Source organism: Companilactobacillus futsaii JCM 17355, assembly GCF_001435505.1.
In the GTDB taxonomy this organism is placed as follows: domain Bacteria; phylum Bacillota; class Bacilli; order Lactobacillales; family Lactobacillaceae; genus Companilactobacillus; species Companilactobacillus futsaii.
In genome coordinates, this window is sequence record NZ_AZDO01000108.1 from 18740 (window position 1) to 76410 (window position 57671).

69 protein-coding genes, 1 tRNA gene and 1 other annotated feature (1 of these 71 cut by a window edge) are annotated in these 57671 nt (G+C 37.6%); of the genes, 64 read left to right on the forward strand and 6 right to left on the reverse strand.

The genetic code is table 11. The features are described 5' to 3' along the window. The first annotated feature begins 9 nt into the window (after positions 1 to 9). The 5 genes from FC88_RS08045 to FC88_RS08065 all read left to right on the forward strand — a co-directional run bounded on the left by FC88_RS08045 (position 10) and on the right by FC88_RS08065 (position 11349). Positions 10 to 81: transfer RNA gene (locus FC88_RS08045), tRNA-Gly, on the forward strand. A 264-nt stretch (positions 82 to 345) separates the two neighbouring features. Next, positions 346 to 2847 carry an ATP-dependent Clp protease ATP-binding subunit gene (locus FC88_RS08050; RefSeq protein ID WP_057814530.1) on the forward strand — a complete coding sequence of 834 codons (2502 nt, stop codon included), beginning with the start codon at positions 346 to 348 and terminating at the stop codon, positions 2845 to 2847. 245 nt (positions 2848 to 3092) lie between these two features. Further along, positions 3093 to 6701 (forward strand): DNA-directed RNA polymerase subunit beta, encoded by a 3609-nt coding sequence (gene rpoB / locus FC88_RS08055; RefSeq protein WP_057814532.1) that lies wholly within the window; start codon positions 3093 to 3095, stop codon positions 6699 to 6701. Between the two features lie 24 nt (positions 6702 to 6725). Then, positions 6726 to 10394 carry a DNA-directed RNA polymerase subunit beta' gene (gene rpoC / locus FC88_RS08060; protein ID WP_057814534.1) on the forward strand — a complete coding sequence of 1223 codons (3669 nt, stop codon included), beginning with the start codon at positions 6726 to 6728 and terminating at the stop codon, positions 10392 to 10394. A 136-nt stretch (positions 10395 to 10530) separates the two neighbouring features. After that, positions 10531 to 11349 carry an alpha/beta hydrolase gene (locus tag FC88_RS08065; RefSeq protein ID WP_057814536.1) on the forward strand — a complete coding sequence of 273 codons (819 nt, stop codon included), beginning with the start codon at positions 10531 to 10533 and terminating at the stop codon, positions 11347 to 11349. Here the strand turns inward: FC88_RS08065 and FC88_RS13380 are convergent. Next, entirely contained in the window at positions 11335 to 12009 is a 675-nt protein-coding gene (locus FC88_RS13380; protein WP_420838792.1) for a prepilin peptidase, read from the reverse strand. The genes FC88_RS08065 and FC88_RS13380 overlap by 15 nt on opposite strands. Positions 12010 to 12230: 221 nt before the next feature. On the opposite strand from FC88_RS13380, the gene rpsL reads away from it, so the two are divergent. The 3 genes from rpsL to fusA are packed head-to-tail and all read left to right on the forward strand — an operon-like array spanning position 12231 to position 15301. Further along, positions 12231 to 12644, forward strand: coding sequence for a 30S ribosomal protein S12 (rpsL, locus tag FC88_RS08070; protein ID WP_010018509.1), 414 nt, complete (start codon positions 12231 to 12233; stop codon positions 12642 to 12644). 46 nt (positions 12645 to 12690) lie between these two features. After that, on the forward strand, positions 12691 to 13158 hold the full coding sequence (rpsG, locus tag FC88_RS08075) for a 30S ribosomal protein S7 (protein WP_010018510.1): 468 nt from the start codon (positions 12691 to 12693) through the stop codon (positions 13156 to 13158). Between the two features lie 46 nt (positions 13159 to 13204). Then, the gene (fusA, locus tag FC88_RS08080) at positions 13205 to 15301 is read left to right on the forward strand and encodes an elongation factor G (RefSeq protein ID WP_057814538.1); all 2097 of its coding nucleotides are present in this window, start codon (positions 13205 to 13207) and stop codon (positions 15299 to 15301) included. 76 nt (positions 15302 to 15377) lie between these two features. On the opposite strand, the gene FC88_RS08085 is transcribed toward fusA, so the two are convergent. Further along, entirely contained in the window at positions 15378 to 16583 is a 1206-nt protein-coding gene (locus tag FC88_RS08085) for a CPBP family intramembrane glutamic endopeptidase (protein ID WP_057814540.1), read from the reverse strand. A gap of 285 nt (positions 16584 to 16868) precedes the next feature. On the opposite strand from FC88_RS08085, the gene rpsJ reads away from it, so the two are divergent. The 38 genes from rpsJ to FC88_RS08275 all read left to right on the forward strand — a co-directional run bounded on the left by rpsJ (position 16869) and on the right by FC88_RS08275 (position 36352). After that, positions 16869 to 17177, forward strand: coding sequence for a 30S ribosomal protein S10 (gene rpsJ / locus FC88_RS08090; RefSeq protein WP_010018513.1), 309 nt, complete (start codon positions 16869 to 16871; stop codon positions 17175 to 17177). Positions 17178 to 17217: 40 nt separating this feature from the next. Further along, positions 17218 to 17853, forward strand: coding sequence for a 50S ribosomal protein L3 (gene rplC / locus FC88_RS08095; RefSeq protein ID WP_010018514.1), 636 nt, complete (start codon positions 17218 to 17220; stop codon positions 17851 to 17853). 17 nt (positions 17854 to 17870) lie between these two features. Then, positions 17871 to 18494 (forward strand): 50S ribosomal protein L4, encoded by a 624-nt coding sequence (gene rplD / locus FC88_RS08100; protein ID WP_057814542.1) that lies wholly within the window; start codon positions 17871 to 17873, stop codon positions 18492 to 18494. Then, entirely contained in the window at positions 18494 to 18781 is a 288-nt protein-coding gene (gene rplW / locus FC88_RS08105) for a 50S ribosomal protein L23 (protein WP_057814544.1), read from the forward strand. The genes rplD and rplW overlap by 1 nt, the downstream gene beginning before the upstream one ends. Before the next feature lie 16 nt (positions 18782 to 18797). Continuing rightward, on the forward strand, positions 18798 to 19631 hold the full coding sequence (gene rplB, locus FC88_RS08110) for a 50S ribosomal protein L2 (RefSeq protein ID WP_057814546.1): 834 nt from the start codon (positions 18798 to 18800) through the stop codon (positions 19629 to 19631). 34 nt (positions 19632 to 19665) lie between these two features. Further along, positions 19666 to 19947: a 30S ribosomal protein S19 gene (gene rpsS, locus FC88_RS08115; protein WP_010018519.1), complete on the forward strand. Its 282-nt coding sequence runs from the start codon at positions 19666 to 19668 to the stop codon at positions 19945 to 19947. Between the two features lie 17 nt (positions 19948 to 19964). Further along, positions 19965 to 20318, forward strand: a complete 354-nt coding sequence (gene rplV, locus FC88_RS08120; RefSeq protein ID WP_010018520.1) for a 50S ribosomal protein L22 — start codon at positions 19965 to 19967, stop codon at positions 20316 to 20318. Between the two features lie 17 nt (positions 20319 to 20335). Continuing rightward, positions 20336 to 21010: a 30S ribosomal protein S3 gene (gene rpsC, locus FC88_RS08125; RefSeq protein ID WP_057814548.1), complete on the forward strand. Its 675-nt coding sequence runs from the start codon at positions 20336 to 20338 to the stop codon at positions 21008 to 21010. Between the two features lie 3 nt (positions 21011 to 21013). Then, positions 21014 to 21445, forward strand: a complete 432-nt coding sequence (gene rplP / locus FC88_RS08130) for a 50S ribosomal protein L16 (RefSeq protein ID WP_057814550.1) — start codon at positions 21014 to 21016, stop codon at positions 21443 to 21445. Beyond that, the gene (gene rpmC, locus FC88_RS08135) at positions 21435 to 21629 is read left to right on the forward strand and encodes a 50S ribosomal protein L29 (protein ID WP_057814552.1); all 195 of its coding nucleotides are present in this window, start codon (positions 21435 to 21437) and stop codon (positions 21627 to 21629) included. The genes rplP and rpmC overlap by 11 nt, the downstream gene beginning before the upstream one ends. Positions 21630 to 21651: 22 nt before the next feature. After that, a complete protein-coding gene (rpsQ, locus tag FC88_RS08140; RefSeq protein ID WP_010018525.1) occupies positions 21652 to 21924 on the forward strand; it encodes a 30S ribosomal protein S17 in 273 nt (90 codons plus the stop codon). Between the two features lie 29 nt (positions 21925 to 21953). After that, on the forward strand, positions 21954 to 22322 hold the full coding sequence (gene rplN / locus FC88_RS08145) for a 50S ribosomal protein L14 (RefSeq protein ID WP_057814554.1): 369 nt from the start codon (positions 21954 to 21956) through the stop codon (positions 22320 to 22322). A 32-nt stretch (positions 22323 to 22354) separates the two neighbouring features. After that, the gene (rplX, locus tag FC88_RS08150) at positions 22355 to 22597 is read left to right on the forward strand and encodes a 50S ribosomal protein L24 (protein ID WP_010018527.1); all 243 of its coding nucleotides are present in this window, start codon (positions 22355 to 22357) and stop codon (positions 22595 to 22597) included. A gap of 16 nt (positions 22598 to 22613) precedes the next feature. After that, a complete protein-coding gene (rplE, locus tag FC88_RS08155) occupies positions 22614 to 23156 on the forward strand; it encodes a 50S ribosomal protein L5 (RefSeq protein WP_010018529.1) in 543 nt (180 codons plus the stop codon). A gap of 16 nt (positions 23157 to 23172) precedes the next feature. Continuing rightward, complete coding sequence (locus FC88_RS08160; protein WP_010018530.1) at positions 23173 to 23358, forward strand: type Z 30S ribosomal protein S14; 186 nt, start codon at positions 23173 to 23175, stop codon at positions 23356 to 23358. Between the two features lie 30 nt (positions 23359 to 23388). Continuing rightward, positions 23389 to 23787, forward strand: a complete 399-nt coding sequence (gene rpsH / locus FC88_RS08165) for a 30S ribosomal protein S8 (protein ID WP_010018531.1) — start codon at positions 23389 to 23391, stop codon at positions 23785 to 23787. A gap of 30 nt (positions 23788 to 23817) precedes the next feature. Beyond that, positions 23818 to 24348, forward strand: a complete 531-nt coding sequence (gene rplF / locus FC88_RS08170; protein WP_057814556.1) for a 50S ribosomal protein L6 — start codon at positions 23818 to 23820, stop codon at positions 24346 to 24348. Positions 24349 to 24364: 16 nt separating this feature from the next. After that, positions 24365 to 24730, forward strand: a complete 366-nt coding sequence (rplR, locus tag FC88_RS08175) for a 50S ribosomal protein L18 (protein ID WP_029606445.1) — start codon at positions 24365 to 24367, stop codon at positions 24728 to 24730. Positions 24731 to 24748: 18 nt separating this feature from the next. After that, the gene (gene rpsE, locus FC88_RS08180; protein ID WP_057814558.1) at positions 24749 to 25249 is read left to right on the forward strand and encodes a 30S ribosomal protein S5; all 501 of its coding nucleotides are present in this window, start codon (positions 24749 to 24751) and stop codon (positions 25247 to 25249) included. A gap of 17 nt (positions 25250 to 25266) precedes the next feature. Further along, positions 25267 to 25452 (forward strand): 50S ribosomal protein L30, encoded by a 186-nt coding sequence (gene rpmD / locus FC88_RS08185; protein ID WP_010018537.1) that lies wholly within the window; start codon positions 25267 to 25269, stop codon positions 25450 to 25452. Positions 25453 to 25482: 30 nt separating this feature from the next. Next, positions 25483 to 25923, forward strand: a complete 441-nt coding sequence (gene rplO, locus FC88_RS08190) for a 50S ribosomal protein L15 (RefSeq protein WP_010018539.1) — start codon at positions 25483 to 25485, stop codon at positions 25921 to 25923. Beyond that, positions 25923 to 27218, forward strand: a complete 1296-nt coding sequence (gene secY / locus FC88_RS08195) for a preprotein translocase subunit SecY (protein ID WP_057814560.1) — start codon at positions 25923 to 25925, stop codon at positions 27216 to 27218. The genes rplO and secY overlap by 1 nt, the downstream gene beginning before the upstream one ends. Positions 27219 to 27232: 14 nt before the next feature. Beyond that, positions 27233 to 27886: an adenylate kinase gene (locus FC88_RS08200; RefSeq protein ID WP_057814562.1), complete on the forward strand. Its 654-nt coding sequence runs from the start codon at positions 27233 to 27235 to the stop codon at positions 27884 to 27886. Between the two features lie 95 nt (positions 27887 to 27981). Further along, a complete protein-coding gene (gene infA / locus FC88_RS08205; protein WP_010018544.1) occupies positions 27982 to 28200 on the forward strand; it encodes a translation initiation factor IF-1 in 219 nt (72 codons plus the stop codon). Between the two features lie 32 nt (positions 28201 to 28232). Then, entirely contained in the window at positions 28233 to 28349 is a 117-nt protein-coding gene (gene rpmJ, locus FC88_RS08210; RefSeq protein ID WP_010018546.1) for a 50S ribosomal protein L36, read from the forward strand. Positions 28350 to 28372: 23 nt separating this feature from the next. Then, the gene (rpsM, locus tag FC88_RS08215; protein WP_057814564.1) at positions 28373 to 28738 is read left to right on the forward strand and encodes a 30S ribosomal protein S13; all 366 of its coding nucleotides are present in this window, start codon (positions 28373 to 28375) and stop codon (positions 28736 to 28738) included. Positions 28739 to 28759: 21 nt separating this feature from the next. After that, positions 28760 to 29146, forward strand: a complete 387-nt coding sequence (rpsK, locus tag FC88_RS08220; RefSeq protein ID WP_057814566.1) for a 30S ribosomal protein S11 — start codon at positions 28760 to 28762, stop codon at positions 29144 to 29146. Between the two features lie 63 nt (positions 29147 to 29209). Continuing rightward, positions 29210 to 30148: a DNA-directed RNA polymerase subunit alpha gene (locus FC88_RS08225; RefSeq protein WP_010018550.1), complete on the forward strand. Its 939-nt coding sequence runs from the start codon at positions 29210 to 29212 to the stop codon at positions 30146 to 30148. A 30-nt stretch (positions 30149 to 30178) separates the two neighbouring features. After that, positions 30179 to 30559 carry a 50S ribosomal protein L17 gene (rplQ, locus tag FC88_RS08230; protein WP_010018551.1) on the forward strand — a complete coding sequence of 127 codons (381 nt, stop codon included), beginning with the start codon at positions 30179 to 30181 and terminating at the stop codon, positions 30557 to 30559. 188 nt (positions 30560 to 30747) lie between these two features. Beyond that, the gene (locus FC88_RS08235; RefSeq protein WP_057814568.1) at positions 30748 to 31581 is read left to right on the forward strand and encodes an energy-coupling factor ABC transporter ATP-binding protein; all 834 of its coding nucleotides are present in this window, start codon (positions 30748 to 30750) and stop codon (positions 31579 to 31581) included. Further along, positions 31557 to 32408 carry an energy-coupling factor transporter ATPase gene (locus FC88_RS08240; protein ID WP_057814570.1) on the forward strand — a complete coding sequence of 284 codons (852 nt, stop codon included), beginning with the start codon at positions 31557 to 31559 and terminating at the stop codon, positions 32406 to 32408. Before FC88_RS08235 ends, FC88_RS08240 begins: the two co-directional genes overlap by 25 nt. Then, positions 32409 to 33206, forward strand: coding sequence for an energy-coupling factor transporter transmembrane component T family protein (locus tag FC88_RS08245; protein WP_057814572.1), 798 nt, complete (start codon positions 32409 to 32411; stop codon positions 33204 to 33206). It begins immediately after the preceding gene. A 3-nt stretch (positions 33207 to 33209) separates the two neighbouring features. After that, on the forward strand, positions 33210 to 33956 hold the full coding sequence (gene truA, locus FC88_RS08250) for a tRNA pseudouridine(38-40) synthase TruA (RefSeq protein ID WP_057814574.1): 747 nt from the start codon (positions 33210 to 33212) through the stop codon (positions 33954 to 33956). Between the two features lie 126 nt (positions 33957 to 34082). Next, a complete protein-coding gene (gene rplM, locus FC88_RS08255) occupies positions 34083 to 34526 on the forward strand; it encodes a 50S ribosomal protein L13 (protein ID WP_057814576.1) in 444 nt (147 codons plus the stop codon). A gap of 13 nt (positions 34527 to 34539) precedes the next feature. Further along, positions 34540 to 34932: a 30S ribosomal protein S9 gene (gene rpsI, locus FC88_RS08260; RefSeq protein WP_010018559.1), complete on the forward strand. Its 393-nt coding sequence runs from the start codon at positions 34540 to 34542 to the stop codon at positions 34930 to 34932. 90 nt (positions 34933 to 35022) lie between these two features. Then, positions 35023 to 35268 carry a hypothetical protein gene (locus FC88_RS08265; RefSeq protein ID WP_057814578.1) on the forward strand — a complete coding sequence of 82 codons (246 nt, stop codon included), beginning with the start codon at positions 35023 to 35025 and terminating at the stop codon, positions 35266 to 35268. Beyond that, positions 35265 to 35768, forward strand: coding sequence for a GNAT family N-acetyltransferase (locus tag FC88_RS08270; RefSeq protein ID WP_057814580.1), 504 nt, complete (start codon positions 35265 to 35267; stop codon positions 35766 to 35768). Before FC88_RS08265 ends, FC88_RS08270 begins: the two co-directional genes overlap by 4 nt. Positions 35769 to 35890: 122 nt before the next feature. Then, positions 35891 to 36352 (forward strand): hypothetical protein, encoded by a 462-nt coding sequence (locus FC88_RS08275; protein ID WP_057814585.1) that lies wholly within the window; start codon positions 35891 to 35893, stop codon positions 36350 to 36352. Positions 36353 to 36401: 49 nt separating this feature from the next. Here the strand turns inward: FC88_RS08275 and FC88_RS08280 are convergent, their stop codons facing one another. Next, complete coding sequence (locus FC88_RS08280; RefSeq protein ID WP_057814588.1) at positions 36402 to 37505, reverse strand: YdcF family protein; 1104 nt, start codon at positions 37503 to 37505, stop codon at positions 36402 to 36404. Between the two features lie 110 nt (positions 37506 to 37615). On the opposite strand from FC88_RS08280, the gene FC88_RS08285 reads away from it, so the two are divergent. From FC88_RS08285 to FC88_RS08345, 13 genes are all read left to right on the forward strand, one after another. Further along, on the forward strand, positions 37616 to 38437 hold the full coding sequence (locus FC88_RS08285; RefSeq protein WP_057814590.1) for a Cof-type HAD-IIB family hydrolase: 822 nt from the start codon (positions 37616 to 37618) through the stop codon (positions 38435 to 38437). A 9-nt stretch (positions 38438 to 38446) separates the two neighbouring features. After that, positions 38447 to 38944 carry a macro domain-containing protein gene (locus tag FC88_RS08290; RefSeq protein WP_420838790.1) on the forward strand — a complete coding sequence of 166 codons (498 nt, stop codon included), beginning with the start codon at positions 38447 to 38449 and terminating at the stop codon, positions 38942 to 38944. Between the two features lie 86 nt (positions 38945 to 39030). Continuing rightward, positions 39031 to 39297, forward strand: a binding site (T-box leader). Between the two features lie 115 nt (positions 39298 to 39412). Continuing rightward, positions 39413 to 40432 carry an anthranilate phosphoribosyltransferase gene (trpD, locus tag FC88_RS08295; RefSeq protein ID WP_057814593.1) on the forward strand — a complete coding sequence of 340 codons (1020 nt, stop codon included), beginning with the start codon at positions 39413 to 39415 and terminating at the stop codon, positions 40430 to 40432. After that, a complete protein-coding gene (gene trpC / locus FC88_RS08300) occupies positions 40429 to 41208 on the forward strand; it encodes an indole-3-glycerol phosphate synthase TrpC (protein WP_057814595.1) in 780 nt (259 codons plus the stop codon). Before trpD ends, trpC begins: the two co-directional genes overlap by 4 nt. 3 nt (positions 41209 to 41211) lie before the next feature. Beyond that, positions 41212 to 41790: a phosphoribosylanthranilate isomerase gene (locus tag FC88_RS08305; protein WP_057814597.1), complete on the forward strand. Its 579-nt coding sequence runs from the start codon at positions 41212 to 41214 to the stop codon at positions 41788 to 41790. A gap of 15 nt (positions 41791 to 41805) precedes the next feature. Then, positions 41806 to 43014: a tryptophan synthase subunit beta gene (trpB, locus tag FC88_RS08310; RefSeq protein WP_057814599.1), complete on the forward strand. Its 1209-nt coding sequence runs from the start codon at positions 41806 to 41808 to the stop codon at positions 43012 to 43014. Beyond that, positions 43007 to 43783: a tryptophan synthase subunit alpha gene (gene trpA / locus FC88_RS08315; protein ID WP_057814601.1), complete on the forward strand. Its 777-nt coding sequence runs from the start codon at positions 43007 to 43009 to the stop codon at positions 43781 to 43783. The genes trpB and trpA overlap by 8 nt, the downstream gene beginning before the upstream one ends. Before the next feature lie 81 nt (positions 43784 to 43864). After that, positions 43865 to 44602 (forward strand): 5-oxoprolinase subunit PxpB, encoded by a 738-nt coding sequence (gene pxpB / locus FC88_RS08320; protein WP_326838830.1) that lies wholly within the window; start codon positions 43865 to 43867, stop codon positions 44600 to 44602. Beyond that, positions 44595 to 45611, forward strand: a complete 1017-nt coding sequence (locus FC88_RS08325; protein ID WP_057814603.1) for a 5-oxoprolinase subunit C family protein — start codon at positions 44595 to 44597, stop codon at positions 45609 to 45611. Before pxpB ends, FC88_RS08325 begins: the two co-directional genes overlap by 8 nt. A gap of 14 nt (positions 45612 to 45625) precedes the next feature. Beyond that, a complete protein-coding gene (locus FC88_RS08330; protein ID WP_057814605.1) occupies positions 45626 to 46024 on the forward strand; it encodes an acetyl-CoA carboxylase biotin carboxyl carrier protein in 399 nt (132 codons plus the stop codon). 10 nt (positions 46025 to 46034) lie between these two features. Continuing rightward, entirely contained in the window at positions 46035 to 47342 is a 1308-nt protein-coding gene (locus FC88_RS08335; RefSeq protein ID WP_057814607.1) for an acetyl-CoA carboxylase biotin carboxylase subunit, read from the forward strand. A gap of 24 nt (positions 47343 to 47366) precedes the next feature. Next, the gene (locus FC88_RS08340; protein WP_057814609.1) at positions 47367 to 48116 is read left to right on the forward strand and encodes a LamB/YcsF family protein; all 750 of its coding nucleotides are present in this window, start codon (positions 47367 to 47369) and stop codon (positions 48114 to 48116) included. A gap of 25 nt (positions 48117 to 48141) precedes the next feature. After that, positions 48142 to 49371, forward strand: a complete 1230-nt coding sequence (locus FC88_RS08345) for an NRAMP family divalent metal transporter (protein ID WP_057814611.1) — start codon at positions 48142 to 48144, stop codon at positions 49369 to 49371. A 2-nt stretch (positions 49372 to 49373) separates the two neighbouring features. On the opposite strand, the gene FC88_RS08350 is transcribed toward FC88_RS08345, so the two are convergent. From FC88_RS08350 to FC88_RS08360, 3 genes are all read right to left on the reverse strand, one after another. Continuing rightward, positions 49374 to 50129, reverse strand: a complete 756-nt coding sequence (locus tag FC88_RS08350; RefSeq protein ID WP_162256544.1) for a biotin--[acetyl-CoA-carboxylase] ligase — start codon at positions 50127 to 50129, stop codon at positions 49374 to 49376. Between the two features lie 80 nt (positions 50130 to 50209). Continuing rightward, complete coding sequence (locus FC88_RS08355) at positions 50210 to 52423, reverse strand: L-type lectin family protein (protein WP_057814616.1); 2214 nt, start codon at positions 52421 to 52423, stop codon at positions 50210 to 50212. A gap of 288 nt (positions 52424 to 52711) precedes the next feature. Further along, a complete protein-coding gene (locus tag FC88_RS08360; protein WP_057814618.1) occupies positions 52712 to 53380 on the reverse strand; it encodes a MarR family winged helix-turn-helix transcriptional regulator in 669 nt (222 codons plus the stop codon). Positions 53381 to 53556: 176 nt separating this feature from the next. On the opposite strand from FC88_RS08360, the gene rpsN reads away from it, so the two are divergent. The 5 genes from rpsN to FC88_RS08380 form a co-directional block, all read left to right on the forward strand. Next, positions 53557 to 53826, forward strand: a complete 270-nt coding sequence (gene rpsN, locus FC88_RS08365) for a 30S ribosomal protein S14 (protein ID WP_057814620.1) — start codon at positions 53557 to 53559, stop codon at positions 53824 to 53826. Between the two features lie 9 nt (positions 53827 to 53835). Further along, a complete protein-coding gene (locus tag FC88_RS13015) occupies positions 53836 to 53949 on the forward strand; it encodes a putative metal homeostasis protein (protein WP_162256545.1) in 114 nt (37 codons plus the stop codon). A gap of 85 nt (positions 53950 to 54034) precedes the next feature. Beyond that, positions 54035 to 55564: a YfcC family protein gene (locus FC88_RS08370; protein WP_057814622.1), complete on the forward strand. Its 1530-nt coding sequence runs from the start codon at positions 54035 to 54037 to the stop codon at positions 55562 to 55564. A 106-nt stretch (positions 55565 to 55670) separates the two neighbouring features. Continuing rightward, positions 55671 to 57068 (forward strand): class II fumarate hydratase, encoded by a 1398-nt coding sequence (locus FC88_RS08375; RefSeq protein WP_057814624.1) that lies wholly within the window; start codon positions 55671 to 55673, stop codon positions 57066 to 57068. Continuing rightward, positions 57058 to 57671, forward strand: the 5' portion of a protein-coding gene (locus FC88_RS08380; RefSeq protein ID WP_057814626.1) for a flavocytochrome c. 772 nt of this gene lie beyond the right edge of the window; only the first 614 of its 1386 coding nucleotides appear in the window; the start codon lies at positions 57058 to 57060; its stop codon lies off the right edge, out of view. The genes FC88_RS08375 and FC88_RS08380 overlap by 11 nt, the downstream gene beginning before the upstream one ends.

Genomic DNA, 57671 nt, shown 5'->3' on the forward strand with positions numbered 1-57671 from the left:
TTACATAATGCGGAAGTAGTTCAGTGGTAGAACATCACCTTGCCATGGTGGGGGTCGCGGGTTCGAATCCCGTCTTCCGCTTCAGAGAATTTGAAAGTAAAAAAGGGTAATTAATTCTGACAAAGAATTGATTGCCTTTTTTCGTTCTCTAAGAATTGTTCAAAAAGGCAATCTAAAATTCCTATATTAACTTCAGGAATGTGTTAGGATTCTAATTGAGAACAATTATTAGTAAGGTAATTGAATTTTATTATTAATCTGAAGTGAATAAGTTAAATTAATTGCTTTTTTTGAAAACACAATTATACTTTCTAAACAGACACTTAAAAAGTAGAGGTAACGTTAATGGACAAAGTATTTACCGAAAGCGCCAAGAATGCACTTGTTTTAGCTCAAGAACGTGCTAAAGCATTTCATCACAATGCTGTTGGAACTGAGCATATTTTACTTGGTTTAACAATGGAAAATGATGGTATCGCCGGTATTACTTTGAGAGATCTAGCTGTTAGTGATCGAGATGTTGAAGAGGAGATTGAACATCTGACAGGTTATGGGGATGTCTCATCTAATACTGCTAAGGGAATTTACCTACCATATTCTCCTAAAGGACAATTAATTTTAAGTGCAGCTCAAGAAGTTTCTGACGTATACAAATCAAATCGTGTCGGAACTGAACACATTTTGTTAGCAATTCTTGATGACGCTGATAATTTAGCAAATCGAATTTTAGTTAACTTAGGACTTAGTTTGGCTAAGACTAAATCATTGCTTCTTTCGAAGATGGGAATGTCCAACAAGGCAGCTCGCCGTGGTTTTGCAGCCAATTTGTCTGACAAACAAAGAAAAAGTCAAGGACAAGCTAAAGGTAAAGGTGGTACACCAACACTTGACTCATTAGCTCGTGATTTGACAAAGATGGCTAAGGACAATCAAATCGATCCTGTTATTGGTCGTCAAAAGGAAGTTGAAAGAACTATTCAAATCCTTAGTCGTCGGACGAAGAATAATCCTGTTCTAGTAGGTGAACCTGGTGTTGGTAAAACTGCTATTGCTGAAGGGTTAGCTATTAGCATCGTTAAAAAAGAAGTTCCTTTTGATATGCAAAACAAACGTATCATGATGCTTGATATGGGTTCATTAGTCGCCGGTACTAAGTATCGTGGTGAGTTTGAGGACCGACTTAAAAAGATTATTCAAGAGATTTATGAAGATAAGCACGTAATTTTATTTATCGATGAATTGCATACCTTAATTGGTGCCGGTGGTGCTGAAGGAGCAATTGATGCTTCTAACATTTTGAAGCCAGCTTTAGCTCGTGGCGAATTGCAATTGATCGGTGCTACAACTTCAAATGAATATCAAAAATACATTGAAAAAGATACTGCTTTGGAACGTCGTTTTGCCAAAGTTTACGTTGAAGAACCTAGTGCTAAAGATTCTGTTCAAATTTTGGATGGTTTGCGTCCTAGATATGAACAACATCATGGTTTAACTATTTCTGATGAGGCAGTTGAGGCAGCGGTTCGGCTCTCAACTCGTTATCTAACAAACCGTTTCTTGCCTGATAAGGCTATTGATTTGATGGATGAGGCCTCAGCTAAAGTTAGAATTCATAATGTATCAAAGAACAACAAGCTAGAAGAATTAACTAACCAATCGATGCAGTTGATCAACGATAAGAACAACGCTATTTTAGATCAAGATTTTGAAAAAGCTGCTAAAATTCGTGAAGAAGAACAAGATATTCAGTCACAAATCGCAAAACTTAAAAATAAAAAATCTACAAGTAAAAAACCAGTTGTTACAGCTGATGATATTGCTGAAGTGATTGCTGAATGGACTGGTGTTCCAGTTAAACAAATTACTCGTAAGGAAAGCGAGAAGCTGCTTAACCTTGAGAAAGAACTCCACAAACGTGTTATTGGTCAAGATACTGCTATCAGTGCTGTATCCCGTGCTATTCGTCGTGCCAGAAGTGGTATGAAAGATCCAAACCGTCCAATCGGCTCATTTATGTTCTTAGGACCTACTGGTGTTGGTAAGACTGAATTGGCTAAGTCAATCGCTGAAGTTATGTTCGGTTCAGAAGACAACATGATCCGTGTCGATATGTCTGAATATATGGAACAATACAGTACTTCTAAATTGATTGGTTCGGCTCCAGGCTACGTTGGTTTCGATGAAGGTGGACAATTGACTGAGAAAGTTAGAAATGAACCTTATTCAGTTGTTCTCCTAGATGAAGTTGAAAAAGCTCATCCTGATGTCTTCAATATCTTGTTGCAAGTTCTCGATGATGGTATTTTAACTGATGCTAAGGGTCGTAAAGTCGACTTCAGAAATACGATCATCATCATGACTTCTAACTTAGGTGCTAGAGCCTTGAATGAAGAAAAAGAAGTTGGTTTCGGTGCTAAAGATGTCCATGATGATTTCAAAGAAATGCAAGAACGTATCGATGCTGAAATGAAGAAATTCTTCCGTCCAGAGTTCTTGAATCGTGTCGATGAAACGATTGTCTTCAAGGCTTTGAACAAAGAACAACTTAAGGCAATTGCTAAGATTATGAGTAGTAACCTTCAAAAGCGTTTAGCTGAAAGAGATATTAAGTTAGTAATTTCTCCAACTGCTTATAACGATTTAGTTAAAGATGGCTACAATCCAGAGTATGGTGCTCGTCCAATGAGAAGAACCATTCAAAGAGAAATTGAAGATCCAGTCAGTGAACAACTCTTAATGGGTAAGGTTGATGCTGGTGATACGATCAAGGTTGGTTCTAAGAAAGGCAAGTTAACTATCAATATAGCTAAACCAGAAAATAAAAAAACTCTAACTCATCAAAAATAATTTCCAACTATTGACAAGATGAGACTGTCAGAGTATTATGTCTTTTGAGATTCAAAGTTCAAATCGCATATCACGATCTATTGTCCGTGGTTATGCTAAATAAAAAACGCAAAAATAGATTTTTGATTCTATTTTTGGTTTTTTTTTGCCTAAAATTAGGTTATAAAACCGTTTTCAGACAAATTGTAATCAAATTGTAATATTTGAGATGTGATTTGAACAAATTAAATGTTGAGGTGAAAAATTTGACTTATCATAACGTTAATTATGGTGCACACCGTGTTCGTCGTAGTTATGCAAAGATCAAGGAAGTACTTCCTTTGCCAAATTTGATTGACATCCAAACAAATTCTTACAAGTGGTTCTTAGATGAAGGACTAAAAGATATGTTTGACGATATTATGCCAATCGATGACTTTGCGGGAAATCTTTCTTTGGAATACGTCGATTACAAGTTGCTCGAACCAAAATATACTGCTGAAGAAGCTAGAGCACATGATGCAAACTTCTCAGCACCATTACACGTAACTTTGAAGTTGACAAATCATGAAACTGGTGAAATCAAGACACAAGATGTCTTCTTTGGTGATTTCCCAATCATGACAGATGAAGGAACTTTCATCATCAACGGTGCTGAACGTGTTATTGTTTCTCAATTAGTACGTTCTCCTGGTATTTATTACAATCAAGATACTGATAAAAATGGCCGTATCAACTACGGTACTACTGTTATCCCTAACCGTGGTGCATGGTTGGAATATGAAACTGATGCTAAAGGTATCGGTTATGTAAGAATCGATAGAACTAGAAAGTTGCCTATTTCTGAACTAGTTAGAGCCCTTGGCTTTGGTGAAGATTCAGAAATTCTTGATATTTTTGGTGAAAACGATACTTTAAACCTTACTCTTGAAAAAGATGTTCATAAGGAAGCAACTGACTCACGTGTTGAAGAAGCTTTGAAAGATATCTATGAAAGACTTCGTCCTGGTGAACCAAAGACTGCAGATAGTTCTCGTTCATTACTATATGCTAGATTCTTTGACCCACGTAGATATGACTTAGCTCCTGTTGGTCGTTACAAGATCAATAAGAAGTTAAATCTTAAGACTAGACTTCTTAACAAGACTTTGGCTGAAACTCTTGCTGACCCAGATACTGGTGAAGTTATTTTAGCTAAGGACACATTGCTTGATCGTGATGCAATGAAGAAATTGAGTCCATATCTTGATAGAGATGATTTCAAGACTATTACTATGACTCCTTCAGATGAAGGTGTTCTAACAGATCCAATTACTATTCAAACAATCAAGATTTATTCAGAAGCTGATAATGAAAAAGTTGTTAATATTATTGGTAACGGTCATATTCCTGAAGAAAACCGCACAATTACACCAGCTGACATTTTAGCCGGTATTAACTACTTTTTGAACTTGAAAGAAGACATCGGTACTACAGATGATATTGATCACTTGGGTAACCGTCGTATTCGTTCTGTTGGTGAATTACTACAAAACCAATTCCGTATCGGTTTGTCACGTATGGAACGTGTTGTACGTGAAAGAATGTCAATTCAAGACTCAGCTACTGTTACACCTCAACAATTGATCAATATTAGACCCGTTGTAGCTTCAATCAAAGAATTCTTTGGTTCATCACAATTGTCACAATTCATGGATCAAACAAACCCACTTGGAGAACTAGAACACAAGCGTCGTCTTTCAGCCCTTGGACCTGGTGGTTTGACTCGTGACCGTGCCGGATATGAAGTTCGTGACGTTCACTATACTCACTATGGTCGTATGTGTCCTATTGAAACACCTGAAGGACCTAATATTGGACTTATTAATAATTTGGCTTCATACGCTATCATCAACAAATATGGTTTCATTGAAACACCATATCGTCGTGTTTCATGGGATACTCACAAAGTAACTGACAAGATCGATTACTTGACTGCTGATGAAGAAGATAACTATGTTGTTGCCCAAGCCAATACACCATTGAATGACGATGGTTCATTTGTTGATAATACAATTTTGGCTCGTCATAAGGATGACAACATCGAAACTACTCCAGAAAAAGTCGATTACATGGACGTTTCTCCTAAGCAAGTAGTTTCTGTTGCTACTGCATGTATTCCTTTCTTGGAAAACGATGACTCAAACCGTGCCTTGATGGGTGCTAACATGCAACGTCAAGCTGTTCCTTTGATCAATCCACATGCACCATTAGTTGGTACTGGTATGGAATACATTGCTGCTCATGATTCTGGTGCTGCTTTGCTTGCTGACTACAGTGGTGTTGTTGAATACGTTGATGCTAAGAAAGTTACTATCAAACGTGACGAAGACGGTACAACTGATGATTACAAGATCACTAAGTTCCGTCGTTCAAATAACGGTAAGTCATATAACCAAAGACCTATTGTTCATAAGGGTGAAGAAGTTAAGAAGGGTGAAATTATTGCTGATGGGCCTGCTATGGAAAACGGTGAATTAGCCCTTGGTCAAAACCCACTTATCGCCTTCATGACATGGAATATGTATAACTATGAAGATGCAATCGTTCTTTCAGAAAAATTAGTTCGTGAAGATGCATATACTTCAATCCATATCGAAGAGTATGAGTCAGAAGCACGTGATACTAAACTTGGACCTGAAGAAATCACACGTGAAATTCCTAATGTTGGTGAAGATTCATTGAAGGATCTTGACGAATTCGGAATTATTCGTATCGGTGCTGAAGTTCGTGATGGTGATATCTTAGTTGGTAAAGTTACACCTAAGGGTGTTACAGAATTATCAGCCGAAGAAAGACTATTGCACGCTATCTTTGGTGAAAAGGCTCGTGAAGTTCGTGATACTTCACTTCGTGTACCACATGGTGGTGGCGGAATTATTCAAGACGTTAAAGTCTTTACTCGTGAAGCCGGAGACGAACTTGATCCTGGTGTTAACATGTTAGTTCGTGTTTACATTGCTCAAAAGCGTAAGATTCAAGTTGGTGACAAGATGGCTGGACGTCACGGTAACAAGGGTACTGTTTCAATCGTTGTTCCTGAAGAAGATATGCCATACATGCCAGATGGTACTCCAGTAGATATCCTATTGAACCCAATGGGTGTTCCATCACGTATGAATATCGGACAAGTTCTAGACCTTCACTTAGGTATGGCCGCTAGAAAACTTGGTATCCACGTTACAACACCTGTTTTCGATGGTGTAACTAACGATGAACTTTGGGACATTGTTAAAGAAGCTGATATGGATTCAGATGGTAAGTCAATCCTTTATGATGGACGTACTGGTGAACCATTTAAGAACCGTGTTGCTGTTGGTGTCATGTATTACTTGAAACTAGCTCACATGGTTGATGATAAACTTCATGCTCGTTCAATCGGACCATACTCACTAGTTACTCAACAACCACTTGGTGGTAAAGCACAATTTGGTGGACAGAGATTTGGTGAAATGGAAGTTTGGGCCCTTGAAGCTTATGGTGCCGCTTATACATTGCAAGAAATCTTGACATACAAGTCTGATGATATCGTTGGACGTGTTAAGACTTATGAAGCTATCGTTAAGGGTGAAAGTATTCCAAAACCTGGTGTTCCTGAATCATTCCGTGTTCTTGTCAAAGAACTACAAGCCTTAGGACTAGATATGAAAGTTCTAGACTCACATAAGAAAGAAATTGAACTTAGAGATATGGACGAAGATGAAGATACAGTAAGCATTGACGCTCTATCTAAGTTTGCTAAACAACAAGAACAAAAACGTGCTGAAGAAGAAGCTAAGAAAGTCGAAGCATCTAAAGATTCAGCTGACTCAACTAGTACAAAATCAGAAAACTAGTTAAAACTTTAGGGAGGTTACCTTTTGATAGACGTTAATAAATTCGAAAGTATGCAAATTGGTTTAGCATCTCCGGATAAGATTCGTAGTTGGTCTTATGGGGAAGTTAAAAAGCCAGAAACTATCAACTACCGTACTTTGAAACCAGAAAAAGATGGTCTATTCGATGAAAGAATTTTCGGACCAACTAAAGACTGGGAATGTGCCTGTGGTAAGTACAAGCGTATCCGTTATAAGGGTATTGTTTGTGACCGCTGTGGTGTTGAAGTTACTCGTTCAAAGGTTCGTCGTGAACGTATGGCTCATATCGAACTAGCAGCCCCAGTATCACACATCTGGTACTTCAAGGGTATCCCATCACGTATGGGACTTGTTTTGGACATGAGTCCAAGAAACTTGGAAGAAGTAATCTACTTTGCATCATATGTAGTTATCGACCCAGGTGAAACAGATCTAGAAAAGAAACAACTATTAACTGAAACAGAATATCGTAAGAAACGTGAAGAATTTGGTGACAAGTTTGTTGCTAAGATGGGTGCTGAAGGTGTCCGTGATTTACTTAGCCAAGTTGATATGGATGCTGAAGTTAAAGAACTACGTGAAACATTGAAGTCCGCTCAAGGACAAAAACGTACACGTGCTATCAGACGTTTGGATATCTTAAGTGCTTTCCAAAAATCAGGTAACAAACCTGAATGGATGATAATGGAAGCAATTCCCGTTATCCCACCTGATTTACGTCCAATGGTTCAACTTGAAGGTGGCCGTTTTGCCACTTCTGATTTGAACGATTTGTACCGTCGTGTTATTAACCGTAACAATCGTTTGAAGAGATTGTTAGACTTGCACGCTCCAAGTATCATTGTTCAAAATGAAAAGAGAATGTTGCAAGAAGCTGTCGATGCTTTGATCGATAATGGTCGTCGTGGCCGTCCTGTTACAGGTCCTGGTAACCGTCCATTGAAGTCACTTTCACACATGCTTAAAGGTAAGCAAGGACGTTTCCGTCAAAACTTACTTGGTAAACGTGTTGACTACTCAGGACGTTCAGTTATCGATGTTGGTCCTACACTTAAGTTCTATCAATGTGGACTTCCACGCGAAATGGCTTTGGAATTGTTCAAACCATTCGTTATGCATGAACTTGTAAAAAGAGAAATTGCTTCTAACGTTAAAAATGCTAGAAGAAAGATCGACAGACAAGATGATGATATCTGGGATGTACTAGAAGATGTTATCAAGGAACGTCCAGTACTTCTTAACCGTGCCCCTACACTTCACAGACTTGGTATTCAAGCCTTTGAACCTGTATTGGTTGATGGTAAATCAATGCGTTTGCACCCATTAGCTTGTGAAGCTTACAATGCTGATTTCGATGGGGATCAGATGGCTATCCACGTTCCTCTATCAGACGAAGCTCAAGCTGAAGCTCGTATGTTGATGCTAGCTGCTCACCATATTCTTGCTCCTAAAGATGGTAAGCCTATCGTTACTCCTTCACAGGATGTTGTTTTAGGTAACTACTATCTAACAATCGAAACAAGACATATGACTGGTGAAGGTAAGATCTTCAAGGATGCTAACGAAGTACAAACAGCACTTCTAAATGGTGATGTTCACTACCACACAAGAATTGGTATCGCTGTAGATTCAATGCCTAATAAGCCATTCAAGGATGAACAAAGAGATAAAGTTATGATTACTTCAGTTGGTAAAGTAATCTTTAACGAAATTCTTCCTGAAGATTTCCCATACTTGAATGAACCAACTGATGACAACTTGATGCATGGTGTTCCTGATAAATACTTCCTTGGTAATGGTGAAGATATTCATCAACGTCTTGACGAAATGGATCTAGTAGACCCATTGAAGAGTGGTTATCTATCAGATATCATCGCTCAAGTCTTCAAGATTTACCGTGTTCAAAGAACTTCATCACTACTTGATGATATGAAGGAATTAGGTTACACAATCTGTACACTTTCTGGTTTGACAGTTGGTGTTACTGATGTTCCTAACTTAACTCAAAAACCTGAAATCATTGAAAAAGCCCACAAACAAGTTGCTTCAATTTCTAAGCAATTCCGTCGTGGTCTTATCACTGACTCAGAACGTCACGACCGTGTTATCAGTGTTTGGAACGATACAAAGGATGAAATTCAACAATTGTTGATTGACTCATTTGATCCTACAAACCCTATCTCAATGATGTCTGACTCTGGTGCCCGTGGTAACATTTCAAACTTTACTCAGCTAGCTGGTATGCGTGGACTTATGGCTGCTCCTAACGGTGGTATGATGGAAATCCCTGTTATTTCTAACTTCCGTGAAGGACTAACAGTTATGGAAATGTTCATGTCAACCCACGGTGCTCGTAAAGGTATGACTGATACAGCCTTGAAGACAGCCAACTCAGGTTACTTAACACGCCGTCTAGTTGATGTTGCTCAAGATGTTATTGTTCGTGAAGAAGATTGTGGTACTGATCGTGGTCTTGTCGTAAGTGCAATCACTGAAGGTACTGATATGATCGAACCATTGTATGACAGACTAGTTGGTCGTTATACTCAAAAGACTGTCAAGGATCCTAAGACTGGTGACGTCATTGTTCCTCGTGGTGTCTTGATGGATGAAGATATTGCTCAAAAGGTTGTTGACGCAGGTGTTACACACGTTACAATCCGTTCTGCATTCACATGTGATACAAAGCATGGTGTATGTAAGAAATGTTACGGTAGAAACCTTGCTACTGGTGAAGAAGTTGAAATTGGTGAAGCTGTTGGTACTGTTGCCGCCCAATCAATCGGTGAACCTGGTACACAATTGACTATGAGAAACTTCCATACCGGTGGTGTTGCTGGTGGCGATGATATTACCCAAGGACTTCCTCGTGTTCAAGAAATTGTTGAAGCTAGAAATCCTAAAGGTCTTGCTGTTATTTCTGAAGTTGATGGTACTGTTACTGCAATCGATGAAAACCCAGCTGAACATACTAAGGAAATCACTGTTGAAGGTGATATCGATAAGAGATCTTACAGTGTACCTTACACATCAAGTGTTGCGGTTGCCGAAGGTGATCACGTTAAACGTGGTGGTAAGTTGACACAAGGTTCAATCGATCCTAAGGAATTGATCAAAGTTACAAACGTCCTACATACAGAAAACTATTTGCTTGCTGAAATTCAAAAAGTTTACCGTATGCAAGGTGTTGATATCTCTGATAAGCACTTTGAGGTCATGGTTAGACAAATGCTTAGAAAGATCCGTATTCTTGATCCTGGTGACACAGATGTATTGCCTGGTCAATTGATGGATATTTCTCAATTTACTGACCATAACCGTGAGACATTGTTCAATGGTGGTGTTCCTGCTACTGGACGTCCTGTTCTTCTTGGTATTACGAAAGCATCTCTTGAAACTAACAGTTTCTTGTCAGCTGCTTCCTTCCAAGAAACAACAAGAGTTCTTACAGATGCTTCAATTAGAGGTAAAAATGATCCACTTCTTGGTCTTAAGGAAAATGTTATTATTGGTAAGCTTATCCCTGCTGGTACTGGTATGGCTAAGTACAACCATATGGAACCTAAGAAAGTCGGCCCTATGGCAGACAATTCATTAAATGGTGCTTACACAATTTCTGATATCGAAGCTCAAATGAAAGCTGAAGATGCTGCTAAAGAAGAAAAGCATTAATAAATAAAAAAAGTCGATAGATTAATTTCTATCGGCTTTTTTTGTAAAATGTTGGACAAATGACTTGTATTTATTTCAGTATTATCCACTATAATAGTAGGTATAAATTACTGAAAATAATTTGGGGGTTAATATTTTGCAAAAACAAGAATTATCATATAAAGACACCAAATTTACAGTTGATACTTATTGGATTGATCCATTAGTAGATTATGAAGAACAAGTTGATCGTCCGGTAGTTATCATCTGTCCTGGTGGTGGTTTTAAATTTCATTCTGATCGTGAAGCACAACCAATCGCTTTGAAGTTTAATTCAATCGGTGTTCACGCCATAGTGCTACGTTATCAATTAGTCGATGATGATCACAGTGTTTATCCATTGTCATTACAAGAAATGGCAACGACTTTGAATTGGTTGAAAACTCAAGGTGAACATCATATTGATTTAAAGAAAGTTATTTTAATAGGCTTTTCAGCTGGGAGCCAAATTGTGGCTGACTTTAACTCCATCATGTTGGATCCAGAACAACGTGAGAAGATTTTTACTGATGAATTGCAAGTTGAACCAGCCGTTAACGTTATGGGGTATCCAGTCGTTGATATGACACTAGGTTGGCCTAAAGATGATAGTTGGGCTATGAAGATTTCTCCAGATATTTATTATTGGCAAGCTCAAGAGCATTTGACTAAGAATGGAAAACCAACATTCATTTGGCAAACTGTTACAGATGAAGTAGTGCCAGTGATGAATTCAATCATTTATGCTCAAAAGATGGATATCTTAAAGATTCCATATGAAATGCATTTATTTGGATCTGGTAACCATGGATTGTCGTTAGCAACTTATGTTACTCAAAATCCTGGGGTGGAGAAAAACCTCAATGATTATGATGCTAAATGGTGGGAGCTTTGTGTTAACTGGCTTAAATTACAAAAGATTTTACCTAAACATTAAATAAGAGAGCGGATAGATTATTCCTGTTGACCAAGTCAAATAAGGGATGAATCTAAAAGCTCTTTTTTTGTACCCGAAATATTGAATCAGACAAAAACAACAAGCTAATAATAATATGCATAAAAATGAATTTAAATCGAAAAGCAATCCAATGATAGTTAAGACTTCAATGTCTCCTAATCCTAGAGAATATATTTTTTGTAATAAAATCAAACTTAAATAGATGGCTATTGCAGCCAGCCAATGTAAATGATTAAAACGTAGAAAAAAGCTTGGAAGAGCTAGTAAATAAAAAATAGGATAAATGTAGCCAAAGAAGAAGTCACTAAATCCTAAAACAATTAACATTAGAAAAAGGGGCAAGTAAGAGAAGTCATCAATATATAATAAAAAACATGACATCAAACCACCTATGAATTCAAGAAGCGGATTACTAAAATTAAGTTGATTTTTGCAAGAATTGCATTTACCATGAATTATGAAATAACCTATTATAGGTATAATTTCGAACCATCGTAGAATCCTACTGCAGTAGTCACAATGAGAACGCCGAGAAAGACTGATCTGTGGGTAATCATGTGCAATGACTTTTAGAAAGGAGATAATGCAAGCTCCTAGTATGAAAAATAATAAGTATAAAAAGTATATCAATTTAACCACCTCATTAAAGATTACGTTGAAATGTGGATAACTTTTTAGAAAGGTTGCATTGACATGGCATTTTTAAGATGGTATTCTAATAGACGTGCTTTTATTGGCAGCAATATTAGTTTGTTTATTAAATATAAAGCTCATAACGTACGCCACTAACGTGGTTTATTATTTTACTCAAATATGAACCACCTGGATGTGTGTACTTAAATAATTAGGAGGAACTTTGAATGCCTACAATTAATCAATTAGTTCGCAAAGGCCGTAAGTCACAAACTTCAAAGTCTGATGCACCTGCATTGAACTACGGCTACAATAGTATGAAGAAAGTTGCCACAAAGAACCCAGCCCCACAAAAACGTGGTGTTGCAACTCGTGTCGGAACAATGACACCTAAGAAACCTAACTCTGCCCTACGTAAGTATGCCCGTGTTAGATTATCAAACCTTATTGAAGTAACAGCATATATCCCAGGAATTGGCCACAACCTACAAGAGCACAGTGTTGTTTTAGTACGTGGTGGACGTGTAAAGGATCTACCTGGTGTTCGTTATCACGTTGTTCGTGGTGCCTTAGATACTGCCGGTGTTGATGGACGTATGCAAAGTCGTTCAAAATATGGTGCTAAGAAGCCTAAGAAATAACAATTAATTATTATAAAGAAATAATGTAATAACGGAGGAATTTAATATGCGTAAAGGTAGAGCTCCAAAACGTGATGTTTTGCCAGACCCAATGTACAACTCAAAGCTAGTAACTCGTTTGATCAACCATTTGATGTATGATGGTAAAAGAGGTACTGCTTCAACAATTTTATATCGTGCATTCGATATTATTAAGGATAAAACAGGTAACGAACCATTGGACGTGTTTGAAGAAGCAATGAACAATGTTATGCCTGTTCTTGAAGTTAAGGCTCGCCGTATCGGTGGTTCTAACTATCAAATTCCTATCGAAGTTCGTCCAGATCGTCGTACAACTCTTGGACTTCGTTGGATTACAAGTTATGCTCGTCTACGTGGTGAACACACAATGGACGAACGTCTAGCTAACGAAATTATGGATGCAGCTAACAATACTGGTGCTGCTGTTAAGAAACGTGAAGATACACACAAGATGGCCGATGCTAACCGTGCATTCGCTCACTATCGCTGGTAGGATCTAGTTTTAAAACTAGTTAATTTGAGAGGAGAAACAATTTTTCATGGCTAATAAACGTGAATTTCCACTAGAAGATACCCGTAATATTGGTATCATGGCCCACATCGATGCCGGTAAAACTACAACTACAGAACGTATCTTGTACTATACTGGTAAAATCCATAAAATTGGTGAAACACATGATGGTGCTTCACAAATGGACTGGATGGCTCAAGAACAAGAACGTGGTATTACTATCACATCAGCTGCTACAACTGCTGAATGGAAGAACAACCGTATCAATATCATTGATACTCCAGGACACGTTGACTTCACAATCGAAGTTGAACGTTCACTCCGTGTTCTAGATGGTGCTATTACAGTTCTTGATGCTCAATCAGGTGTTGAACCACAAACAGAAAATGTTTGGCGTCAAGCTTCAACATACGGTGTTCCAAGAATCGTCTTTGTTAACAAGATGGATAAAATCGGTGCTAACTTTGACTACTCTGTAGAAACATTGCATGAAAGACTAGATGCTAACGCACATGCTATTCAAATGCCTATTGGTGCCGAAGACAAATTCGAAGGTGTTATCGACTTGCTTGAAATGAAAGCCGATCTATACGACGAAGATGAATTAGGTACAAAATGGGATACAGTTGATGTTCCTGAAGAATATCGTGCTGAAGCTGAAAAGAAACGTTCTGAATTGATCGAAGCTGTTGCTGATGTTGATGATGATATCATGGACAAGTACCTTGAAGGTGAAGAAATCAGTAACGATGAGATCCGTGCTGCTATTCGTAAAGCAACAATTAACTTGAAGTTCTTCCCAGTTCTTGCAGGTTCTGCCTTCAAGAATAAGGGTGTTCAAATGTTGATGGATGCCGTTGTTGACTACTTACCATCACCACTTGATGTACGTCCTTATAAGGCTACAGATCCTAAGGATGACTCAGAAGTTGAACTTATGGCTGACGATTCAAAGCCATTTGCTGGTTTAGCATTTAAGATTGCTACTGACCCATTCGTTGGACGTCTAACATACATTCGTGTATATAGAGGTTCACTAGAATCAGGTTCATACGTTCTTAACTCAACTAAGAACAAGCGTGAACGTGTTGGTCGTTTGCTACAAATGCACTCTAACCACCGTAAGGAAATCCCTGAAGTATTCTCTGGTGATATCGCTGCTGTTATCGGTTTGAAGAACACTACAACAGGTGATTCTCTAACAGATACTGATCACCCATTGATCCTTGAATCATTGGATATTCCAGATCCAGTTATCCAAGTTTCTATCGAACCTAACTCAAAGGAAGATAGAGATAAGATGGATGTTGCTATCCAAAAACTATCTGAAGAAGATCCAACTTTCCAAGCTGAAACAAATCCTGAAACTGGTGAAACATTGATCGCCGGAATGGGTGAATTGCACTTGGATATCATGGTTGATCGTATGAAACGTGAATTTAACGTTGCATGTAAGGTTGGTGAACCTCAAGTTGCTTACCGTGAAACATTTACACAACAAACAAGTGCTCAAGGTAAGTTCGTTCGTCAATCTGGTGGTAAAGGTCAATATGGTGATGTTTGGGTTGAATTTACACCTAACGAAGAAGGTAAAGGCTTTGAATTCGAAGATGCTATCGTCGGTGGTGTTGTTCCTCGTGAATACATCCCTTCAGTAGAACAAGGATTGAAAGAATCAATGGAAAATGGTGTTCTTGCCGGATATCCATTGATCGATGTTAAGGCTAAGTTGTATGATGGTTCATATCACGAAGTCGATTCATCTGAAGCTGCCTTCAAGATTGCTGCTTCAATGGCTCTACGTAACGCTGCTAAGTCAGCTGGCGCTGTAATTCTTGAACCTATTATGAAGGTTGAAATTGTTACACCAGAAGATTACTTGGGTGATGTTATGGGACAAGTTACTGCTCGTCGTGGACGTGTTGAAGGTATGGAAGCACGTGGTAATGCACAACTTATCAATGCTTTCGTTCCACTTGCAGAAATGTTTGGTTACGCTACAACACTTCGTTCAGCAACACAAGGTCGTGGTACATTTACAATGACAATGGATCACTACGAAAAGGTTCCTAAGTCAATTCAAGCTGAAATCATTAAGAAAAATGGTGGAAACCCTGAAGAATAATTACTAATTTAGTAAATTAAAAAACGTAATGACAATCGTCGTTACGTTTTTTTTTATGCAAAAAAATACTTCTCAATTAAGAGAAGTATCCATTAAATGATCTATTTCTTCTATTATAAACAGATTTTAGTAATAACAATGCAATTATGATGAAGACTAAAGTTTCAATGATGGTCAAGATATTGTCGGCTGTTGTGACCTTACCAGACATTAATTCTCCAGAAACACTGAAAACTAACGTATCCAATAAAAAGTGGATGATAACTGGCAAATAAAATAAATCAGTGTATAGATAAATACCACACATCAATAGTCCCATTCCAAAAGCAAAGATAACTTGTTCAATTGTACTAGCTAAATTTTGTCCTGCAGATATGTTTCCCAAATGTAGTAGGCCAAAACATAAACTACTAATGATAGATGCCCAAAATATATGAAACGGACTGTTTTTAAAGGCAACTAACAGAATAGTTAAAAATGCATAACGGAAAAGTAACTCCTCGGCAATGCCGGCTTCGAGACCACTTAAAATGTATTGTGGTTTTAAATTAATACCAGAAAAATTAAAGTGGAAGAATGAAGTAATAACATTACCACTGCCAAATGCATTCCAGAGTACAAACCAAAGGCTAAAAATTAAAACTAAACTGAGAACACCCCAATTGACGTTTTTTGATAAACGCATTTTTGGAAGACCGTACCCCCAGCGTGTCATTAAAACTAGAATTAGGATCATAAAAGTAATGCCTCCGAGAAAACTAGAATTAATAACTAATGATAGAAAAGGATTAAAGTACAAAATCGTTCCATAAGTAATCAGGTTCAAATTATTCATTGCTAAGATTGCAAAACAAAAGATACTAATTAGTAGCTGTAACGTTTTACTATGAATTGCACCAAAGAAAACTCTGATGTAAGGAATGTAAATTACGAGCATAGTAATGAGTAGTAATGCAATTGAGGAAGGTAAGTTCCAATTGTATAGTCGCATGGAGACGCTGATCAAATAATGATATGATTCTGCAATCGTAACAGACTGAAAGAATAGTTGGAAAATATAATTTATCCGATCAATTATTTTTTCAGGACTTGGTTTTAGGTACAAGGCTAAGAGATTCAAAAAGATAGGGATAAATAAAAAGAGATTTTTGGTTACAGCACTGTACCAGAAAAAGATTAGTGCATTAAGGATAACTTGAGCTTTGAACAAAATAAAATAACTTTTGTCTTTATTATTTCGTGAAAACCTGTTATTATAACTAAATTCGAGATTATTATTCAATTTACACCTCCACTACATCTTTAGAGTATAGTTGAAAAACATTTTTTTAGAAAGCGTCTTTCATTTGAAAAAATACTTGATTTAATCTTGAAAATGTGGAGTTCATCGTGTAATATTATAAGAGTGCTTATTTCACATAGAAGTATGTACTAAAGTGATATTGAAATAATATCGACGGCTTAGAAGTGAGAGGTTGCGACACACCCGGCCGCTTTGCCACGGCAGGGCTGGCGGATATTTTCACGGAGCCGGTCATCTTGAAAGAGACAAAAAGGAGGTAACCCCATGGCAAGTCAAAAAATTCGCATTCGTTTGAAGGCTTATGAACATCGTATTCTAGATCAATCAGCTGACAAAATTGTGGAAACAGCAAAAAGAACTGGTGCACAAATTTCAGGCCCAATTCCATTGCCTACAGAACGTTCACTATATACAGTGCTAGCATCACCACACAAGCACAAGGATTCTAGAGAACAATTCGAAATGCGTACACATAAAAGACTTATCGACGTTGTTAACCCAACAAAGAAGACGGTTGATTCACTAATGAAGTTGGATCTACCATCTGGTGTTGACATTGAAATCAAATTATAATCAATTAATTAATCAAAAATAAATTATTGGAGGTGCAAACATGGCCAGAAAAGGTATTCTTGGTAAAAAAGTCGGAATGACTCAAATTTTCACTGACAACGGAGAACTTGTTCCCGTAACAGTTGTTGAAGCAACACCAAACGTTGTTATGCAACTTAAGACAGTTGAAAATGATGGTTATGAAGCCGTTCAACTAGGTTTTGAAGATAGACGTGAAGTCCTATCAAACAAACCAGCCAAAGGTCATGCAGAAAAGGCAAACACAACTCCTAAACACTACATTCGCGAATTCCGCGATGTTGAAATGGGAGATTATGAATTAGGTGGCAACGTAACAGTTGATACATTTAATTCAGGTGATATTGTCGACGTTACAGGTACAACAAAGGGACACGGAATGCAAGGTAACATTAAGCGTTTTGGTCAAGCTCGTGGTCCAGAAACTCACGGTTCTAGATATCACCGTGTTGCTGGTTCAATGGGTGCCATCATTAACCGTGTATTCAAAGGAAAGATGCTTCCAGGTGTTATGGGTAATAACCGTGTTACTACACAAAACCTTGAAATCATCAAAGTTGATGCAGAACGTAACGCAATCATGATTAAGGGTAATGTTCCCGGTGCAAACAAATCATTAGTTAAAATCCAAACAGCTATTAAAGCTAATCAAAAATAGGAAGGAGGAAATGAGTTATGACAAAAATCACAGCTTACAAAGATAACGGTGCTGAGAACGGTGCTGTTGAAGTACAAGATGCAATCTTTGGTATCGAACCAAACGATAGTGTTGTTACAGATGCAGTAATCATGCAACGTGCATCAATGAGACAAGGTACTCATGATGTTAAGAACCGTTCCGAAGTACGTGGTGGTGGAAGAAAGCCATGGCGTCAAAAGGGTACAGGACGTGCTCGTCAAGGTTCAATTAGATCACCTCAATGGGTAGGTGGTGGTGTCGTATTCGGCCCAACACCAAGATCATATGCCTATCACCTTCCTAAGAAGGTTAGCCGTTTGGCATTGAAGTCTGTACTTTCACAAAAGGCTGCTGACAGTAACTTAATCGTTATTGACTCAATTTCATACGACAAGCCAAGTACAAAAGCTTTTGCACAATTACTAAATACAGTAGGTGTTGATAACAAGGCTCTTGTAGTTGTTGAAGATGGTAACGACAATGTTGCTTTATCAGCAAGAAACATTGATAAAGTTAAGGTTGTTGCACCAGAAGGTGTTAACGTTCTTGACGTTATTAACGCAAACAAGTTAGTTGTTACAAAAGCAGCACTTTCTAAAATTGAGGAGGTGCTTGGATAATGAACGCTAGAGACGTAATTATTCGCCCTATTATTACTGAAAGCTCAATGGATGCTATGAACGACAAGAAATATACTTTCGCTGTTGCTCTAGATGCTAACAAAGTTCTTGTTAGACAAGCCGTTGAAGAAATTTTCGGTGTTAAGGTTAAGCAAGTAAATATCATGAATGTTTCTGGTAAGAAGAAGCGCCAAGGTCGTTACGAAGGTTTTACTGCAAAACGTCGTAAGGCTATCGTTACTCTTACAGCAGATTCAGATGAAATTAAGATTTTTGACGAAGAATAAATAAGGAGGTCAAATAATGGCGATTATCAAGTATAAACCAACCACAAACGGTCGTCGTAATATGAATGGTTCTGACTTTTCTGAGATCACAAAGACAACTCCTGAAAAGACACTTCTAGAATCACAAAGCCATACAGCTGGTCGTAACTCATACGGTCATATTACAGTACGTCACCGTGGTGGTGGACACAAACAAAAATACCGTGTTATTGATTTCAAACGTAACAAAGACGGTGTTAAAGCTACAGTTAAGGCTATCGAATACGATCCTAACCGTACAGCTAATATTGCACTTATTCATTATTCAGATGGTGTTAAATCATACATCTTGGCTCCAAAGGGTCTAGAAGTAGGACAAGTTATTGAATCTGGTAAAGATGCAGATATCAAACCAGGTAACGCATTAGCACTTGCTGATATTCCTGTTGGTACAACACTTCACAACGTTGAATTGAAACCTGGTAAGGGTGGTCAACTAGGCCGTTCAGCTGGTGCTTCAATCCAATTGTTAGGTAGAGATGGTAAGTATTCAATCTTACGTATGCCTTCTGGTGAAGTTCGTTTGATCCTTTCAACTTGCCGCGCAACTGTTGGTGCTATTGGTAATGAACAACATGAACTTATTAAGATTGGTAAAGCTGGACGTAAGCGTTGGTTAGGTATGAGACCTACAGTTCGTGGTTCAGTTATGAACCCTAACGATCACCCACACGGTGGTGGTGAAGGTAAAGCTCCTATCGGTCATCCATCACCATTGTCACCATGGGGTAAGAAGACCTTGGGTAAGAAGACTCGTTCATCACATGCCAAATCTGAAAAGCTTATCGTTCGTCATAGAAAAGGTAAGTAAACTATTCATTAGAATAATATAAGGAGGACATAAGATGAGTCGTAGTTTAAAAAAGGGACCATTTGCTGACGCACACCTTCTAAAGAAGATCGATGCTCAACAAGACTCTGATAAGAAATCAGTTATCAAAACATGGTCAAGACGTTCAACAATTTTTCCTAGTTTCGTAGGATACACAATCGCAGTTCATGATGGTCGTAAGCACGTTCCAGTTTATATCCAAGAAGATATGGTTGGTCACAAATTAGGTGAATTCGTACCTACACGTACTTTCCATGGTCATGCAACTGATGACAAGAAGACAGTTAAGAAATAAGAAGGGAGACTTAAATGATGGCAGAACAAGAAATTACATCTGCAACAGCTAGAGTTACTAACGTGCGTATTGCACCCCGTAAGGCTCGCCTTGTTATTGATCTAATCAGAGGCAAGAATGCTGCTGAGGCACTTGCAATTTTGCAATTCACACCTAGAGCAGGCTCTCCAATTATTGCTAAAGCTCTTAAGTCAGCAATTGCAAACGCAGAACATAACTTTGATTTAGATGCACAAAACCTATTCGTTAGCGAAGCATTCGTAGACGAAGGACCAACTCTAAAACGTTTCCGTCCTAGAGCTAAGGGTTCAGCATCACCAATTAACAAGAGAACAAGTCACATTACAGTTGTAGTAAGTGAAAAAGAATAGTATTGGAGGTAACTTGAGTGGGTCAAAAGATTAATCCAGTCGGATTCCGTGTCGGTGTTATCCGTGACTGGGATGCCAAATGGTATGCAAACAATAAAGACTTTTCAACATTTTTACATGAAGACCTTAGAATTCGTAAGTATATTGAAGACAAACTTTCAAATGCTTCCGTATCAAGAATAGAAATCGAACGTACTGCTAAGAACGTTACAGTTTCAATTCATACTGCTAAACCAGGTATGGTTATCGGTAAGGGTGGTTCAGAAGTTGAAAAATTACGTAATGAACTAAACAATTTAACTAAGAGAAGTATTCACATCAACATCATCGAAATCAAGAAACCTGATTTAGATGCAAAATTAGTTGGTGAAAGTATCGCTCGTCAACTTGAAGCTCGTATTGCTTTCAGACGTGCACAACGTCAAGCAGTTCAACGTTCAAGACGTGCCGGTGCTAAAGGTATCAAGGTACAAATTTCTGGTCGTTTAAACGGTGCTGATATGGCTCGTCGTGAATGGCATACAGAAGGAACAGTTCCTTTGCACACATTGCGTGCAGATATCGATTATGCTTGGGTTGAAGCAACGACTCAATACGGTAATCTAGGTGTTAAGACTTGGATTTATCGTGGTGAAATTCTTCCTGCAAAGCCACAACATAACGATCAAAAAACTGAAGGGAAAGGAGAATAATCTATGCTAGTACCAAAACGTGTAAAACACCGTCGTGAATTCCGTGGTAAGATGCGCGGAGAAGCCAAAGGCGGAAAAACTGTTACATTTGGTGAATATGGTTTGAAGTCACTTGACTCAAACTGGATCTCAAATAGACAAATTGAAGCAGCCCGTGTTGCTATGACTCGTTACATGAAGCGTGGTGGTAAGGTTTGGATTAAAATCTTCCCTCATAAATCATACACTGCTAAGGGTGTAGGTGTTCGTATGGGTAATGGTAAAGGTGCTCCAGCTGGATGGGTAGCTCCAGTTAAACGCGAAAAGATTTTGTTTGAAATCGGTGGCGTTTCTGAAGAAGTTGCTCGTGAAGCTTTAAGACTTGCATCACACAAACTACCCGTTAGAACTAAGTTTGTAAAACGTGAGGAAGTAGGTGGCGCTGATGAAGGCTAGTGAAATCAAAGAGCTAACTGCTGCTCAATTGCAAGACAAAGTTAAAGAATATAAAGAAGAACTATTCAACTTGCGTTTCCAACAAGCCACAGGTCAATTGGAAAACACAGCTCGTCTAAAAGCTGTAAGAAAGAACATTGCAAGATTAAGAACAGCTCAAAACGAAAAGAATAACGAAAAATAATAAACAGGAAGGGGATATCAAGTTGAGCGAAACACAAACTCGTAACCATCGTAAAGTATATCAAGGACGTGTCGTTTCAGATAAAATGGATAAGACAATCGTCGTTGTTGTTGAAACAAGAAAACAACATCCAGTTTATGGTAAGCGTGTAAGATATTCTAAGAAATACTACGTTCAAGACGATAACAACGAAGCTAAAGTTAACGATATTGTACGTATCATGGAAACTCGACCTTTGTCGAAGACAAAGCGCTTCCGTTTATTAGACATCGTTGAAAAAGCAGTTAAGATCTAGACTATAACGGATGAGAGGAGGGCCAAAACGTGATTCAACAAGAAAGTCGTCTAAAAGTTGCAGATAATTCTGGAGCTCGTGAAATTCTAACTATTAAAGTACTTGGTGGTTCAAACCGTAAGATTGCTAACATCGGTGATGTTATCGTTGCTACAGTCAAACAAGCAACACCAGGTGGCGTTGTTAAAAAGGGTGATGTAGTTAAGGCAGTTATCGTAAGAACTGTTTCAGGTGCTCACCGTGCTGATGGTTCTTATATCAGATTTGACGAAAATGCTGCAGTTATTATTAATGCTGATAAAACACCTAGAGGAACTCGTATCTTTGGACCAGTTGCTCGTGAACTACGTGATAACGATTTTATGAAGATCGTATCTCTAGCACCAGAAGTGCTATAAAAAGAACAATTAAATTCAGGAGGTGCTGAATAGTGTTTGTAAAAACTGGAGACAATGTCAAAGTTATTGCTGGTGACGCTAAGGGTAAAACAGGAGTAGTTAAAAAAGCTATGCCTGCTGTAAACAAAGTTATCGTCGAAGGCGTAAACGTTGTAAAGAAACACTCTAAGCCAACTAACGCACAACCACAAGGTGGAATTGTTGACGTTGAAAGACCTATTAGCGCAACTAACGTTAAAGTTGTAAATAAGACAACTGATAAAGAAGATAAATAAGAAAGGAGAAAACTAAATGGCTAACGCATTAAAAGAACAATATGTTAGTGAAATCACACCATCAATGATGAAGAAGTTCAACTATTCATCAGTTATGGAAACACCTAAGATTGAAAAGATTGTTTTGAACATGGGTGTTGGTGATGCTATTGCTAACTCAAAGAATCTTGACGAAGCTGTTGAAGAACTAAGCTTGATTGCTGGTCAAAAGCCTTTGATCACAAAAGCTAAGAAATCAATCGCTGGTTTCAGACTTCGTGAAGGTATGTCAATCGGTGCTAAAGTTACTCTACGTGGTGACCGCATGTATGACTTCCTTGACAAATTAATCAATATTGCTTTACCACGTGTTCGTGACTTCCGTGGTGTATCAACACGTTCATTCGATGGTCGTGGTAACTATACACTAGGTATCAAAGAACAATTGGTTTTCCCAGAAATTGACTACGATAAGGTTAACAAGATCCGTGGATTGGACATCGTTATTGTTACAACAGCAAATACAGATGAAGAATCACGTGAACTATTAACACAAATCGGTATGCCATTCACAAAATAAATAGGAGGTAAATTCATTGGCTAAGAAATCACAAATCGTACGTAATCATAGACCCGCAAAGTTCTCATCACAAGCTTATACACGTTGCGAACGCTGTGGACGTCCACATTCTGTATATCGTAAATTCAAGCTTTGCCGACTTTGCCTTCGTCAATTGGCTCATGAAGGTCAAATCCCTGGTATGAAAAAAGCTAGCTGGTAAAATTTTTAATTTAAAAAGGAGGCAAATCAAATGGTCATGACAGATCCTATTGCAGATTACTTAACACGTATTCGTAATGCAAACATGGTTAAACATGAATCTCTAGAAATTCCTGCTTCAAACATCAAGAAGAGTATGACAGAGATTCTTAAGAATGAAGGATTTATCAAGGATTACGAAGTAGTTGAAGACAACAAACAAAACGTACTTCGCATTTTCTTGAAATATGGTAAAGATCAACAACGCGTTATCTCAGGCTTGAAACGTATCTCAAGACCAGGTCTACGTAGTTATGTTGATTCAGATAACGTGCCAAAGGTTCTTAACGGATTAGGTATCGCTATTCTTTCAACTTCAAAAGGTGTTATTACTGACAAAGAAGCTCGCGCTCAACACGTTGGTGGAGAAGTAATCGCTTATATTTGGTAATATACTTAAAAAGTAAGGAGGTGCACTGATTTGAGTCGTATCGGTTTAAAAGTAATTGAAATCCCTGCAGGTGTTACAATTACTCAAAAAGATGAAAACATTACTGTTAAAGGCCCTAAGGGTGAATTAACAAGACATTTTGATCCAAAAATCAAGTTAACTCTTGATGATAAGGAAGCTAAGTTCTCACGTGAAAGCGAAAATGATAAAGCACTTCACGGAACAATGCGTGCTAACTTAAACAACATGATTATTGGTGTTACAGAAGGTTATGAAAAGAAGCTTGAACTAAGAGGTGTTGGTTACCGTGCACAAGTTAAAGGTAATCAATTGACACTTACAGTTGGTTATTCACATCCAGTTGTTATGGACACACCAGAAGGTATCAAAGTAGAATCACCTTCAAACACAGAAGTTAACGTTTCAGGTATTAGTAAGCAAAAAGTTGGTCAATTTGCTGCTGAAATCCGCGATGTACGTTCTCCAGAACCTTATAAAGGTAAAGGTATTCGTTATGTTGGCGAATATGTACGTCGTAAAGAAGGTAAAACTGGTAAATAGTAAATAAATCCATGAGGTGAAAATTGTGATAACAAAACCAGACAAAAACAAAGCACGTCAAAGACGTCAAAGACGCATCCGTGCCAAAATCTCTGGTACTGCTGAGCGCCCACGCTTAAACGTATTCCGTTCGAATAAAAACATTTACGCTCAATTAATTGATGACGTAAAGGGTGTAACGCTAGCAAGTGCCTCAACTCTTGATAAAGAAGTTAAAGACGGTTCAAAAGTTGAACAAGCTCAAGCTGTTGGTGCATTAATTGCACAAAGAGCACAAGAAGCAAAGATCAGCGACGTAGTATTTGATCGTGGCGGTTACCTATACCATGGTCGTGTACAAAGTCTTGCTGAAGCAGCTCGTGAAAATGGGCTAAAATTCTAGAAGGAGGAAACCAAATTTATGACATATATCGATCCATCTCAATTAGAATTAGAAGATCGCGTTGTCTCAATCAACCGTGTTACTAAGGTTGTTAAAGGTGGACGCCGTCTACGTTTTGCTGCTATCGTAATCGTTGGTGACAAGAATGGTCACGTAGGTTTCGGTACTGGTAAAGCTCAAGAAGTTCCAGAAGCTATTCGTAAAGCTGTTGAAGATGCTAAGAAGAACCTAATCAGTGTTCCTATGGTTGGCTCAACTATTCCTCATGAAGTTATCGGTACTTTCGGTGCTGGTAGAATCTTGTTGAAGCCTGCTGAAGAAGGTTCTGGTATTGCTGCTGGTGGTGCTGTTCGTGCCGTTATCGAATTATCAGGTGTTGGTGATGTTACAAGTAAGTCACTAGGTAGAAATACACCTATTAACGTAATTCGTGCAACAATCGATGGACTAAAACAACTTAAGACTGCCGAAAGCGTATCTGAAATGCGCGGTATCTCAGCCCAAGAATTGCTTAACTAGAAGAAAGGTGCGTAATGATGGCTAAACTTAAAATTACTCTAATTAGAAGTGCAGCTCACCGCCTTCCTGCTCAACGTACAATTGTTAAAGAACTAGGACTCGCAAGAGTTTCAAGTTCTGTTGTTAAGCCGGATGATCCTGCAATTCGTGGTGCTGTACGAAAAATCGCTCATTTAGTAAGCGTTGAAGAAGTTAAAGATTAATAAATTTACAAAAGATTAGGAGGTGCAATAATGGAACTAAACGAACTTAAGCCAAGTGCAGGCTCAAGACATGCTAGAAAGCGTCTAGGTCGTGGTACTTCAAGTGGTACAGGTAAAACTGCTGGTCGTGGTCAAAAAGGTCAATTAGCTAGATCAGGTGGTAAGACACGTGTAGGTTTTGAAGGTGGACAAATGCCATACTTCCGTCGTATGCCAAAACGTGGATTCAATAACATCAACCGTAAGGAATATGCTATTGTTAACCTAAGTGATTTAAGTAAGTTTAATGATGGTGCTGAAGTAAATGCTGAAACATTGAAGGCAGCCGGAATCATTAAAAAACAATATAATGGTGTTAAGTTGCTTGCTAACGGTGAGGTTAGTGCTAAGTTAACTGTTAAAGTTGCTAAGAGTTCAGCCGCAGCTACTAAAGCAATCGAAGCCGCTGGTGGCACTGTAGAGGTGATCTAATGCTTAGAACTATCAGAGATGCTCTAAAGGTCAAAGAAATCCGTAAAAAGATTTTCTTTACCTTGATGTTACTTGTTATATATCGTTTGGGATCACAAATCACAGTGCCTGGCGTTAATGCCGCGGCAATGGATAAAGTTGGTTCTACAGGGTTAGTTCCACTATTGGATACTGTAACCGGTGGTGGTCTTTCAAACTACTCTATTTTCTCAATGGGTGTTTCACCATTCATTACGGCCCAAATCGTTGTTCAACTTTTGCAAATGGATATTATTCCAAAGTTTGTTGAGTGGAGCAAACAAGGTGAGGTAGGTCGTAGAAAGTTAAATCAAGTAACGAGATATTTGACGATTGTTTTAGGTTTTGTTCAGTCAATCGGTATTACTGCCGGTTTTAACCAATTAAGTGGGTTAGGGTTAGTTAAATCACCTAACATGAAAGCTTTCATTACAATTGGAATCATCTTAACTGGTGGTACAATGCTTCTTACTTGGATTGGTGAGCAGATTACTGATAAAGGTTTAGGTAATGGAGTTTCAGTAATTATCTTCGCTGGTATTATTGCTAGATTCCCTAATGGGCTCCAACAAATTTACCGTGATTATATTACTAATTCTAGCTCAGCTGATCTTGCTAAAAATATTGGATTCTTGGTTGGTCTTGTGATCATCATCTTGATCGTTGTACAGTTCGTTACTTATGTACAACAAGCAAATAGAAGAATTCCAATTCAATACACAAGACGTGCTGCAGGTAGTGGTAGTGAAAGTTTTCTACCATTGAAGGTTAACGTTGCTGGTGTTATTCCTGTTATCTTCGCTAGTTCATTTATTGTTACACCACAAACTATTTTGATGGCGTTCCAAGCAAATCATAGTGAAGATCAATGGTATCAAGTATTAACAGAAATATTCAGTATGCAGACTACAACAGGTTCGATAATTTATACATTGTTGATTGTATTATTTACATTCTTCTATGCATTTGTTCAAGTAAATCCTGAGAAGCTTGCAGAAAACCTACAAAAACAAGGGGCTTATATCCCTGGTGTTTGGCCTGGTAATGAAACAATTAAATTCATGTCAGGTGTATTAATGAGACTATCAACTGTCGGAGCTGCGTTCCTAGGTTTGGTTTCATTACTTCCATTACTAGCTGCTAACTTATTCAATTTACCTCAATCCATCGGATTAGGTGGTACTAGTTTATTGATTATCGTTGGTGTTGCTTTGGAAATGGATCGTCAATTACGTGGTCTTTTGATGAAGCGTGAATACGTTGGATTTATTAGATAATTGGAGATGTGACAATGAATATTGTATTGATGGGATTACCTGGTGCTGGTAAAGGTACTCAAGCTGAAAAGATTGTTGAAGATTTTAAAGTTGTTCATATTTCAACTGGTGACATGTTTAGAGCAGCCATGGCTAATAAGACAGAAATTGGTCTAAAGGCTAAAGGATTCATCGACAAAGGTGAACTTGTTCCAGATGATGTTACCGAAGGTATCGTTCAAGAACGTTTATCTGAAGAAGATGTTCAAAAAGACGGATATATGTTAGATGGATTTCCGAGAACTCTTGAACAGGCTAACGCTTTACAGACAATTGCAAAGAATGTAAACAAACCAATAGATGCTGTCATCTATATTGATGTAAAGCCTGAAACATTAGTTGATCGCTTATCTGGAAGATATATTTGTTCTAATTGTGGGGCAACTTATCATAAAGTATACAATCCTACTAAGGTTGAAGGAACATGTGACGTTTGTGGCGGACATGACTTCTATCAACGTGAGGATGACAAACCAGAAACAGTTAAGAATAGATTAAAAGTTAATATTGAAATGAATACACCATTAATTGATTTTTATGACAAGCTAAACTTGTTGTACAAGATCAATGGTGAACAAGAAATAGATGAAGTTTATAACGAAGTTAAAAAAGTTTTACAAAACTTGTAAGACTTTTTGCTTTGAATGTTTACATGTACGGAAAATTATTGTATAATTCGCCAGTATATGCAGAATAATTTCATCCCGTATGGAGGTTAATATCTTTGGCAAAAGAAGATGTCATTGAAGTAGAAGGTACAATTTCAGAAACATTGCCTAATGCGATGTTTAAGGTAAAGCTTGAAAATGGAGCTACAGTTCTAGCCCATGTGTCAGGTAAAATCCGTATGCACTATATCAGAATTTTACCCGGTGACAAGGTTACCGTGGAATTATCCCCTTATGATTTAACCAAGGGAAGAATTACATATAGATATAGATAATAAGTTTTTTAATGGAATGGAGGTTCCTCAATATGAAAGTAAGACCATCCGTTAAACCTATGTGCGAACACTGTAAGGTAATTAAAAGACGCGGTCGCGTCATGGTAATTTGCTCAGCAGATCCAAAGCACAAACAAAGACAAGGATAATTTAATAGGAGGTGCATTGATTAATGGCTCGTATAGCAGGTGTAGATTTACCTCGTGATAAGAGAATCGTTATTGCCCTAACATACATTTTTGGTATCGGTAATACAACAGCTCAAAAAGTGCTTGAAAATGCCGGTGTATCAGAAGACATCCGTACAAGAGACTTAACTCCTGATCAAGAAGATAAGATTCGTGCAGAAGTTGATAAGGTACGTGTTGAAGGTGACTTACGTCGTGAAGTAAGCATGAATATCAAGAGACTACAAGAAATTGGCTCATATCGTGGTATGAGACATCGTCGTGGTTTGCCAGTAAGAGGACAAAACACAAAGAATAACGCAAGAACTCGTAAGGGCAAGAAGACTGCCATTGCAGGTAAGAAGAAGTAATAATAAGATAGGAGGTTAATCATGGCACAAAATAAAGGTCGTAAACGCCGTACTAAAAAGCATATTGAATCTGGCGTGGCACATATCCACTCAACATTCAATAACACACTTGTTATGATCACTGATGTTAACGGTAATGCCGTTTCATGGTCATCAGCTGGTGCATTAGGATTCAAGGGTAGTCGTAAGTCAACACCATTTGCTGCACAAATGGCTGGAGAAGCTGCTGCTAAAGAATCAATGGAACATGGTATGAAAACAGTCGAAGTAGCTGTTAAGGGACCAGGCTCTGGTCGTGAAGCTGCAATCCGTTCACTACAAGCTACTGGTTTGGAAATTACTGCTATTCGTGATGTTACACCAGTTCCTCACAATGGTTCTCGTCCTCCAAAGCGTCGTCGTGTATAGAATGGTTGTATACCCATATGAACTACGCTACACACATTTCGTTTTGAAAGGGGAACTAACCGAATGATCGAATTTGAAAAGCCAGCTATTACTTCTGTTGAAGAAAGCAGTAGTTATGGTAAATATATTATTGAACCGCTTGAAAGAGGTTATGGTACAACTTTAGGTAATTCATTACGTAGAGTATTGTTAGCATCACTTCCTGGTACAGCGGTATCTGATATTCAAATAGATGGTGTATTGCATGAATTCTCAGCTATTGATGGCGTAATTGAAGACGTTACGCAAATTGTGCTTAACGTGAAGAAATTAAAGCTTAAGTCTTATGCTGAAGACAGCTTAAAAGCTGAAGTTGACATTGTTGGCCCAGCTACTGTTACGGCTAAAGATATCAAAGCTGATGATGACCTAGAAATCCTCGATCCAGAACAATTTATTTGTACTGTTGCTGAGGGTGGACATTTCCACATGCAAATGACAATTAAAAATGGTCGTGGATATACTCCTGCAGAACAAAATAAGACGGACGAAACACCTATTGGTGTTCTTCCAGTTGACTCTATTTTTACACCTGTAGAAAAAGTTAACTATCAAGTTGAAAACACTCGTGTGGGTAAGAGAAACGACTTCGACAAATTAACAATCGATATCTGGACAAATGGTTCAATTGGACCACGCGAAGCTATTAGTTTGTCAGCTAAGATTCTTACAGAACATCTAAACAGTTTTGTAAACCTTACTGAAGAAGCTAAGAGTGCTGACATGATGATTGAAAAAGAGGAAACTCAAAAAGAGAAGAAGCTTGAAATGACTATTGAAGAACTTGACTTGTCAGTTCGTTCATATAATTGTTTGAAGCGTGCCGGTATTAATACTGTGCAAGAGCTTACTGAAAAATCCGAAGCAGATATGATGCGTGTCCGTAATCTTGGACGCAAGTCACTTGTTGAGGTTAAAGAAAAGCTTGCTGATCTTGGATTGTCATTGAAGCAAGAAGACTAATACTATCAAATTCAAACAGGAGGTATAGACATGGGCTACCGTAAATTAGGACGTAACAGTTCACAAAGAAAAGCTATGTTACGCGATTTAACTACTGATTTAATCATTAATGAACACATTGTTACTACTGAAACACGTGCTAAAGAAATTAGTCGTACAACAGAAAAAATGATAACCTTAGGTAAACGCGGTGATTTGCACGCTCGTCGTCAAGCTGCTGCTTATGTTAGAAACGAAGTTGCTAACATTACAGAAGATGATGATGCAGTTATTGTACAATCAGCTCTTCAAAAACTTTTCAGTGATATTGCACCTCGTTACAAAGAACGTAATGGTGGATACACACGTATCTTGAAGACAACTCCACGCCGTGGAGATGCTGCACCAATGGTTGTTATTGAATTAGTTTAATAATAATTGTTTATTAATATTTAAAAAATCAGTCATTCTGATGAATTAGTGAGTGTTAAGATGATGGCCTTTAGGCTAAGTCTATCTCTGAGATCTCTTTAAAAGGGGACACTAATTTGTCGAATGATTTTTTTTTACTCAAATTTTGGTATTATAAATGTATGTCACACGCTTAGGGAGATAACGCTGTGGAAAAAATCATATCAATAAAAAATTTAACGTATACTTATCCCGATTCAAAAACACCAGCTATCAATGATTTGTCATTAGATATTTATAAGAATGAATGGCTCTCAATTGTGGGGAAAAACGGGAGTGGCAAGTCTACCTTGACTAAATTAATTGATGGCTTGATTGAAGCAGATTCTGGAACGATTGTTATTGATGGGGAAGTCATTAACGAAGAAAACATTTGGGACGCCAGAACTAAAATTGGTATTATTTTTCAAAATCCAGATCATCAATTTGTTGGAGCAACCGTAGAAGATGATGTGGCCTTTGGACTTGAGAACCAAGGTATGCCCCGAGAACAGATGGTTAAAGAGATTGATCGAGCATTAGATTTAGTGAAGATGTCAGATTTCAAAACACGCGATCCTCAATCATTGTCCGGTGGACAAAAACAACGTGTCGCTATTGCCGGAGTTTTGGCCACTAAACCGCAAATCGTTATTATGGATGAATCTACTAGCATGTTGGATCCTGATGGTAGAAAGAAAGTTTTAGATTTAGTTCAAAAATTACGTCAGGAGCAAGATTTAACGATTATTTCTATTACGCACGATATTGAAGAGACGGAATTATCACAACGAATTGTCGTTATTAATGACGGAAAAATTGTACAAGCAGGAACACCATCGTCTATTTATGATATTGGGCCTCATTTGACTAAATTTGGACTTGAGGAACCATTTTCTAGTCAATTAGTCCAAACACTAAGGAATAGTGTAAAGTTGCCTGAAGGGTATTTAAATGAAGAGGAGTTGAAGGAACAATTATGGAAATTACATTCGAGCATGTAACACATTCTTATAATGTAAATAGTCCAACAGCGAGTCTTGGTTTAGATGATGTTTCAATGACGATCAAAGATAAAAAATTTACGGCTATCGTTGGGCAAACTGGTAGTGGTAAGTCGACTTTAGTTCGTCATATCAATGCTTTGTTAAAGCCAACTTCAGGAACAATTTTAGTCGGTGACCGCAAAATCACTTCTGAAACTAACAATAAGAATCTTAAATCATTGCGTAAAAATATTGGTATGGTTTTTCAATTTCCTGAGAGTCAGTTGTTTGAAGATACAGTTCAAAAAGACATTATGTTTGGTCCAATGAATTTTGGAGCTAGTGCACGAGAAGCTAAAGCAGCAGCCAAAAAAATGATAAAATTAGTTGGTTTAGACGAGTCTTATTTGGAAAAGTCGCCATTCGATTTATCTGGTGGTCAGATGCGTCGTGTGGCGATTGCTGGCGTATTAGCAAGTGATCCGGAGACTATTATTCTAGATGAACCGACTGCTGGTTTGGATCCAGTTGGGCGTTTTGAAATCATGAATTTATTCAAGAATTTACAACTGAAAGGTAAGACAATTATCTTGATCACGCACAATATGGATGATGTGGCTAATTTTGCTGATGAGATGGCAGTTATCCACAGTGGAAAACTCGTTGCGACTGGTTTGCCAAAAGATGTTTTTAATCAACAAGATTTACTAAAAGAGGATCTGTTGTCATTGCCTAAGAGTGCTGAATTTGCTAGGGAACTTAGCAGCCAAGGTTTTCACTTCGATAAGTTGCCTATTACGATTACAGCCTTAGGAAAAGAAATTAAACAACAGTTAGGTGATTAAATGGATAAGATAATTTTGGGAAGGTATTTACCTGGGGATTCATTATTGTATCACCTAGATCCTCGAGGTAAATTTTTATTAACGTTTTATTTTGTGGGGATAGTTTTTTTAGCTAATAACGGTGCATCTTATGCTTTCTTATTAGCATTCGTTATCTTTGCTGTCTACTTGTCAAAAATCAATTTTGGCTTCTTTATTAAAGGTTTAAGACCAGTTTTTTGGTTGATTTTGTTTACAGTCGCGTTGCAATTGCTATTCACGCCTAGTAATAATCCTATTTGGCATTGGGGAATATTTACTTTCTCCAAAGATGGGTTAGTGATTGCAGGCTATATTTTTATGCGGTTTGTATTGATTATTTTCATTTCGACTTTATTAACATTAACGACTACCCCGATAGAAATTTCCGATTCAATCGAGAGCATTCTCAAGCCATTGAAAAAAGTTAATTTTCCAGTGACCCAAGTAGCTTTAATGTTGTCGATTGCATTAAGATTCGTGCCGTTATTAGTTGATGAGACAACTAAAATCATGGATGCTCAGCGTGCTCGTGGAGTTGATTTTGGGGAAGGTGGTTTGATCAAGCGGATCAAGTCATTCGTACCTATTTTGATTCCTTTATTTGTTAGCAGTTTTTCAATTGCTTATGATTTAGCAATCGCTATGGAATCTCGTGGTTATAAGGATGGAGAAGGTCGGAGCAAGTATCGAGTTTTGAAATGGGAAAAACGTGATACTTTGACAATTTTATTCATGCTAGGTTTGACAGTTATTTTATTATTTTTACGGAGTTATTAATTTATGACGAGATATAAATTGACGATAGCTTATGATGGAACTAAGTTTCATGGCTTTCAACGACAAAATGATTTACGAACAGTTCAAGGAGTTTTGGAAAGAGCTCTGACTAAAATGACCAAAGGACAGCACGTTAATGTCGTGGGTTCTGGCAGAACTGATGCTGGAGTCCACGCTTTTGGTCAAGTGATCCATTTTGACTATCCAGGGCAAATTCCAGCAGAAAATATGTTAAGAGCGATTAATTCTTTGATGCCACTGGACGTTTTAGTGAAAGATTCAGAAATAGTCGATGAGAATTTTCATGCGCGTTTCGGAGTTAAGAAAAAAACTTATCAATATCGAGTTGACTGTGGATATTATACTGATCCTTTCAAGCGGTTTTACACAGGCCATTATCCATATAAAGTATCTGTGGATAAAATTCAAACGGCACTCAAAGATTTGGAAGGTGAGCATGACTTTACGAGTTTCGCCGCTTCGGGTGGTGTGATTGAAAATAAAGTTAGGACTATCTATTTGGCGACATGCGTGTATAATGGGAAGAATGACGAATTAGTTTTCGAATTTACAGGCAATGGCTTCCTATATAATATGGTTAGAATCTTGGTTGCTACTCTGTTAGAGATTGGTAATGGGCGCAGAGATGTACACGATTTCTTGAGGTTGTTTGAAGTGAAAGACCGTCAAGAAGCACGAGGAACAGCACCTGCTAGTGGGCTATATTTAAAAGAAGTTTTTTATGATTAATCTGTGGATAATTATTGACTTACAATGAAAATCACAGTATTATTGTAACTGGTATTGTTTGCCCCACGATAAGCCCCGGAAACTTATTGAGTTGTCAAACAGACGTAGAAACTGGAGGAAATTAAAGTGCGTACAACACCATTAGCAAAAGCAAGTGAAGTTGAACGTAAATGGTATGTAATCGACGGTGAAGATGTTGTCTTAGGTAGACTTTCATCTGTTGTTGCTTCTATTCTTAGAGGTAAGAACAAACCAACTTACACACCTAACGTTGATACAGGTGATAATGTTATTGTCATCAATGCAGATAAAGTTAGATTAACAGGTAAGAAAGCTAAGAATAAGATTTATTATTCTCACTCAGATCACCCAGGTGGGTTGAAGAGTATTAGTGCCGGTGAAAAGAGAGATACAAAGCCAGAACTCTTTGTTGAAGACTCAATTCGCGGTATGTTACCTAAGAACACTCTTGGTCGTCAAGAAATCAAGAAGTTGCATGTTTATGCAGGTTCAGAACACAACCACCAAGCACAAAATCCAGAAATGTTGGATATCAACAAACTAATTTAAGGAGGAAAAGAATTTGGCACAAGTATCATACGCCGGAACAGGTCGTCGCAAGGACTCAGTTGCTCGTGTACGCCTAGTACCCGGAAACGGAAAGATTACTATCAACAAACGTGATGTCAAAGATTACATTCCTTTTGACAATTTGATTGCTGATATGAAACAACCTCTAGATGTCACTGAAACAGCAGACAGCTATGACGTTATTGCTAACGTTAACGGTGGAGGCTTCTCAGGACAAGCTGGAGCAATTAGACATGGTATCGCAAGAGCCCTACTTGATGTTGATCCTGATTTCAGACCATCACTTAAGTCAGCAGGCTTCTTAACACGTGACCCTCGTATGAAGGAACGTAAGAAACCAGGTCTTAAGAAAGCCCGTAAGGCTTCACAATTCTCAAAACGTTAATATTTATTATTTCCAGTTTTGGTTCAAAAACATCTCTCAATGCGAGGGATGTTTTTTTGTTATAATTAAGGAAAAAATTGGAGGATATCGATGTTCTGGCTATTACTAGCACTGATTATTATCGTCAATTTATATTTGTATTTTCATTACAGCAAACGTAGTAAACAAAAGATTCAATCAATTCTTGATACTCCAGAGATTGTTAGTGAAATTAAGGAGATAGTCCGTAATCACAACGATTCAAAATTAGTGTTAAAATTGATACGCGATAAGTACTTCTTGAACACTAAGGAAGCCATTTTAGTCTTAAAGAGGATAAAAGAGGAGAAAAAATGATTGATTTGACAAAATTATCCACAAGTTATCAAGTGAGAAGACTCAAACCTCAAGATGCTGATCACGTTTTGAGGTTAGTTTTGAGTAATGACAGTTATTATAATTTCTGTCCACCACGTCCTAATCGCCATACTATTTTGGAAGATATTAAAGTTGTTCCTGCCAATAAGACGATGGATGATAAGTACTATGTTGGTTTTTATGATCACGATAAATTAGTGGCAGTTTTAGATTTGATTAGCGGTTATCCTGATGAAAAAACTGCTTGGATCGGTTTCTTTATGGTCGATGCTGCCTTTCAAGGTAAGGGAATAGGGTCCAAGATATTTGTCGGAATTGAAAAGGAATTAACGAAGCAAGGTTTGTCGAAAGTAGAATTAGCCTTTGCTAAAGGAAATGCCAAGAGCGAGAAATTTCTTTTGAAGAATGGTTATCAAAAGACGGGACAGGAACTCAATGTACCCGGTTATACGGTAGTGGTTGTGGAAAAAAAGTTATAGATTTTTAAAATCTTTGTAAACAAGACTTAATATTAAGAAAGCATAAAATCCAAACATCAAGTAGTAGTTGAAGTTATAATATTAAGTGTCATTATGTATACAAAGGATTTAAGAGGTCTAAAATGTCATATAAAGTAAATTTTGAAAATATAGAAACAACGGGTCTGGAGGATTCCCCAGTTGCCAAAAATTTAGCTAAATTACGTGCTAATGAGGCTAGATTTTTTTGGAATAAATACCAACATGAATTAGTTACTATGCCAGCTGATGAAGTACCCGAGATTTTGAATCGAATTGAAGTAATTTTGAAGGAACGAGATTTAAATTTGCCTTACAAAGCTCTAGAAGTCAGTGACTTTGCTGCCAACAATGTTCGCTGGTCACAAGTTTATTACGATAATGGGCTAGAAGTTAGCGTTATTTATAGTTTGAATAAAAATGGTCGTCATTCAGTCAGTTTTAAATTAGCACATGGAATTGACGTACCAGCTGAATTGAATAAGAAATTTAAATTTGTCCACCAAAGATCACAAGCAGCAGATAAAATTAGAAGTGCCTATTTTATTTTGCAACGTAATTATTAAAAAAGAAGCTATCAGAGTAATAATGCATAAATTCTGACAGCTTCTTTTTTTATTTGACGGCAAAACCGGTGTAAATAGTGATAAGAACCATTAGTAAAGTGATGAGTGCAATCCCACTAATAATAATGAAATGACGTTTCTTGTTCATCAAGAAAATAGCGGCAAATTCTCGAATTAAAGCATTGGGCAAAAAGTAAAAACGAGTTGGTGCACCGATACCATTTGCGGCCAAGTGTGCCATTTTAGCATAAATTCCAGCCCGAAAGATGTGATAATTGTTGCTGAAGAATTTGATGTAAGCTTTGTCACTGCCAAAGTCCTTTTGAATCAATGCTTTAGAATACTGCATATTTTGCAAAGTATTGCGTGATTTATCTTCTAAAAGGACTAAATTTTTGTCCCAACCTTGAGTAATCGCAAATTCAGCCATTGCTTGAGCTTCAGATAATTTCTCATCGGGTCCTTGTCCGCCGGAAAAGACGATTTTGGGTGCAGGACGACCTTTTTTAACTTGCTTTTGTGCAAATTTGATAGCAGCTTTGATACGATTGCCTAGTAGGGTCGAAACTTGGTCACCATTGATCAAACCAGCGCCTAGAACGATTAAGTAATTGGCTTTGTATCGTCTGGGTAGGAATTGATATAGTAGAACATTTACTAAGAAATTGTACGAGCAAATTACTAAGTAAGTACCAATGACCGGGAGTCCGGCTATCAAAGTGTTGAACCAATCAGGTAAGAATCTTGAATGTCCAGCCATGAACAAATTGGCGAACCATAAGATGATTAAAAATATCGCTAATAATAGTGTCAACATATTGGATAAGGTGTGACTTTCCCTTTTCCAAACGATAAAGGCATTCCACAAGAGAAGTAGCCACATCATAGCTAAAGTAATTACGATGATACCCACGATAACTAAGAAAAGTATTCCCATTGTGGTGATAAAAATCAAATTGGCAGTACTAAAAATCAAAACTGCTAGTTCGGCTAAAAAACTAATAAAAAAAATCGTAAAAGTAATTCCATTTATTAATCGGCGTGGTTCATAAAGCCATAGTCCCAAGAAGATACCAAAAAGAATTAACGTAATGATTCCCCAATAAGCTGATATCCTCTGGAGTTCATTCATGTATGAAACGAGTCCATTCATAATCCGCCCCTCCTATAATCATTCTAATTTTAGCATATAGGATAATTTCTGAAACGTTATTAGCAACGCCAAGTTGTTCATGTCATAATGGAAATAGAGGAGGGTTTTAGATGAGTGAAATTAAACTGATTTTAAGCGATATTGACGGAACGATTTTAAATGACAAAAATGTGATCGATACAGGCTTAAAAACTGCTATTAAGAAATTACATCAAAGAGATGTCCCATTTGTTTTGGCTTCGGCTAGATCTCCTGAAGGGATGAAACAAATTGCTTCAGATTTGGATGTTCTAGATAATCCAATTGCTTGCTACAACGGTGCTCTAGTCGTTAAAGATTTGCAGAATAAGAACTATACCACTATTTTAAGCCATGAATTGAATGTACCTGAAGTAGAAGAGATGCTTACGATTCTTGAATATAAATTCTCAGAGATCTCTGTCAATTTATATTCGGGTTCTGACTGGTATGTCAGTGATTTAGACAAGTGGATTCAAATTGAAGCTGATATTACTAAGATGAATCCAATCGTTAAGAGCTTGCCAAAACTAATTGCAGAACATACTGTACCAATTCACAAATTGTTGTTGATTGGCGAAACTGAACAAATTCAAAAAGCTATAAATTACTTCAAGCGGTCAGATTTTTCAAATAGTTCGTTTTACTTATCAAAACCCAATTATTTAGAAATCACTAACAGCAATGTTTCTAAAGAAAAAGCTTTACGTGAATTGGCTAAAACTTATCAATTGGATTTGGCAAACACGATGACTTTAGGCGATAATTTCAATGACGTTTCGATGTTAAAAATTGCTGGGTTAGGTGTTGCAATGCAAAATGCTCCAGTTGAAGTTCAAAAATGTGCTAATGTGGTAACAGAGACTAATAACCAAAACGGAGTCTCCAAAGCAATTGAAAAATACGCTCTCTAGGGGGTTAGTATGATGGAAAAAATTTCAGTTATTAAAGGTGATATTGCTTATTTACCATTTCATGTGGATGCCATTGTCAACGCGGCCAATTCAGCTTTAGTGCCGGGTGGTGGCGTTGATGGAGCTATTAATAAAAAAGCAGGTCCAGATCTTGGTCGAGCTATGTTGAAATTTGGTGGTACGCCAACAGGGACAGTTGTTTATACGCCAGCATTTGATTTGAACGCTGATTATGTCATTCATGCGGTTGGACCTAGATATCAAGATGGTGAACATGGCGAAGCTGAATTACTAGCAACTGCCTACCAATCAATTATGAAGCTGGCTCAAAAATTAGAAGTAAATTCTTTAGCCATTCCGTTCTTAAGCACTGGTGTTTATGGTTATCCACTAGAAGAAGCTATTAATATTGCTATGGAAAACGTGAAGAAATTTAATTTGGATGCACGAATTTATTTTGTAGCTTTTGATGAATCTACAGAAAAAATTGCTAAAAAACGTTTGTGATTTTTAATAAAATTAAAGAAATTCCAATTTAACTGTTGACAAAAATAAAATTAAGATTTAATCTCATAACAACAAATTAATTCGTCCATAAACCGATGAGATGGAGATCAAGATTATTGTGCACGCCCAGAGAATTGCCGGTGCTGAGAATGGCAGTCGAACGCAGATAATTAAATGGACCATCGAGGGTTTCCCCGAAATTATAGTACGGGAAGACGTCTGGCATACGTAAGTTGTCGGGAGGATGTTGGTCCTTCGCTAAGAGTAATGGATGAAGAATTTGAGTATATTTTTGGTATACTCTATTTTTCTCCATTAAAATAAGGTGGCACCGCGGGTAATCCGTCCTTAAACTTAATTGTTTATGGACGGATTTTTTTTATTCTCAAGGAGGCTTTCTTATGAAAAATGATAGACGATGGCAAACTTCAAATTAATTAACAAACTATTAATTTGGAGGAAGAAAAAATGATTGAAAATGCTATTAAAAAAATTACTGCAGGTACAGATTTAACTTTTGAAGAAACTAACCAAGTGATTGATGAAATAATGACGGGTAAAACTAGTCCCGTTCAAATTGCTAGTTTCTTAACCGCTTTGAGTGTGAAAAAAGAAACTGTAGAAGAAATTGCCGGAGCTGCCAATGCTATGAGAAACCGAGCTTTGGACTTTCACGCTGATGAACCAGTGTTAGAAATCGTTGGTACTGGTGGGGATCATTCAAATTCATTTAATATCTCTACTACTTCAGCTTTAGTCGTTGCGGCCAGTGGAATTCCAGTTGCTAAACATGGCAATCGAGCTGCTAGTTCAAAGAGTGGTGCCGCTGATGTTTTAGAATCTCTTGGTGTCAAGATTCAAGTTGATCCTAAACAAAGTGAAGCCATTCTCAATCAAATCGGCATTTGTTTCTTATTTGCTCAGGAATATCACAAAGCAATGAAATTTGTCGCCCCAATCAGAAAAGAATTAGGAATCAGAACTTTATTTAATATCTTAGGTCCACTGGCAAATCCAGCTCACGCTAATAGCCAAGTATTAGGTGTTTATGATGAAAGTCTAGTAGAACCGATGGCAGAGGTCTTACATCAGTTGGGTGTAGAAAATGCCTTAGTAATTCATGGTCAAGATGGATTCGATGAAGCTTCCATTTCTGCACCAACTACAGTGATGGAAGTACATGGTGACAAATTCAAAAAATACGAAATAACTCCGGAACAATTTGGCTTAAATCGGGCAACTAAAAATCAAATTATCGGTGGCACACCACAAGAAAATGCCCAAATCACTTTAGAAATTTTGAACGGTCAAAGTGGTGCCAAACGAGACATCATTTTATTAAATTCAGCCTTAGCCATTCATACAGCTAGACCGGAACTTTCGATTCAACAAGCTATTGCAATTGCTAGACAAACTATCGACAGTGGACAGGCATTAGCGAAACTAAATCAATTTATCAAATTAACTGAAGCGGGTGTTGCAGCTTGATATTAGACGACTTAGTAGCGGCAACCCAAAAGAGAATAGTTGCTGAAAAAAGAATTCATAGTTTGAACAACCTCAAACAACAAAGCCAAAAAATTCCAACAAAGAATCCACAGCTGATTGTTGATAAGTTGTTAGAACCAGGATTGACCTTTATTGCCGAAATCAAAAAGGCTTCTCCGTCAAAGGGTGTAATTGTTCAAGATTTTCCATATTTGAAAATAGCTCAAGAATATCAAGCCGACAAGATTGATATGATTTCTGTTTTGACTGAACCTGATTATTTTCAAGGTAATTTAAAATATTTACAACAAATTACACAAGAAGTTAACTTACCGGTTTTACGCAAGGATTTTACGATTGATCCTTATATGATTTATCAAGCAAAAATTGCTCAAGCCAGTTTGATTTTATTGATAGTAGCAATTTTGTCAGATGAACAGCTGAGGGACTATTTAAAATTAGCCAAAGAATTAGGTCTAGCAGCCATCGTGGAAGTACATGACGAAACTGAATTAAAACGGGCTTTACGAGCTAAAAGTGAAATTATTGGCATCAACAATCGCAACTTAAAAGATTTTTCAGTCAATTTCAATAATAGCCTTAAATTAAAACAATTAGTTCCAGCCGGTATTCCCGTGATTGCTGAAAGTGGAATCAAGACAAAAGCCGATATTAAACTTTTAAAAAACGCAGGTATCAATGGAGTTTTGATTGGTGAAACATTTATGAAAGCTAATAATAAAGCCGAAATTATCAATGATTTCAAAAGTGTGTAAATTATGACAAAAATTAAAATATGTGGACTGATGACACCAAAAGATATTGAGGCCATAAATATCGCAAAACCAGATCTAGCTGGATTTATTTTTGCTCCCGGTCGGCATCAAATTAATTTATCACAGGCCATGGTCTTGAGAAAAAAACTGAATAAAGAAATTCCCAGTGTTGGAGTTTTCGTAGATGCACCATTAGAAGAGATGCACAAGGTTATAAAAAGCAAAGCTGTCTCGATGATTCAACTGCACGGATCAGAAAGTGAAACAGTCATAGAAAAACTTCAACAACAAAATATTCCTGTAATCAAAGTTTTCAAACCTGATCAAATACGAAAAACCCAAGCCGATTACGTCATGCTTGATAGCGGTAAAGGGGATGGAAAAAGAGTTCAATGGCAAGATTATCAAAATGATTTTTCCCAACCTCTAATCATTGCTGGAAACTTAAATTTTAAAAATATAACAAGCGCGGTTAAAGCAATAAAACCACAATTCGTTGATTTATCGAGAGGTGTTGAAACTGACAATCAAAAAGATCCTCAAAAAATCAATGAGATAGTCAAATTAGTACATCAATTATAATCGGAGGATTTTCCTATGAAAGAAATGCAAAAAGATACAACTGATATTAGAAAATATGGTCAATTTGGAGGTCAGTACATTCCTGAAACTTTAGTCAATGAGATCAATGCAGTTTCTAAAGCTTATGATCGTTACAAAAATGATCCAGAATTTTTGGCAGAGTTTCATGATTTGCTAAACAACTACGCCAACCGACCATCATTACTATATTACGCAGAAAAAATGAGCAAAGATCTTGGTGGAGCCAAAATTTACTTGAAACGTGAAGACCTGAATCATACCGGAGCTCACAAGATCAATAACGTTATCGGCCAAGCTTTAATTGCAAAGAGAATGGGCAAAACTCGTTTGATTGCCGAAACAGGAGCCGGTCAACACGGTGTTGCCACGGCTACGATTGCAGCATTGTTTGGGATGGAATGTGAGATTTTCATGGGTAAAAAAGATACCGAAAGACAAAAATTGAATGTTTATCGAATGCAATTGCTCGGCGCCAAAGTCCATGCTGTTACTAATGGTTCAATGGTCTTAAAGGATGCTGTCAATGCCACAATGCAAGAGTGGGCTAGTCGAGTCGATGATACTTTTTATATTTTAGGATCAGCCGTTGGACCTTATCCGTTCCCTGAAATGGTGCACGATTTTCAAAGTGTCATCAGTAAAGAATCGAAGCAACAAATTCTGGAAGCCGAAGGTAAATTACCAGATATGGTCGTTGCCTGTGTCGGCGGTGGTAGTAATGCCATTGGAAGTTTTGCCGATTACATTGATGATGAAGGTGTACAACTAATTGGTTGTGAAGCGGCTGGAAAAGGTGTCGATACTGACCAGACTGCCGCAACGATTGAACGTGGATCAGTTGGGATTTTTCACGGGATGAAGTCACTCTTCTTACAAAATGACGATGGTCAAATTGATAAAGTCTATTCCATTTCAGCGGGACTTGATTATCCAGGAGTTGGACCAGAACATGCTCGTTTAGCGGAATTAAAACGTGCTCAATATGTTGGGATTACAGATGATGAGGCAGTCAATGCTTTTGAATACATTGCTAAAACCGAAGGTATCATCGCAGCGATTGAAAGTTGCCACGCTCTAGCATACGTTCAAAAAATTGCACCAAAAATGTCTAAAGATCAAATCATTGTTTGCACAGTTTCTGGCCGTGGAGATAAAGATGTTTCATCAATTGCTAAGTATAGAGGGGTAGATATCGATGACTAATTTGACAGAAGTGTTTCAAAATAATAAAGCGTTTATTCCATTTGTTGTAGCCGATGATCCGGATTTTGATACAACCGTTGAAAGTATTCTAACGTTATCCAAAAATGGTGCTGATATTGTGGAATTAGGTATTCCTTTTTCCGACCCAGTGGCTGACGGACCAGTGATCCAAGCAGCAGACTTAAGAGCCTTTAGCGCCGGTGTTAATACAGAGACGATTTTTGAAATTGTTGAAAAAGTTAGGGAATCTAGTTCGATTCCACTAGTTTTTCTAACTTATGCGAATATTCCTTTTAAGTATGATTATGACAAATTTTGTCGAAGATGCCAAGAGCTAGATATTTCTGGTTTAGTTATTCCCGACTTACCTTTAGAAGAACAAGCTGAAATCAAACCTTATGCTGATGAATATGATATTGCCTTGATCCCTTTGATTGCGCCAACGTCTGCTGACAGAATAGAGAAGATAGCGCAAAATGCTACTGGTTTTATTTATGTAGTGTCATCTCTTGGTGTGACTGGAATTAGGGATGAAATTGCTATTCAAAACTTGTCAGAGACCATTGAAAGGATTCGCCAAGTAACCGATTTGCCAGCCGCAATTGGTTTTGGAATCCACTCACCGGAACAAGCACGCAAACTATCCGAAATTGCTGATGGAATCATTATTGGCAGTGCCGTAGTCAAAATTATTTCTGAAGGAGGAACTGATGTGCAAAACCAGCTAGCACAGTACTCACAATCAATCAGAGAAAACTTATTTGAATAAAAAGAAAAAAATACTTATTGATTCATTTAAGAAACAATATTACAATTAAATTAATTTATTTTTAATTTATGGAGGGTATTTATGATGGATTACAGTTATTTTCAAGTAAACGAGCAGTCTTTGGAAGTCGAGTTTCCCGAACAGATCAACGTTGAAGAAAATAAACTAATCCAAAATATAGCTCGTGAACTAATCGAACAAAAGGCGGTTGGGGTTACGGGTGTCATACCTGCATATCATACGTTAACCGTCAATTTTGATTTTGACTTAACTTCTTTTAAAGAATTAGTTAATCAAATTGATGAAATCATTGTAAATTCAAATGAACTAACAAAAACGGGCAGGTCAATTATTGAACTGCCTGTTTTTTATAGTCCAAAATATGGTCCTGACTTAGAAGATGTGGCTAAATTTGCTTCTATCAGTGTTGAAGAATTGATCAAATTGCATTCTGGGACGGATTATTTTATTTATATGATGGGCTTTTTGCCAGGCTTCGCATATATGGGTTCAGTTCCTGAAAAAATCGCTATGCCAAGACTTGAGGTTCCTCGTAAAAGTATTGCCCCTGGGAGCGTCGGTATTGCTGGAGCTCAGACGGGAATGTATCCAGTCGAATCTCCTGGCGGATGGCGTATCTTAGGGCGGACCCCAGTTAAGTTATATGATCCAGCCCGACCACAGTTGAAATATCGTTCTGGTGATTATATTCGTTTCGTTCCCATCGATGCAGAAGAATATCGAAGAATCCAGCAGTTGGATGCTGCCGATAAGTATTCGTTAAAGGTTATCAAGGAAGGAGACATTGATAATGGCTAATTTTGTTCGTGTTATTCAACCGGGATTATCGACTACTGTTCAGGATTTGGGACGTCCTAATCATCAAATTGAAGGTTTTCCTGAATCTGGTGCGATGGACAGGTTTAGTTATAAATTAGCTAATTTGTTAGTCAATAATCATCGTAATTCAGCTTCTTTGGAGTTTGTCTCAACTGGTCCGACTTTACGATTTGCTTGCGATTCCTTTATTGCTTTAACTGGTGGCAAAGTCAATGCTACTTTGAACGATCAACCGATATTGCAAAATGAAGTAGTGGAAGTAGCTGAAGGTTCTATTTTAAAAATAGGTCCGGTGATTGAAGGCAATTACGGTTACTTAGCTTTTTCAAACGGCGGTGTTATTACTCAACCGGTTTTGGACAGTCGCTCAACAACTTTACGAACAAAAATGGGTGGACTCGATGGACGAGCTTTAGAAACCGGCGATACGATACCAATTCGAGATAGTGTAGTGATGCCTAGCTTAAGTTCTCGAAAAATCGTTATTAAATCAGAAAAAGTTACGGAAATTCATTTCGTCAAAGGACCGCATTGGGAGATGTTTTCAAAAAAAACTCAAGAACAATTTCAAAGTGAAATCTATCAAATATCAGAACAGATGGATCGAATGGGTTATCGCCTCAACGGTCCCAAATTAGAAGTTCCTAAAAAGAGTTTGTTGTCAGAGGGAACGGTCTTGGGCAATATTCAGATCACTCGTGATGGTAGTCCAATTGCTCTATTAGCTGACCGTCAGACGACTGGTGGCTATCCGGTGATTGGAACAATTATTCGTGCCGATTTGAATAGATTTGTCCAAATGAAACAAGGCCAGCAATTCAAATTTGTGTTGACTGATATAGATACGGCAGTTGAAAAATTGGTTCAGCAGCAAAAAGTTATTAACGATACTTTTGAAAAATGGTATGCCGGACGCTACATTGAACCGATTGGACCAATTAGACGAAATGCTATCAAAATTAGTCGTTTGATTCGAGCTAACAAATAAGGAGGATGAATGAAATGGAATTAGATAAAGTTCAAAAAATGATTGAATTGATGAATAAAGCAGGTTTGAGTCATTTAGAAATTGATGACAAAGAAGGTCATATCGTTTTAGAACGAAATATTACTAGCTCTGAAAATGTTGCTCCACGACAGACAATAAGTCCTGAACTAACATCAGAGGAAAAAACCATCACAGCACCATTCGTGGGAACCTTTTATTCATCCGAACAGCCTGATAAAGCCCCTTTAGTAAAACCAGGTGACAAAGTAACAAAAGGTCAATCGATTGCGATTATTGAAGCTATGAAAATGATGAACGAAGTAAAAGCTGATCGAGATGGTGTCGTTGATAAAATTCTTGTGTCAAACGGTGATCCAGTTGAATATGACCAACCACTGTTCATGTTGAAATGAGGTTGTTTGAATGAAAAAAATATTGATTGCCAATCGCGGAGAAATTGCCGTAAGAATTATTCGCGCCTGTAAGGTTTTGGATATTCTCAGCGTGGCAGTTTATTCGACGGCCGATAAAGATGCGATGCACGTTGCCATGGCTGATGAAGCAGTTTGTATCGGGGGACCAAATCCAGAAGATAGTTACTTGAATCAAAATAGTATCATTGCTGCAGCTGAAATCACCCAAGCTGATGCGATTCATCCTGGATATGGCTTCTTGTCAGAGAATGCTGATTTTGCCAAATTATGTGAAGAACAAGGTATTAAGTTTATTGGTCCAAGTTCAGAAGTTATTGCGATGATGGGTGAGAAATCAACAGCTCGTGAGACGATGATTCAAGCTGGTGTTCCTGTTATTACTGGTTCGAAGAGTGATTTTTTAGACCTTAACGATGCCAAAATTGCCGCTGAAAAAATTGGTTATCCAGTCATGCTCAAAGCTAGTGCCGGTGGTGGTGGCAAAGGGATGCGTGTTGTTGGAGATGTAAAGGATTTAGAAAGAGAATTTGATTTAGCTCAAGCTGAAGCCAAAGTGTCTTTTGGAGATTCGCACATGTACCTTGAAAAATTCTTGGCCCATCCACGTCACATTGAAGTCCAAGTTGCGGCTGATCAATTTGGTAACGCAATTGCTATTGGAGAAAGAGATTGTAGTTTGCAGCAACGCCATCAAAAAGTTATCGAAGAAGCACCTGCTAGTACATTAGACGAAAAAACACGTCAACAAATGTATGACGTGTCAGTGAAAGCAACTCAAGATATTGATTTTGAAGGATTGGGGACAATAGAATTTTTGGTCAATGGTCCTGAAGAATTTTACTTTATGGAAATGAATACTCGAGTTCAAGTTGAACATCCAATCACGGAATTGACTAGTGATGTTGACTTGATTGACTTACAGATCAAAATTGCCCAAGGAGAACCGATTCCTTTTGCAGAAATTCATGAACACAACTTCGCCTTGGAATGCCGGATCAATGCCAAAACTGCCGGTAAGATTGAAGCACTGCATTTGCCAGCTGGTCACGGAATTAGAACAGACAGTGCTTTGTATCAAGGCTATAAAGTACCATCATATTACGATTCGATGATTGCCAAAATCATCAGTTTTGCTTCTGACCGTGAAACGGCGATTCGTCAAATGTCAGAAGCTCTAGAAGAGACAGTTATTGATGGAGTTCAGACTAATCTAGACTTTTTGATGCAAGTGATTGAAGAGCCTGATTATAAAATTAACCATACTGATATTAGTTGGTTGGATAATTTAGCCAATTAAGCAATTTAAAAATAGGGGGACATCATGACAAAAATTGATTTGAATAGTGATTTAGGAGAAAGCTTTGGTAGATACAGTTTAGGAAGAGATTCTGAAATTATCCCGTTAGTTAGTTCAGTTAATATTGCCTGTGGTTTTCACGCTGGAGATCCAGACGTAATGGCAAAAACCGTCGCTTTAGCAGAAGAAGCTGGCATTGGTGTCGGTGCTCATCCCGGATTTCCTGATCTACAAGGGTTTGGTCGTCGAAAAATGGCAATGAAACCATCAGAAGTGAAGAATATGATTACTTATCAAGTTGGTGCTTTGATGGCCTTCACATCTAACAAGAAATTGCAGCATGTGAAACCGCACGGGGCTCTTTACAACATGGCTGCCACGGATCATGATTTGGCAGTTGCCATCTGTGAAGGAATCAAACAAGTTGATCCTGATTTGCCGATTTATGGTTTAGCTAATTCTGAGTTGATCAAAGCTGCTCAAGAAATGGACATTCCCTATGCTCAAGAAGCTTTTGGCGACCGCAATTACAATGATGATGGAACTTTGGTCAGTCGCTCATTGCCAAATGCAGTCATCAAGGACCCTCAAGAAGTGGCTAAGAGAGTCAAGACCATGATTGAGAATGAAGAAATAATTGCTGTTGATGGAACGAAAATACCTCTAAAACCAGATTCAATCTGTGTCCATGGCGATAACCAGCAGGCTTTAAATATTGTTTCTGAATTGAGAGCCACATTAATTGATGCTGGGATTGAAATTGTTCCCTTCTAAACTATAGAAAAAGGTAAAGAGAATTATGGATAAGAAAGAAAAAGAATTTGTGGATCCAAAGATGACTCCAACTCGTTCTCCACGAAGTATAGCTATGGGTGCAGCGTTCTTGATGGCGATGGCAGCTGTGGGGCCAGGATTTTTAACTCAAACAGCGACTTTTACAGGCGAAATGGGAGCAAACTTTGGTTTTGCAATTTTACTTTGTATCATTGTAGACTTCATCGTTCAAATGAATGTTTGGCGCATCATCGTCGTCAGTGGCAAAAGAGCTCAAGTTATTGCTAACGAAGTCTTACCAGGATTAGGTTATGTCTTGTCATTTTTAGTTGCCATTGGGGGACTTCTGTTCAACATCGGTAATATCGGTGGGGCTGGTTTAGGATTAAATGTTTTGTTTGGAATCTCTCCTGAAAACGGCGCGGTAATTGCTGCCTGTATTGCGATTGCTATCTTCGTTGCTAAGAATGCCATGACAGTCGTTGATCGAACAGTTCAATTGTTGGCAGTCGTAAAAATCGGTATTTTGATTTATATCATCTGCGTTATGGCTGTTCCTTATCAACAAGCCGTGACACACACGTTTATGCCAACTAATATCAACTTTTATTCAATCGTAACTATTATTGGTGGGACTGTTGGTGGATATATCTCTTTCTCCGGAGGTCATCGTTTGATTGAAGGCGGAATGAAGGGTGAAAAGGAATTGAAATACGTTAACGAAGGTGCCATCACTGGTATCGGTGTTGCTTCCTTGATTCGAGTGCTCTTATTCTTAGCCGGATTAGCAGTCGTTAGTGTCGGTTATAAACTGGATCCAAGTAATCCTGCTGCTTCAATTTTTAAATACGCCGCTGGAAACTTCGGTTATAAATTTTTCGGACTCTTACTATTTGCGGCCGGAATGACATCTACTTTAGGCTCAACTTTTACTTCAATTTCCTTTTTAAATTATGCTAGAAAAGAAAAGTCGGAAGCAAAAATGGCTCGCTACAATCGTCTCTTAGTGATGGGCTTCATTATTTTTTCAACTGTAGTCTTTTACTTTATCGGTGAACCAGCTAAGATTCTAGTTGTAGTAGGAGCTATCAATGGTTTCATCCTGCCAATTTCTCTAGCTATCTTATTGATTGCTGCTAAGAAAAAAGACATCATTGGCAAATATCACCATTCTTGGTTCTTGACGATTACTGGCTGGTTCGTAGTAGTCTTCATGCTATACGCTAGTGTCAAAGCAGTTCTTAATCTTTTGTAAAATCAAATACTAATCTTAGAAACTTCACCACTATTGAATAGGTGGTGATTTTTTTTGTCATCAATGACGATCAAAGCTCCTGAATCATCGACGTCAACTGCTTGACCAACAACTATTTGTTTACCATTAACAACTTCAACACGATGTCCGAAAGTAGAACAGAGTAAACGAAATTGGGGAATGATCTGTTGATTTCCTGATAAAAGTTCTAAAAATAAATTAATTACCTCAGCTATGAAGAAATTACGGTTAAATTTTTCAGATTGTGAGATGTTGCTGGCGATTCCGATTAATTCATCTGGGAATTGTTTAACGTTGATATTTACTCCAATACCGATAATAAAAGCTGAATTGCCCTTATCATCGGAAATGTTTTCTGCCAAAATACCTCCACATTTGAGTCCGTCTATCAAAATATCATTGACCCATTTTAGAGAAAAGTTTCCACTAGAAATTATTTTTTTCAAAACAGAACAAACAGCCACTCCAGCTGCCAGAGTTAGTAAATTAGGATTTTTAACTAATCGATGTGGCAAAAGAATACTGAAGTAAACTCCAGAATTAGGAGAAAAAAAGGTTCTTTTAAATTTTCCGTAACCAGCAGACTGGGAATTAGCTACTACTAGAGAAGGGGACTCAGACGAAAAATCTGTAAAATTTTGTTTCAAAAAAGTATTAGTCGAATCAATTTTATCGAAGACCTGAATCGAAACAGGAGAGTTTAAATGAGATAAAATACTATTTTTATTTAAGGGCAACAAGAGGAACCTCCGAGTAAGTAATTAATACTATTATACAAAAAAAGACTTTCACTATTTGTTAGCAAAATAATGAAAGTCTAGCCAATATTTTTAATGCCATCAACGGCAGTCCAAGTAATGGTAGAAGTATATGTTCCAGTGGGCTCGATGCCACTTTGTTGTAATAGGATTCCGTTATCGTGACCCCAACTATCATCGATGTCGAATTGTTGCTCCGCATCTTGAGATTTGGTGCCGTTGGCAATGTTAGCGACTTTGTTGGTGATTGGGTAGATATTGCCATCTTTATCGACAAAGATTATTCCACCATTGTCCCAAGTTTGTGAACCGTTAGAAAGGGATGTTGCTTGAGCTTGCAAAGTCCAAGTAGAATTTTTGGCACGTTGATCATTAACTGTCAAAGACCAGTCCTTACTACGATGAATTACACGATTAGTTGGATATTCTTGAACAGTTTGAAAGTGACTCGTTTGAGCAGCGTTGACGATCAAATCACCGACAACATTAACTGTATAACTAATAATGTTTGACTTGTTAAAGTTCTCATCTTCGGCGTAGAAGGAAACGGTATTTTTACCTTCAGTTAAGTCTTTTGCCAAAATATTGTAACTGAAAGTGTCGGCTGAACTATCAGAATTCAAAGTTCCTAAAAGTGGTGCATCGCTTGAATCCGGTGTTTCAGAGCCATTGATGATTCGATGAATAGTAATCTTGGAATCATCAAGCGTGTCAGTTGGCTTGTAAGCTACAATACCACCTAAGTTAGTTTGGCCGGAAATTTGAATTTTTTGATTGTCTTCGCTGTTAGCTGTCAAAGTTAATGTTTTTGGTTGAACGATAGTAAATGCTGGTGACATAACGTTTTTCTGCAAGTTAGTTCCAATAAAACTAGCATGTTGACTAGCTACTGGAGTTGAAACAGTATTGTCGTCAGCTTTAGCAGTTCCAGTAAAGGTGATTTTAGCCAACTTATTAGTAGAAGAAATATCTTTACTCAAGGTTGCTTTCACATTGGTTGAATTTCCGCTGACCGAAAGATTTTGAGTCGTACCGTCAGTATAAGTGATTTGACCGCTGTTGTAAGTAATATTGGTAGGTAAATCAATGTCCGCAGCGACTGATTTCCAATCTTGTGAACCACTGAGGTATTTTAGATCGTATTCAAGCGATAATTTATCGCCATTGTTGACTTTACCAGAATCGCCAACTTCACGAGGATTGCCACTACCGTCAGCGTGAGTGATATCAAACAATTTGCAAGTAGTGTCAGCCTCAACGATTGATGGGACTGATTCGAAGACTACCAAATTAGTTTCAGTATCTGTGCCAGTTGAACCTGTGAATCCCCAATACAATTTGGTCAATCCGTTTAAATGCATCTTAGATAAATCAATATTGACGTTTTTTTCAATGTCGGCTTCTTTGGGAGCACCATCTAGAGTTTCATCATTGAATTTGTAAGTAATCATGGGTTTACCAGTATCAGTCATTGATTCCGGTGTCCAAGTGATGGTTAGATGATGCCATTGTTGATCAGTTAAAATGTTTCTTTGTCCATTGATTTTAAAAGTAGGATCATAGTGAATCAATTCAGGATAATCATTTTGCGAATCAAAGGTATATGAGCTTGAATCGCCGGGGTAACTATAAGCAATGTGATTAATTTCAGTTGGGTCAGGAAATGCGTTTAAGGGTACATCGTAGTAACTGTCGATGCTATTGTCGCCATTAAACTTAGTATCGAATTCAAGAGCCCAACTCTTTTGGATAGCTGAACTAGCTAATTCTGCAACCGTCGTTCTAAGAGGCACACCCCAAACACCCATTGTTTCACCACCGACAGGAGTATTGGTAATTAATTGATGATTGAAGGCATCAGCTCCTTGTCCTTGTAAAACAAAGGCCATTCCGTCACCATAACTACCATTGCTACGACCACCACCAAAAAGTAACCACATGGACATGGTTTGTTTTTTGTTGATATCGATATAATTTTGATTGGCTTTATCAGAAGCATTGAGGTTAGACCAGACAGCCCCGAAGCTACTTGTTCTACCTGCTTCGGTGATTTCAATAACATTACGACTAGTGAAATTGCTACCTGAATTTGGCGCTAACAATTTAGCATTATTAGTGCCGTTGTTTAAATTAGCAATATCAAACCATTGACTGACATCTGATAATCCATTAGGAACGTGATCATCATCACTTAAAAGCTGGTATAGGGAAGCATTTTGCGATAGTCCTGAATATTGAGAAATTGCTCGTACATCATTTAAATTAAACGCCAAAAAAGTCCCAAAACTAAGAATTATTAATGAGAGTAAATAAACTAATTTTTTGATAATAATCCCCCCAAAAAGGATATAATCACAATTGTGTTAATCTGATTAAACAGATTTTCACACTCATATTAGTATAAACATGTTAATAATTCCATATAAATGCTTATATTTTCTAAATAAAAAATCGATTGGATTTTTATTTAGAACTATTAAACTTGATTTGTATCAATGATGATGTGTGATAAATAAAGTAATATGGGTAATTGATTTAAAGTACAAATATTTTATTTCTCTTTAATATCTAAAACCGTTCCAGAAATCTTGACGAAAATCTGGACGACGACCATGGTGTCCGTGGTGACCTTGTGGCATACATTGGTTGAAAGGTGAGTGGTGACGCATATGTTCACGCATCTCATGGCGCATATGTTCCATATCTTCTGGAGTCATCTTGTCACGCATGTCCATCATTTGTTCACGCATATTAAGCATGGCTTGGTAACGGTCAGTTGGATCGACAAACTTTTCTGAATTTTGTTTGAAATCATCGTCCCAGCCCTCAGAAATTTTCTTGAGATAATCACTGAAATTAACCTTTTCTTCATCGTTTAAACCGGCTAGAAAAGCTTCACTGTAGGTTTCGTTCTTGAGTGAAGCATTGTCTTCAGCCTTTTGGCGCCCTACATCTGTTAAATAAATCAATTTACTGCGTTTGTCATGTTCATCTTCTTTACGAATGATATCGCCGTTGTTTTCCATCTTTTTCATCAATTCGGCGATTGAACTAGGACTTAGATCTAAGATTTCGCGTAAGTAGTTTTGAGTTAAACCATCTCCTAATTTTAAAACTGCTAGAACTCTTTGTTGTCCTGTAAGCTTTTGTTTCTTTTGGCTCATATAGAAGTTAGCGGCCTCACTGATAAAGCGTAATTGTTTCATTAAATCATCTGTTAATTTACTCATAATTAAATTCCTCGTTTCATTTTTATTTAGTTCGGTACCGAACTTGATTACATGAATCAGTATAATTCGGTACCGAACTAAATGTCAACATTTTTCTTTTAAAAATTAAATTATTGACTCTAAAGAATAAAAGAGTATCATCTTATTAGTAAAAATTACTATTTAGGGAGAAATAAATGGCTAAAAAATCAAAAATCATTAAAAATCAAAAACAACAAGAACTTATCCAAAGATATGCAGCAGTACGACAAGAATTAAAAGCAAAAGGTGATTACATTGGTTTATCGAAATTACCTCGTAATTCCAGTCCAGTGCGTCTGAAGAATCGTGATGCAATTGACGGTCGTCCACACGCATATATGCGTAAGTTTGGAATGTCCCGTTTGAACTTTAGAAAGCTTGCTCACGCCGGTCAAATTCCTGGTGTAAAGAAGGCTAGTTGGTAAGGAGTTATTATGGAAAAGATGAATGTAGCAACGGCTTATCGTAATTTAAAAAGTCCTAATTTAAAGACTAAGAAAAGAGCTTTACGAGCTATCAAAGATAGTAAAAGGAAATCTGTGAAATAATTAACAGTCTAAATGAAAACGTTTTCTTTCTCTGATATAATTAACTTGTGTGTAATTAATAATATGGGGAAAGAGGGGACATATCATGGCTGGTACGAAGAAGAAAAAACATAGTTTTCCGTCTGCGTATACTGTTATCGTTATTGTTCTAATTTTGGTTCAAGCTTTGACGTTCTTTATTCCTTCGGGAAAGTACAGTACCTTGGAATACAATTCAGGTTTGGACAAGTTTGTTATTACTGAGGCTTCAGGAAAGACAATCAAGAAGCCAGCAACACAGAAAACATTGGATAATTATAAGATTAAAATCAATGTTTCCAAGTTTAAGGATGGTACAATCTATCGTCCTGCGGCAATTCCAAATACTTACCACCAAATCAAAAAGCCTAAACGTGGTGTCTTTGGAACTATCAATCAATTTTTAACCTCACAAGTTCAAGGTATCGTTGATAGTGTTGATATCATCGTCTTCGTTTTGATTCTTGGTGGAGTTATCGGAGTCGTCAATGCCACTGGAGCGATGGATTCAGGGATGATGCGACTTTCCGAGAAATTAAAGGGAAAACAAAAGTGGTTGATCGTAATTGTTACTTCGCTGATTGGTCTAGGTGGTACGACTTTTGGTATGGCTGAAGAAACAATTGCTTTCTATCCAATTCTGATTCCAATTTTCCTACTGGCTGGGTACGATACATTAACGGCAGTAGCGGCAGTTTACTTAGGTACAGCAATCGGTTCAATGAGTTCGACAATCAATCCGTTCTCAACTGTTATTGCTTCTAATGCTGCCGGAATCAATTTTACCGATGGTCTGCCAATGAGAGCTTTGATGTGGGTCTGTGCCATTGGAATTTCAATTATTTATACGATTAGATATGCTGAAAAGGTTAGAAAAGATCCATCGAAATCATTAGTTGCTGATCAAGCTCAAGAAGATAAAGACCGTTTCTTAGGTGATTTGGATTTATCCGAAAAGAGTGACTTCACAACTCGTCAAAAATTATCATTGATTATCTTTGCCTTAGGCTTCGTCGTAATGATTTATGGTGTTCAACAATTAGGTTGGTACTTCACCGAAATTGCGGTTGTTTTCCTAGCTGTAACTTACTTGTTGATTTTTACGGCTGGTCTCAAAGAGTCCAAGTTTGTCGATAGTTTCGTTTCTGGAGCTGGAGACTTATTGGGAGTTGCCTTGACAGTTGGTTTAGCTAGATCAGTTGGTATCGTTATGGAAAATAGTTATGTCAGCGATACGATCATGAATTACTTCAGCAACAAAATCAGTGGTATGAACAGCGTGTTATTCATCTGCGTTCTGTTCTTCGTTTACATCGTTTTAGGATTCTTCATTCAATCATCTTCAGGTTTGGCGGTACTTTCTATGCCAATCATGGCTCCTTTAGCCGATGTTGTGGGAATCGATCGTGCTTTGATCATCAATGCCTATAACTGGGGACAAGGATTGATTGGTTTGATTGCACCAACGGGATTAATTTTAGTATCGTTATCAATGGTTAAAGTTGGTTTCGATAAGTGGATTAAATTCGTTACGAAATTGCTGATTATGATAGTTGTTTTGATTTTAGTATTCTTAAGTGTAGGTGTTTTACTATAAAAAAAGTCGTTGGTGAATTTATCATCAACGACTTTTTTACTGCATCTCTTTATTAAAGAAGACTTTTCGTTATAATTAGAGTAACAATTTTGCTTGGAGGAAAAATATGTCAGATTATCGAATTGAAGAAGATACTTTAGGAGCTGTCAAAATTCCCAAGGATGCACTTTGGGGAGCACAAACACAGCGTAGTCGCAATAACTTTTCCACAGGAAATAAGATGCCTTTAGAAATTATCAAGGCTTTGTTACAAATCAAAAGAGCCGCCGCAATTGCTAATAAAGAAGTTAGAGCAATCGATGCTAGTAAAGCAGATTTGATAGTAGAATCGATTGATCAATTGTTAAAACTTGATGATATTAGTTTACGTAAGGATTTCCCATTGGTGGTTTATCAAACGGGTTCTGGTACGCAAACGAATATGAATGTGAATGAAGTCGTTAGTCATGTTGCTCAAAACATCAATCCTCAATTAGAAATTTTGCCAAACGATGATGTTAACCACGGACAAAGTTCCAATGATATTTTTCCTACAGCAATGAATATTACTGCAGCTATGGCAGTAGAAAAATTAATAAAATCTCTAAAACATTTGATAGAAGAACTGCAAACTAAGCAAGCTAAATATTGGCGTGTAGTCAAGATTGGCCGGACTCATTTGCAAGATGCAACACCGTTAACTTTTGGACAAGAAGTCAGTGGTTGGGTTTCAATGCTGCAACATGATTTAGATTATTTGCAAACACTCAAGAAAACTCTCGGTGAATTGGCAATCGGTGGAACGGCCGTGGGAACTGGTTTGAATGCTGCCCCTGGATTTGCTGAAAAAATTGCTGAAGAAATGAGTAGCGTTTATAATTTTAAATTTACCGCTGATACGAACAAATTCTTTGGTTTAGCAGCACATTCTGGGTTAAACGTCGTCCATGGAGCAATCAAAACTTTGGCTAGTGATTTATTGAAGATTGCTAACGATGTTAGATTCCTAGCCAGCGGTCCACGTTCTGGTTATGGTGAATTAAATATTCCCGCCAATGAACCTGGTTCTTCAATCATGCCAGGTAAAGTTAATCCTACTCAGGCTGAGGCTATCACAATGGCAGCGATTAGAGTTATGGGTAATGATGTCACAATCGATTTGGCTGCCAGTCAAGGTAACTTTGAAATGAACGTTTACAAGCCAGTTCTAATCAGTACTTTTTTAGAATCTGCTGAATTGTTGACTGGAACGATGACCGGTTTTGCAGATAAAATGATTGCTGGTCTGACAGTCAATGAAACTCGCATGGAAGAATTAGTCGACCAATCATTGATGACAGTTACCGCTCTATCGCCACATATTGGCTATCATCACAGTGCTGAAATTGCTCAACTAGCTCAAAGAGAAGGAACGACTTTACGAGAGGCTGCTATTAAGTCTAAATTAGTTACAGCCGAACAATTTGATCAATGGGTCGTGCCAATTGATATGACAAATATTGAGGAGAAAAAAGATGGCGAATAAGTTTGTTTTTAAACCAAATAAGATTGAGGAATTAAAAGATAGTTATGATGTCATAATCGTCGGTTCTGGTGGAGCTGGTTTGACGAGTGCTATCCAAGCTTATGAATTAGGACTTTCACCAGTGATTTTAGAAAAAATGGACAAAATTGGTGGCAATACTAATCGGGCTTCTTCGGGGATGAATGCTGCCGAGACTTTTGTCCAATTGAACCACCATATCGTTGATAGCTTTCAAGAATTTTATGACGAAACTTTTATCGGTGGTGGTAAACAAAATAACCCTGAACTTTTGAAATTCTTCACAGAACATGGAGCTCTAGCAATTGACTGGTTGGATCAACACGGACTCAAATTAGATGATTTGACGATCACTGGTGGAATGAAAACGATGAGAACTCATCGCCCCAGTAGTTTAATGCCAATTGGTGGCTATTTAGTTACTGAATTGTTGAAATATGTTGAAAAATATCAAATTCCTCTGTTTGATAATGTTAAAGTGACTGATATCTTATCTGAAAATGGTCAAATCACTGGAATCAAAGCTGAATCAGACCGTGAAATTGAAATTAAGACTTCAGCGGTAATCTTGGCAACAGGTGGTTT

Bases quoted from the DNA above. Each gene is read 5' to 3' on its own strand.
- rpsJ (WP_010018513.1), top strand. From the start codon at position 16,869: ATGGCAAGTCAAAAAATTCGCATTCGTTTGAAGGCTTATGAACATCGT.
- rpsE (WP_057814558.1), top strand. From the start codon at position 24,749: ATGACATATATCGATCCATCTCAATTAGAATTAGAAGATCGCGTTGTC.
- FC88_RS08335 (WP_057814607.1), top strand. From the start codon at position 46,035: ATGAAAAAAATATTGATTGCCAATCGCGGAGAAATTGCCGTAAGAATT.
- FC88_RS08290 (WP_420838790.1), top strand. From the start codon at position 38,447: ATGATGGAAAAAATTTCAGTTATTAAAGGTGATATTGCTTATTTACCA.
- FC88_RS08225 (WP_010018550.1), top strand. From the start codon at position 29,210: ATGATCGAATTTGAAAAGCCAGCTATTACTTCTGTTGAAGAAAGCAGT.
- rplC (WP_010018514.1), top strand. From the start codon at position 17,218: ATGGCCAGAAAAGGTATTCTTGGTAAAAAAGTCGGAATGACTCAAATT.
- rplO (WP_010018539.1), top strand. From the start codon at position 25,483: ATGGAACTAAACGAACTTAAGCCAAGTGCAGGCTCAAGACATGCTAGA.
- trpA (WP_057814601.1), top strand. From the start codon at position 43,007: ATGACTAATTTGACAGAAGTGTTTCAAAATAATAAAGCGTTTATTCCA.
- rplV (WP_010018520.1), top strand. From the start codon at position 19,965: ATGGCAGAACAAGAAATTACATCTGCAACAGCTAGAGTTACTAACGTG.
- FC88_RS08200 (WP_057814562.1), top strand. From the start codon at position 27,233: ATGAATATTGTATTGATGGGATTACCTGGTGCTGGTAAAGGTACTCAA.
- rplB (WP_057814546.1), top strand. From the start codon at position 18,798: ATGGCGATTATCAAGTATAAACCAACCACAAACGGTCGTCGTAATATG.
- rpmJ (WP_010018546.1), top strand. From the start codon at position 28,233: ATGAAAGTAAGACCATCCGTTAAACCTATGTGCGAACACTGTAAGGTA.
- FC88_RS08325 (WP_057814603.1), top strand. From the start codon at position 44,595: ATGGCTAATTTTGTTCGTGTTATTCAACCGGGATTATCGACTACTGTT.
- FC88_RS08370 (WP_057814622.1), top strand. From the start codon at position 54,035: ATGGCTGGTACGAAGAAGAAAAAACATAGTTTTCCGTCTGCGTATACT.
- rpsN (WP_057814620.1), top strand. From the start codon at position 53,557: ATGGCTAAAAAATCAAAAATCATTAAAAATCAAAAACAACAAGAACTT.
- FC88_RS08245 (WP_057814572.1), top strand. From the start codon at position 32,409: ATGGATAAGATAATTTTGGGAAGGTATTTACCTGGGGATTCATTATTG.
- secY (WP_057814560.1), top strand. From the start codon at position 25,923: ATGCTTAGAACTATCAGAGATGCTCTAAAGGTCAAAGAAATCCGTAAA.
- FC88_RS08285 (WP_057814590.1), top strand. From the start codon at position 37,616: ATGAGTGAAATTAAACTGATTTTAAGCGATATTGACGGAACGATTTTA.
- FC88_RS13015 (WP_162256545.1), top strand. From the start codon at position 53,836: ATGGAAAAGATGAATGTAGCAACGGCTTATCGTAATTTAAAAAGTCCT.
- rpsL (WP_010018509.1), top strand. From the start codon at position 12,231: ATGCCTACAATTAATCAATTAGTTCGCAAAGGCCGTAAGTCACAAACT.
- pxpB (WP_326838830.1), top strand. From the start codon at position 43,865: ATGATGGATTACAGTTATTTTCAAGTAAACGAGCAGTCTTTGGAAGTC.
- rplQ (WP_010018551.1), top strand. From the start codon at position 30,179: ATGGGCTACCGTAAATTAGGACGTAACAGTTCACAAAGAAAAGCTATG.
- rpmD (WP_010018537.1), top strand. From the start codon at position 25,267: ATGGCTAAACTTAAAATTACTCTAATTAGAAGTGCAGCTCACCGCCTT.
- rpsH (WP_010018531.1), top strand. From the start codon at position 23,389: ATGGTCATGACAGATCCTATTGCAGATTACTTAACACGTATTCGTAAT.
- FC88_RS08360 (WP_057814618.1), bottom strand. From the start codon at position 53,380: ATGAGTAAATTAACAGATGATTTAATGAAACAATTACGCTTTATCAGT.
- rpsS (WP_010018519.1), top strand. From the start codon at position 19,666: ATGAGTCGTAGTTTAAAAAAGGGACCATTTGCTGACGCACACCTTCTA.
- rplP (WP_057814550.1), top strand. From the start codon at position 21,014: ATGCTAGTACCAAAACGTGTAAAACACCGTCGTGAATTCCGTGGTAAG.
- rpsG (WP_010018510.1), top strand. From the start codon at position 12,691: ATGCGTAAAGGTAGAGCTCCAAAACGTGATGTTTTGCCAGACCCAATG.
- FC88_RS08265 (WP_057814578.1), top strand. From the start codon at position 35,023: ATGTTCTGGCTATTACTAGCACTGATTATTATCGTCAATTTATATTTG.
- FC88_RS08050 (WP_057814530.1), top strand. From the start codon at position 346: ATGGACAAAGTATTTACCGAAAGCGCCAAGAATGCACTTGTTTTAGCT.
- rpsK (WP_057814566.1), top strand. From the start codon at position 28,760: ATGGCACAAAATAAAGGTCGTAAACGCCGTACTAAAAAGCATATTGAA.
- FC88_RS08280 (WP_057814588.1), bottom strand. From the start codon at position 37,505: ATGAATGGACTCGTTTCATACATGAATGAACTCCAGAGGATATCAGCT.
- FC88_RS08305 (WP_057814597.1), top strand. From the start codon at position 41,212: ATGACAAAAATTAAAATATGTGGACTGATGACACCAAAAGATATTGAG.
- FC88_RS08345 (WP_057814611.1), top strand. From the start codon at position 48,142: ATGGATAAGAAAGAAAAAGAATTTGTGGATCCAAAGATGACTCCAACT.
- rplE (WP_010018529.1), top strand. From the start codon at position 22,614: ATGGCTAACGCATTAAAAGAACAATATGTTAGTGAAATCACACCATCA.
- FC88_RS08270 (WP_057814580.1), top strand. From the start codon at position 35,265: ATGATTGATTTGACAAAATTATCCACAAGTTATCAAGTGAGAAGACTC.
- FC88_RS08275 (WP_057814585.1), top strand. From the start codon at position 35,891: ATGTCATATAAAGTAAATTTTGAAAATATAGAAACAACGGGTCTGGAG.
- fusA (WP_057814538.1), top strand. From the start codon at position 13,205: ATGGCTAATAAACGTGAATTTCCACTAGAAGATACCCGTAATATTGGT.
- FC88_RS08340 (WP_057814609.1), top strand. From the start codon at position 47,367: ATGACAAAAATTGATTTGAATAGTGATTTAGGAGAAAGCTTTGGTAGA.
- rplW (WP_057814544.1), top strand. From the start codon at position 18,494: ATGAACGCTAGAGACGTAATTATTCGCCCTATTATTACTGAAAGCTCA.
- FC88_RS08330 (WP_057814605.1), top strand. From the start codon at position 45,626: ATGGAATTAGATAAAGTTCAAAAAATGATTGAATTGATGAATAAAGCA.
- trpD (WP_057814593.1), top strand. From the start codon at position 39,413: ATGATTGAAAATGCTATTAAAAAAATTACTGCAGGTACAGATTTAACT.
- trpB (WP_057814599.1), top strand. From the start codon at position 41,806: ATGAAAGAAATGCAAAAAGATACAACTGATATTAGAAAATATGGTCAA.
- FC88_RS08240 (WP_057814570.1), top strand. From the start codon at position 31,557: ATGGAAATTACATTCGAGCATGTAACACATTCTTATAATGTAAATAGT.
- rpmC (WP_057814552.1), top strand. From the start codon at position 21,435: ATGAAGGCTAGTGAAATCAAAGAGCTAACTGCTGCTCAATTGCAAGAC.
- FC88_RS08375 (WP_057814624.1), top strand. From the start codon at position 55,671: ATGTCAGATTATCGAATTGAAGAAGATACTTTAGGAGCTGTCAAAATT.
- truA (WP_057814574.1), top strand. From the start codon at position 33,210: ATGACGAGATATAAATTGACGATAGCTTATGATGGAACTAAGTTTCAT.
- rpsM (WP_057814564.1), top strand. From the start codon at position 28,373: ATGGCTCGTATAGCAGGTGTAGATTTACCTCGTGATAAGAGAATCGTT.
- rplD (WP_057814542.1), top strand. From the start codon at position 17,871: ATGACAAAAATCACAGCTTACAAAGATAACGGTGCTGAGAACGGTGCT.